Source organism: Paenibacillus sp. fava2 (assembly GCF_058313675.1).
Genome location: NZ_CM177755.1, coordinates 6,417,136 through 6,474,806, shown reverse-complemented (window position 1 = coordinate 6,474,806; position 57,671 = coordinate 6,417,136). Strand labels below are relative to the sequence as shown.

50 protein-coding genes (2 of these 50 only partly in view) are annotated in these 57,671 nt (G+C 53.3%); 39 read left to right on the top strand and 11 right to left on the bottom strand.

The features are described from left to right. Together AC4G46_RS28515 and AC4G46_RS28510 are read right to left on the bottom strand one after the other, a co-directional pair. A protein-coding gene (locus AC4G46_RS28515) for a carbohydrate ABC transporter permease (RefSeq protein ID WP_491125644.1) crosses the window boundary here: on the bottom strand, positions 1–48 show its 5' portion. The gene continues 789 nt to the left of window position 1, outside the view; only the first 48 of its 837 coding nucleotides appear in the window; the start codon lies at positions 46–48; its stop codon lies beyond the left edge, outside the window. Next, positions 48–938 carry a carbohydrate ABC transporter permease gene (locus tag AC4G46_RS28510; RefSeq protein ID WP_491125643.1) on the bottom strand — a complete coding sequence of 297 codons (891 nt, stop codon included), beginning with the start codon at positions 936–938 and terminating at the stop codon, positions 48–50. Before AC4G46_RS28510 ends, AC4G46_RS28515 begins: the two co-directional genes overlap by 1 nt. 355 nt (positions 939–1,293) lie before the next feature. On the opposite strand from AC4G46_RS28510, the gene AC4G46_RS28505 reads away from it, so the two are divergent. Both AC4G46_RS28505 and AC4G46_RS28500 read left to right on the top strand, forming a co-directional pair. Next, positions 1,294–3,102, top strand: a complete 1,809-nt coding sequence (locus tag AC4G46_RS28505) for a sensor histidine kinase (protein ID WP_491125642.1) — start codon at positions 1,294–1,296, stop codon at positions 3,100–3,102. A gap of 3 nt (positions 3,103–3,105) precedes the next feature. Then, positions 3,106–4,701 (top strand): response regulator, encoded by a 1,596-nt coding sequence (locus AC4G46_RS28500; RefSeq protein WP_491125641.1) that lies wholly within the window; start codon positions 3,106–3,108, stop codon positions 4,699–4,701. A gap of 98 nt (positions 4,702–4,799) precedes the next feature. Here the strand turns inward: AC4G46_RS28500 and AC4G46_RS28495 are convergent. Then, positions 4,800–6,160, bottom strand: a protein-coding gene (locus AC4G46_RS28495; protein WP_491125640.1) for an IS1182 family transposase whose coding sequence is annotated in 2 segments (ribosomal slippage) — positions 4,800–5,590 and positions 5,590–6,160 — 1,362 coding nt in all. Because the reading frame shifts where the segments join, the coding sequence is not laid out codon by codon here. Between the two features lie 155 nt (positions 6,161–6,315). After that, positions 6,316–7,443, bottom strand: coding sequence for an N-acetylmuramoyl-L-alanine amidase family protein (locus AC4G46_RS28490; RefSeq protein WP_491125639.1), 1,128 nt, complete (start codon positions 7,441–7,443; stop codon positions 6,316–6,318). A gap of 160 nt (positions 7,444–7,603) precedes the next feature. Between AC4G46_RS28490 and AC4G46_RS28485 the strand changes: the two genes are divergently transcribed. The 3 genes from AC4G46_RS28485 to AC4G46_RS28475 all read left to right on the top strand — a co-directional run bounded on the left by AC4G46_RS28485 (position 7,604) and on the right by AC4G46_RS28475 (position 9,266). Then, positions 7,604–8,608, top strand: a complete 1,005-nt coding sequence (locus AC4G46_RS28485) for a TIR domain-containing protein (protein WP_491125638.1) — start codon at positions 7,604–7,606, stop codon at positions 8,606–8,608. Between the two features lie 3 nt (positions 8,609–8,611). Beyond that, on the top strand, positions 8,612–8,839 hold the full coding sequence (locus tag AC4G46_RS28480; RefSeq protein WP_068727951.1) for a hypothetical protein: 228 nt from the start codon (positions 8,612–8,614) through the stop codon (positions 8,837–8,839). Between the two features lie 64 nt (positions 8,840–8,903). Next, entirely contained in the window at positions 8,904–9,266 is a 363-nt protein-coding gene (locus AC4G46_RS28475) for a hypothetical protein (protein ID WP_491125637.1), read from the top strand. On the opposite strand, the gene AC4G46_RS28470 is transcribed toward AC4G46_RS28475, so the two are convergent. Continuing rightward, complete coding sequence (locus AC4G46_RS28470) at positions 9,259–10,536, bottom strand: MFS transporter (protein WP_491125636.1); 1,278 nt, start codon at positions 10,534–10,536, stop codon at positions 9,259–9,261. The genes AC4G46_RS28475 and AC4G46_RS28470 overlap by 8 nt on opposite strands. Before the next feature lie 111 nt (positions 10,537–10,647). On the opposite strand from AC4G46_RS28470, the gene AC4G46_RS28465 reads away from it, so the two are divergent. Further along, positions 10,648–11,514: a helix-turn-helix domain-containing protein gene (locus AC4G46_RS28465; RefSeq protein ID WP_491125635.1), complete on the top strand. Its 867-nt coding sequence runs from the start codon at positions 10,648–10,650 to the stop codon at positions 11,512–11,514. Between the two features lie 108 nt (positions 11,515–11,622). Here the strand turns inward: AC4G46_RS28465 and AC4G46_RS28460 are convergent, their stop codons facing one another. Beyond that, complete coding sequence (locus AC4G46_RS28460) at positions 11,623–12,735, bottom strand: LLM class flavin-dependent oxidoreductase (RefSeq protein WP_491125634.1); 1,113 nt, start codon at positions 12,733–12,735, stop codon at positions 11,623–11,625. A 269-nt stretch (positions 12,736–13,004) separates the two neighbouring features. On the opposite strand from AC4G46_RS28460, the gene AC4G46_RS28455 reads away from it, so the two are divergent. The 10 genes from AC4G46_RS28455 to AC4G46_RS28410 all read left to right on the top strand — a co-directional run bounded on the left by AC4G46_RS28455 (position 13,005) and on the right by AC4G46_RS28410 (position 23,620). Next, the gene (locus AC4G46_RS28455) at positions 13,005–14,324 is read left to right on the top strand and encodes a PQQ-binding-like beta-propeller repeat protein (protein WP_491125633.1); all 1,320 of its coding nucleotides are present in this window, start codon (positions 13,005–13,007) and stop codon (positions 14,322–14,324) included. A 205-nt stretch (positions 14,325–14,529) separates the two neighbouring features. Continuing rightward, the gene (locus AC4G46_RS28450) at positions 14,530–15,306 is read left to right on the top strand and encodes an ABC transporter ATP-binding protein (protein ID WP_491125632.1); all 777 of its coding nucleotides are present in this window, start codon (positions 14,530–14,532) and stop codon (positions 15,304–15,306) included. A 92-nt stretch (positions 15,307–15,398) separates the two neighbouring features. Then, entirely contained in the window at positions 15,399–16,202 is an 804-nt protein-coding gene (locus tag AC4G46_RS28445) for an ABC transporter permease (protein WP_491125631.1), read from the top strand. 14 nt (positions 16,203–16,216) lie between these two features. Beyond that, complete coding sequence (locus AC4G46_RS28440) at positions 16,217–17,104, top strand: ABC transporter permease (protein WP_491125630.1); 888 nt, start codon at positions 16,217–16,219, stop codon at positions 17,102–17,104. A 24-nt stretch (positions 17,105–17,128) separates the two neighbouring features. Next, a complete protein-coding gene (locus tag AC4G46_RS28435) occupies positions 17,129–18,739 on the top strand; it encodes an FAD-dependent oxidoreductase (RefSeq protein WP_491125629.1) in 1,611 nt (536 codons plus the stop codon). Next, on the top strand, positions 18,736–19,068 hold the full coding sequence (locus tag AC4G46_RS28430; RefSeq protein WP_491125628.1) for a 4Fe-4S binding protein: 333 nt from the start codon (positions 18,736–18,738) through the stop codon (positions 19,066–19,068). Before AC4G46_RS28435 ends, AC4G46_RS28430 begins: the two co-directional genes overlap by 4 nt. Before the next feature lie 44 nt (positions 19,069–19,112). Further along, positions 19,113–20,180, top strand: coding sequence for an ABC transporter substrate-binding protein (locus AC4G46_RS28425; protein ID WP_491125627.1), 1,068 nt, complete (start codon positions 19,113–19,115; stop codon positions 20,178–20,180). 24 nt (positions 20,181–20,204) lie between these two features. Next, the gene (locus AC4G46_RS28420) at positions 20,205–21,305 is read left to right on the top strand and encodes an alpha/beta fold hydrolase (protein ID WP_491125626.1); all 1,101 of its coding nucleotides are present in this window, start codon (positions 20,205–20,207) and stop codon (positions 21,303–21,305) included. A 369-nt stretch (positions 21,306–21,674) separates the two neighbouring features. After that, entirely contained in the window at positions 21,675–23,279 is a 1,605-nt protein-coding gene (locus AC4G46_RS28415) for an FAD-binding protein (RefSeq protein WP_491125625.1), read from the top strand. After that, positions 23,276–23,620, top strand: a complete 345-nt coding sequence (locus AC4G46_RS28410) for a 4Fe-4S binding protein (RefSeq protein WP_491125624.1) — start codon at positions 23,276–23,278, stop codon at positions 23,618–23,620. Before AC4G46_RS28415 ends, AC4G46_RS28410 begins: the two co-directional genes overlap by 4 nt. Before the next feature lie 146 nt (positions 23,621–23,766). Here AC4G46_RS28410 and AC4G46_RS28405 read toward each other — a convergent pair whose 3' ends face one another. Beyond that, positions 23,767–24,309, bottom strand: a complete 543-nt coding sequence (locus AC4G46_RS28405; protein ID WP_491125623.1) for a glutathione peroxidase — start codon at positions 24,307–24,309, stop codon at positions 23,767–23,769. A gap of 206 nt (positions 24,310–24,515) precedes the next feature. Here AC4G46_RS28405 and AC4G46_RS28400 point away from each other — a divergent pair, with 206 nt between their 5' ends. The 7 genes from AC4G46_RS28400 to AC4G46_RS28370 all read left to right on the top strand — a co-directional run bounded on the left by AC4G46_RS28400 (position 24,516) and on the right by AC4G46_RS28370 (position 33,131). Next, a complete protein-coding gene (locus AC4G46_RS28400) occupies positions 24,516–25,190 on the top strand; it encodes a Na-translocating system protein MpsC family protein (RefSeq protein ID WP_090714556.1) in 675 nt (224 codons plus the stop codon). 134 nt (positions 25,191–25,324) lie between these two features. Next, positions 25,325–25,723, top strand: coding sequence for a response regulator (locus AC4G46_RS28395; protein WP_491125622.1), 399 nt, complete (start codon positions 25,325–25,327; stop codon positions 25,721–25,723). A 233-nt stretch (positions 25,724–25,956) separates the two neighbouring features. Continuing rightward, on the top strand, positions 25,957–28,248 hold the full coding sequence (locus tag AC4G46_RS28390; RefSeq protein WP_491125621.1) for a PAS domain S-box protein: 2,292 nt from the start codon (positions 25,957–25,959) through the stop codon (positions 28,246–28,248). Between the two features lie 497 nt (positions 28,249–28,745). Continuing rightward, entirely contained in the window at positions 28,746–29,828 is a 1,083-nt protein-coding gene (locus AC4G46_RS28385; protein WP_068729691.1) for a bifunctional 3-deoxy-7-phosphoheptulonate synthase/chorismate mutase, read from the top strand. 191 nt (positions 29,829–30,019) lie between these two features. Then, on the top strand, positions 30,020–31,474 hold the full coding sequence (locus AC4G46_RS28380; protein WP_491125620.1) for a SulP family inorganic anion transporter: 1,455 nt from the start codon (positions 30,020–30,022) through the stop codon (positions 31,472–31,474). Positions 31,475–31,590: 116 nt separating this feature from the next. Next, positions 31,591–32,208 carry a hypothetical protein gene (locus tag AC4G46_RS28375; RefSeq protein WP_491125619.1) on the top strand — a complete coding sequence of 206 codons (618 nt, stop codon included), beginning with the start codon at positions 31,591–31,593 and terminating at the stop codon, positions 32,206–32,208. Positions 32,209–32,237: 29 nt separating this feature from the next. After that, positions 32,238–33,131: a hypothetical protein gene (locus AC4G46_RS28370; RefSeq protein WP_491125618.1), complete on the top strand. Its 894-nt coding sequence runs from the start codon at positions 32,238–32,240 to the stop codon at positions 33,129–33,131. 187 nt (positions 33,132–33,318) lie between these two features. On the opposite strand, the gene AC4G46_RS28365 is transcribed toward AC4G46_RS28370, so the two are convergent. After that, on the bottom strand, positions 33,319–34,329 hold the full coding sequence (locus tag AC4G46_RS28365; protein WP_491125617.1) for a ketoacyl-ACP synthase III: 1,011 nt from the start codon (positions 34,327–34,329) through the stop codon (positions 33,319–33,321). 9 nt (positions 34,330–34,338) lie between these two features. After that, positions 34,339–34,680 (bottom strand): hypothetical protein, encoded by a 342-nt coding sequence (locus AC4G46_RS28360; RefSeq protein ID WP_491125616.1) that lies wholly within the window; start codon positions 34,678–34,680, stop codon positions 34,339–34,341. 265 nt (positions 34,681–34,945) lie between these two features. Between AC4G46_RS28360 and deoC the strand changes: the two genes are divergently transcribed. The 8 genes from deoC (at position 34,946) to AC4G46_RS28320 (ending at position 44,699) form a co-directional block, all read left to right on the top strand. Then, entirely contained in the window at positions 34,946–35,623 is a 678-nt protein-coding gene (gene deoC, locus AC4G46_RS28355) for a deoxyribose-phosphate aldolase (protein ID WP_277470978.1), read from the top strand. Between the two features lie 109 nt (positions 35,624–35,732). Next, complete coding sequence (locus tag AC4G46_RS28350) at positions 35,733–36,251, top strand: GNAT family N-acetyltransferase (RefSeq protein WP_491125615.1); 519 nt, start codon at positions 35,733–35,735, stop codon at positions 36,249–36,251. A 600-nt stretch (positions 36,252–36,851) separates the two neighbouring features. Beyond that, the gene (locus tag AC4G46_RS28345; RefSeq protein WP_491125614.1) at positions 36,852–38,144 is read left to right on the top strand and encodes a homocysteine synthase; all 1,293 of its coding nucleotides are present in this window, start codon (positions 36,852–36,854) and stop codon (positions 38,142–38,144) included. 338 nt (positions 38,145–38,482) lie between these two features. Further along, positions 38,483–39,541, top strand: coding sequence for a hypothetical protein (locus tag AC4G46_RS28340; RefSeq protein WP_491125613.1), 1,059 nt, complete (start codon positions 38,483–38,485; stop codon positions 39,539–39,541). A gap of 1,186 nt (positions 39,542–40,727) precedes the next feature. Further along, positions 40,728–42,692, top strand: a complete 1,965-nt coding sequence (locus tag AC4G46_RS28335; protein ID WP_491125612.1) for a heavy metal translocating P-type ATPase — start codon at positions 40,728–40,730, stop codon at positions 42,690–42,692. A gap of 270 nt (positions 42,693–42,962) precedes the next feature. Continuing rightward, a complete protein-coding gene (gene trxB / locus AC4G46_RS28330; protein WP_491125611.1) occupies positions 42,963–43,904 on the top strand; it encodes a thioredoxin-disulfide reductase in 942 nt (313 codons plus the stop codon). 26 nt (positions 43,905–43,930) lie between these two features. Further along, positions 43,931–44,164: a glutaredoxin family protein gene (locus tag AC4G46_RS28325; protein ID WP_491125610.1), complete on the top strand. Its 234-nt coding sequence runs from the start codon at positions 43,931–43,933 to the stop codon at positions 44,162–44,164. Between the two features lie 94 nt (positions 44,165–44,258). Next, positions 44,259–44,699: a GNAT family N-acetyltransferase gene (locus tag AC4G46_RS28320; protein WP_491125609.1), complete on the top strand. Its 441-nt coding sequence runs from the start codon at positions 44,259–44,261 to the stop codon at positions 44,697–44,699. Positions 44,700–44,811: 112 nt separating this feature from the next. Here AC4G46_RS28320 and AC4G46_RS28315 read toward each other — a convergent pair whose 3' ends face one another. Both AC4G46_RS28315 and AC4G46_RS28310 read right to left on the bottom strand, forming a co-directional pair. Then, positions 44,812–45,018 (bottom strand): hypothetical protein, encoded by a 207-nt coding sequence (locus AC4G46_RS28315; RefSeq protein ID WP_042180881.1) that lies wholly within the window; start codon positions 45,016–45,018, stop codon positions 44,812–44,814. Positions 45,019–45,148: 130 nt separating this feature from the next. Then, entirely contained in the window at positions 45,149–46,306 is a 1,158-nt protein-coding gene (locus AC4G46_RS28310) for an ROK family protein (RefSeq protein WP_491125608.1), read from the bottom strand. A 291-nt stretch (positions 46,307–46,597) separates the two neighbouring features. On the opposite strand from AC4G46_RS28310, the gene xylA reads away from it, so the two are divergent. The 8 genes from xylA to AC4G46_RS28270 all read left to right on the top strand — a co-directional run. After that, positions 46,598–47,917, top strand: coding sequence for a xylose isomerase (gene xylA / locus AC4G46_RS28305; RefSeq protein WP_068729723.1), 1,320 nt, complete (start codon positions 46,598–46,600; stop codon positions 47,915–47,917). 410 nt (positions 47,918–48,327) lie between these two features. Beyond that, a complete protein-coding gene (xylB, locus tag AC4G46_RS28300; RefSeq protein ID WP_491125607.1) occupies positions 48,328–49,824 on the top strand; it encodes a xylulokinase in 1,497 nt (498 codons plus the stop codon). A 210-nt stretch (positions 49,825–50,034) separates the two neighbouring features. After that, positions 50,035–51,585 carry a response regulator transcription factor gene (locus AC4G46_RS28295; protein WP_491125606.1) on the top strand — a complete coding sequence of 517 codons (1,551 nt, stop codon included), beginning with the start codon at positions 50,035–50,037 and terminating at the stop codon, positions 51,583–51,585. A 114-nt stretch (positions 51,586–51,699) separates the two neighbouring features. Next, complete coding sequence (locus AC4G46_RS28290) at positions 51,700–53,505, top strand: sensor histidine kinase (RefSeq protein ID WP_491125605.1); 1,806 nt, start codon at positions 51,700–51,702, stop codon at positions 53,503–53,505. A gap of 113 nt (positions 53,506–53,618) precedes the next feature. Then, entirely contained in the window at positions 53,619–54,608 is a 990-nt protein-coding gene (locus tag AC4G46_RS28285; protein ID WP_491125604.1) for an ABC transporter permease, read from the top strand. A gap of 14 nt (positions 54,609–54,622) precedes the next feature. Next, positions 54,623–55,522: a carbohydrate ABC transporter permease gene (locus AC4G46_RS28280; protein WP_491125603.1), complete on the top strand. Its 900-nt coding sequence runs from the start codon at positions 54,623–54,625 to the stop codon at positions 55,520–55,522. A 184-nt stretch (positions 55,523–55,706) separates the two neighbouring features. Next, a complete protein-coding gene (locus AC4G46_RS28275) occupies positions 55,707–57,449 on the top strand; it encodes an ABC transporter substrate-binding protein (protein ID WP_491125602.1) in 1,743 nt (580 codons plus the stop codon). 104 nt (positions 57,450–57,553) lie between these two features. Beyond that, a protein-coding gene (locus AC4G46_RS28270; RefSeq protein WP_491125601.1) for a glycoside hydrolase family 95 protein crosses the window boundary here: on the top strand, positions 57,554–57,671 show its 5' portion. The gene runs 2,345 nt beyond the window's last position; 118 of the gene's 2,463 nt are visible here — the first part of the coding sequence; it begins with the start codon at positions 57,554–57,556; the stop codon falls past the right edge of the window.

Here is a 57,671-nt window from a genome sequence, read left to right as displayed (position 1 = left end):
CGCGATCTCCAGAATAAAATTTTTTGGGCGGTATCTGCTGGTATCCATTAAGCCGACACCTCTTTCCGTTTGGTCACCCATACCTGGGTAACGGTAATCAGCGACACAGCTACGAAGAACAGCAATGCCTTGGCAGTGCCGAGCCCGTAACGGTTGTTAATCAGCGCTTCCGCATAAATGTTATAGGCCAGCGACTGCGTAGAGGTTCCCGGTCCGCCTTTGGTCAGCGAGAGATTGAGGTCGAACATTTTAAAGGCATTGGAGGTGGTCAGGAACAGGCAGATAGTAATGGCCGGCATGATCAAAGGAACATAGACGCTTCTGAACAGCTGCGGGGCGCGGGCGCCGTCAATCCGGGCTGCTTCAATCAGGTCCTTCGGAATCCCGGCAAGTGCAGCGATATAAATGACCATCATATAGCCGGCGGTCTGCCAGACAAATACGATGACGAGTCCCCAGAAGCCGGTGCCCGGTGTGCCCAGCCAAGGGAGCTGAAAGAACGAAATGCCGGTGATCTCCCCGATCGTGGCGAAGCCTTTGGTGAAAATAAACTGCCAGATGTAGCCCAGCAGAATACCGCCGATCACGTTTGGCATGAAAAAGATCGTCCGCAGCATCTTCTTGGTCTTCAGCGTGGTCATCAGCAGAAAAGCCAGCAGCAGCGCCAGCGCATTGGCTGCCACTACGGATACAACCGTGAAGCGCAGGGTGAAGAGCAGGGATTCCCAGAACTTGTCGTCATTCAAAAAAATCCGTTTCCAGTTGGCCGCGCCGGTCCAGACCGCTTTGTCCAGATCGAGCCCGTTCCAGTCCGTGGAAGAGTAGTAAAAGCCGAGGAAGAAGGGGGTGACCACAATGGTCAGGAAGAAGAGCAGGCACGGTCCAAGGAACACGATTTGCTGGCCCCAGCCTCTTTGAAGCCGCAGAGCTTTTCTCATATGGAATCTCCTTTGTGTAGTTTTTCTAACGGTTCACGACTCCATTATAGAAAGCCTCCGCCGGCTTCAACACTCAATTTGATGCTTAGAAAAGTGGATTATATTGCAGCACGCCCCTTTAGGGCCGGAAAAAATTCATAGTAGCGCTGCGCACGAAACTCGGTGTATGCTGTCGTTGCGAAGATTGAATACACTCAAATGATAGCGTTCACAAAAGAAAACGGATGTCCGAACACTTATCGGGAGGCCCTTCATGTTCAAAGATAAGAAAGTATATATTTCACGCAATCCTTTATTCTTATCTTTCTCGCAGAAACGGATACCGTCCTGTTTAGGACGGCGTAGCCGTTTCTACTTGAAAAACAGTATCCGCACCCGGCTGATGGCGCTTGTGCTGCTGGCCTCCGTGATTCCGTCGGGAATCTCGGTTACGTTCTCCTATCTCTATACCAAGCAGTCGGTGACGGAGCAGTCCGTAAAACAGAATACAAAGCTGCTGACCCTCGGAGAGGGCAATCTCAGCAGCTATTTCAGCGGGATGAACCAGCGGGCGATGTCGCTGTACAGCGGAATCAATGTGCCGAGCTCCTTTTATACTACGCTGCTTACGGCCAAAGCTCCGGAGGATCTGCCGGAAGGTACGGCTGCGCCGGATACGCGGGCGGTTATATCAACCCAGCTGTACAATCTGTTCCTCTCCGATCAGAATACATTCCAGATTCACCTGTATGTCCGGGCATCCCGGCAGTCCAATCTGCTCCTTGGCGGGCTGTTCCGCCGTGAGTCCGGCAGGTATGTGCCTTCGGCTGTTCCGGGCGGAACCTACCGGCCGTTTCTGGAGGTAACCCATATGGATCACCAGTACGGGATGAAATCCGGCTTTCCGAATTTAAAATCAGGGACGGTGCCGGTTTTTACGGCTCATTTTCCGCTATACCGTGCGCCCAGCGCCGATGTGCTGGCTGACCTGTCGGTCGACTTCCGGCTGGACGAATTGGAGGGGATCGCGAGGTCCATGTATAATTCCGGTACGGAACGCCTTTATGTGCTGAATGAGCAGGGGCAGGCACTGTATTCATCTGATCCGGAATGGATCGGGGAGCGGGTGACCGCGGGCTGGAGCCGGCTTCCGCAGGACAGTGAAAGCGGCCATTTCAGCTGGAAAAAGGACGGGTTTGCAGGGATTGTAATGTACCGGCATATCGATGCCCCCTTGTTCAAGGGGAGCATTATCAAGCTGGTGCCATACGGGGACTTGTACGCCGATGCAAGGGTCATTACCAGATTCACTACCGGAATAGGCGTATTGTTTCTGATTCTGGGAGGTATCGTTGCAGTTGTGATTTCCATCGGCTTCACAAGACCGATCAAGAAGCTGATTGCCTTCACCCAGAAGGTGCAGATCGGCCAGCTGGATGCGCATGTGGAAGCCGAGAGCGAGGATGAATTTGGTCTGTTGACCCGCAAAATTACCGGCATGACCCGCACCATCAATGATCTGATCGTCAAGGAATATAAGCTGGAGCTGGCCAACAAAACCAATCAGCTGAAGGCGCTGCAAGCCCAGGTCAACCCCCACTTCCTGTACAATGCCCTGCAGTCGATAGCCAGCCTGTCCCTGCGCTACAATGCGCCGAAGGTGTATGATCTTATCTACTCGCTCGGCAGCATGATGCGGTATTCGATGAACACGGAGCGGACGCAGGTGCCGCTGCGCGACGAGCTGGAGCATGTGCAGAACTATGTCATTCTGCAGACTGAACGCTTTGGCGAAGAGAATCTGCGGCTGGATATCGATACCGATGAAGCTGTTTTAGAGGTTATCGTGCCGAAGATGATCCTGCAGCCGATCGTCGAAAATATTTTCAAGCACGGCTTCGCGGATGGAATCCGCGAAGCGGTGATTACCATTTCCTGCACGCTTGATAACCAGGGCAGGCTGATGCTTGCCGTTAAGGATAACGGCAAGGGGATTGCGGAGGCGAGGCTGGAGGAAATCGCCGCAGGGCTGGCGCACAGCGGCGGTATTGAGCATGAGACGATCGGCCTGTCCAACGTGCTGGCCCGGCTGCGGCTGCAGATGAGCGGCGGGGCTGAGCTGCAGTTGCACAGCGAAGAGGGCCAGGGGGTGACGGTTACCCTGCTGATTCCCCTGGAGAGCTGAACCATGACATACACAAAGGAGCGGGAGACGATGAAGGTACTTATCGTAGATGATGAGAAGCATGTGCGGGAGGCGATCCGCTATTTTGTGCCTTGGGAGAAGCATCAGATTGACGGCATCTTTGAGGCAACGAACGGGCAGGAAGCGATGCAGATTATGCAGGAGCAGCAGCCGGCAGTTGTGTTCACCGATATGCGGATGCCGCTGATGGATGGTGCAGAGCTGCTGGAATGGCTGCACGGGCATTATCCGGAGACCAAGACGATTGTGATCAGCGGCTATCAGGATTTCAACTATGTGAAGCCGGCAATTGTCTACGGCGGGACGGATTACCTGCTTAAGCCCCTTAACAGCAGGCAGCTGATCGACGCGGCAGAGCATGCCTTCAAGCTGTGGCGGGAGGAGGAGGCAGAGCGGCAGCAGACCCGCAGCCGGAATATACAGCTGAATGTGCTTCGGCCGCTCTACTGGGACAAAATGCTCTCGGACCTGGTGGCCGGCCACGCATCCTTTAAGGAACTGAAGCCAGCGCTGCACGAAGAGCTGGGTATGCCGGAGCATGCGGCGGGCTGCCGGGCTGCCGTTATCTCGCTGCAGCACAGTGACTGCCGGCTGCTTCAGCGGTTCCACGGCGATGTCGGGCTGACCTCCTTCGTGCTGGCCAATGTCTGTAACGAGGTTATCACTGCCGAGCGGTGCGGGTTCGCTTTCCGCAGCTGGCAGGCGGGTGCAGATATTGTGATGCTGTTCTGGGCCGGCGTGGCGGAAGCAGAAGCGGGGCTGCAGCGCATCAATGCGTCGGTCAGACAAGCTTACGGCGTACAAATCGATATCGGGCTTAGCCGGGTTTGCGCTTTTCCGGAAGGCCTGCAGTCTGCTTTCCGCCAGGCGCGGGAAGGGCTGAATGAACGCAATCTGCTGCAGCGCGAAGGACGGATTCACCTGTACAGGGAACAGCAGGGGGATAGTGGATCTGAAAAAGACTACGTCCTGGATACCTTGTCCGATAAGCTCGGAATAGCTGTATTATCCGGTGATATGGAGCGGATGGAGCGGGTTATTGCCGAGTGGGGAGACCGGCTGGGCGGGCTGCCTGTGCTGACAGAGAGCAGCCTCATGCGCCATCAGGAAGCGCTGTGTGCTGTCCTGCAGCGCTGGCGGCCGGAAGCGGAAATCCGCTTTGAATCCTGCTATGACGAAGAAGGACTCTTCTCGGTCCGGAATTGGCAGAATCAGTTTAAGGCCGTGCTGCAGCGGCTGTCCCAGGGAAGCAGCCAGGCCCCGGACAGCCGGCTTGTGCAGGATATCAGGGATTATCTGGAGCAGAACTATGCCCGTGATATGACGCTGCAGCATATTGCCGAGCGCTTCTTCATCAGCCGTGAGAATGTATCGCGCAAGTTCAAGCAGATCAGCGGCGAGAACCTGTCGGATTATTTAACGAATCTGAGAATCAGTAAGGCCAAGACGCTGCTGCATAATACGGGCCTGCGGCTGTCGCAGATCTCCGAGCTGGTCGGCTATGAGGATGAGAAGTATTTCAGCCGTGTTTTCAAAAAAGCCACCGGCCTGACGCCGCGCGAATACCGCAAGCAGTAAGCTGCTTGCGGTCAGATTGTCGAGAAACCCAGGTCTTTTAAAGATCCTGGGTTTCTTTTGTATTTCAATAACGACCTGCGAATGGGAGGACTAGGGGGTTAACCCCGTTTTTCCCGGCGATCCAGGTGGATCGCTATCTTCTTCATGTTCTGCACAGCTGCCGTCATCAACGCTTGTTCTCTGACATTCGGGAGTCCGCGCAACCGGCAATAGCGAAACCCGTGGAGCTCTTTAGCATCCGCGAAGCTTCGCTCAATGGTTTCTTTTCGTTTGCGGTACAACTGCTTGCCTGACTTGCTGAGCCGGTTGTTCCGGACCCAATCCTTGCTGTCCTCCCAGACATGTCGGGTTACCACTTTTCGGTGGTTTTTGGACTGCGTACACTGGTTTAAAAATGGACACCTTTTACATTGCTCCGGATCTGACGCATACTGCTGGTAGCCTTTGCGGTCCGTTGTGCGGTATTTCAGTTCTTGTCCGGCCGGACAGACGTACATTTCTTGTTCAGCGTTAAACGAAAATTTCCATTTTGGAAACAGTCCTTGCTTGGAATGAAACCTCCGGTGAGCAATAACGGCAAAGATCTTTCGGCTTTGTAACCCGCGGCAAATTGGCGTTGTTAAATACCCTGAATCTAGCGCAATAGCTTCCACTTCAAAACCAAAACGTTTCTGCTGGCGGTCCAAACGTGACAAATACGGCACGGAATCATGGACATTTCCGGGCGTGACATGGACATCCGTAATGAGATTGTATTTCATATCTACCGTCCGGTCGTCCAGATAAAAAAATCCTTCCGGTTTTCCGTCACGGATCATGTATCCACTATCGGGGTCGGTCTTGCTCACTTTAATTTCTTTTTCTTCGTTCACTTCCTCTCTAGGTTTCAGGGCTTTTTTCCATGGCTCTTCCGGTCTGCCTCTACGGCAGCGTTGAGCTCGTCCACATAATCCTTGGCGTTTTGCAGTACCTGTTGTTTAGTGTATTGGTGTTTATTGGCATTCGCCTTAACGTGAGTAGAGTCCGAGACAAGGACACGGCCGCCCACCATCCGATGCGAAATCGCCTGTAGAACAATCTCATCGAAGATATCCTGAAAAATGTTCGTATCTTTAAAGCGGGTTCGCCGATTCCAGCTTATGGTGGAGTGGTCTGGAACCTTGTCGGTTAGCCCGAGCCCAAGAAACCAGCGGTAAGCTAAATTGGTTTGGACCTCTCGTTCTAACTGGCGTTCGGAACGAATGCCGTAGAAGTACCCCAGGAAAATCATCTTAAATAGCACGACTGGATCAATCGCAGGGCGTCCGTTATCCGAGCAGTACAGGGGTCTAACTTTCTCATCGATAAACGAAAAATCAATATATTTATCTACCTTGCGAAGCAAGTGGTCTTGAGGGACTAAATCTTCGATGGAAACAAATTCGTAAGCTTGTTGCTTTTCTCGATTGGAACGCAGCATGCTGACACACCATCCGTTCTATAAATAGTTACCTATATTATACAACATTAACGCGGTGTCGTATGAAATCAAAATCACATGAAGAAGGCTGTCAAGACTTTCTCGACAGCCTGACCGCAAGCAGTAAGCTGCTTGCGGTATTGTTTTGCTATGGATTATCTGAAATAATCGGCCAGCCCTTCGGCAATGGCCTTGGCGGCCTTTTTCTGATAGCTGGAGGTGCGGACAATCGCTTCGTCGTAAGGATTGCTGAGGAATCCCAGCTCCACGAGAGCTGCCGGGATCGTGTTCTCCCGCAGAATATGATAATTGCCATAGGACAATCCGTTGCTCTTGAGCCCGATTCCCTGCCCCAGCCGGTTCTCGATCGCCCGGGCCAGCCGCAGGTCATCCGATTCCGAATAGAAGAAGGTCAGCGTTCCCGATACATTCTTCGGCGAAGAATTGTAATGAATGCTGACAAAAGCATCTGCACCCGCCGAATGACCGATCTGCACCCTCCGGGCTAGTGTAGGCTTCTGGCTTGCTGTTGTCCGTGTCATTCGGACCTCTGCGCCCTTGGCTGTGAGGTAATCCCGCACGTAAAAGGCTGTCTGCAGCGTCAAATCCTTCTCCATTGTGTTATAAGTAGTACCCAGCATGCCAGGATCGCTGCCGCCGTGTCCGGCATCAATAACGATCAGCTTGCCGCCGATCCTGCTTGCTCCCTTGGAGCTTGCGCTTGTGGCCGATGCCGTGGTCACTCCGCTTGAGGAGCCCCCGGCGGAAAGGTACTGGTCCGATACCCAGCCGACTTCACCTGCGGATGTGCGGATGCGTGCCCAGCCGTCCTGGCGGGCCAATAGGGTGACCTTATCTTTGGCCTTCAGCGAGCCTACTACGGCGTAGCCGGTCCCCGGGCCTCCCCTGATCCGCAGGGAATCAGCGGTCACTGTTGCCGTACCGCTGCCGGAGGAGGATTTGGCCTGTGAGACGGAGGAAGAGGCTGCTGGTGAAGCTGAACTGCCCTCCGTCTTCTTGAGATAGTACCCGGCTACCCAGCCGGTGAGCGAACCGGAGCGCACCTTCATCCAGCCGTGCTGCTCATCGGTTACCGTAACGGTTGCACCGTTTTTCAAAGAACCGACAGCAGAAGCCCCTGCGGCCGGCTCGCTCCGCACAGTAAGGGAACTGGCGTATACCTTGGCAGTATAAGACGCCAGAGCGTCCGCCTGGCTGCCTGTAAGCAGGGCACCGGTTACGATGCCGGCCAGCAGTATTGCTTTATGTATGCTTTTGATCATATGAAGCCTCGTTTCCCCGGGTAATTAAAAACCTATTACCCGTTTCATCGGCAGAGGAACAGAATTTGCTTAAAAACTTAAGAAAATGAGGCTCTGTTCCTAGATGGAAAGCGGATGTATAATTATTACAGATCGGGGAAAATAACAAAGGAGCGCATCCGTGACCAGACCAAAACTATTCATTGGATCATCGAGAGAATCCATCCGTTATGCAAGGGCGATACATGAGCAGCTGAAGCGTGAGGCCCAGGTTACCCCCTGGTATGCCAATGCCTTCCGAGCGAACGAATATACGATGGAATCGCTGGAGCGGCATCTGGACGAAAGTGATTTTGCCGTATTTGTCTTCTCGCCGGATGATGTGGCCCTGATCCGCGGTAAATATTATTATGTGACCCGGGATAATACACAGTTTGAAATGGGGCTGTTCTGGGCCCGGCTGCGCCGCAGCCGTGTATTCTGTCTGCTGCCGGACCGGATCCAGCCGCGCAGTGATCTGATTCCCGGCACTAATGTGGAGGAATATCATCTGCTGTCGGATCTGGCGGGACTTACGCCGCTGGAATATGAATGGCAGCATGACAATCCGGTAGCGGCAGTCGATGTCAGCTGCGGGAAGATCATCGACTTGATTCAAGAACAGGGAAGCTACCGTGATCCGCAGAAGGAACTTGCGCAGCTGACGCTTGAACTCAGGCGGAAAGAAAGTATCCTTCATTTCTTTTGGCAATATAATAGTAATGTGGCCGGACCTGAGGCAGCTGAGAAATATCAGGCGCTCAGCGAGGCTGTCCGCAACTCCTTCGTGCCGCCGGAGCAGTGCCGGGTGATTGGCGCCGCCTTGTGGCGGGCCAGCGGGGAGGAAGGGCTGAAGCAGGTCGGCGGCAATGTAGGCCGCGGGCATGTCTATCCGTTTGCGCCGGATGAAGAGAATCAGGATAAACGGCCCGGAGTGATGGATGCCTTTTTGCGCCGGGAATGGACCTTTTTTCAGCGGACGGAAGTTGCAGAGGTCTATATCCTATGCTATCCTTTAGGTGAAAAGCATGTCCTTTCTGTCCATTTTTCGGGCAACGACGGGCTGTCGGCCGAGGATTTGAAGGCAGCCGTCAGGTATAACCGCGATTTGTTCCGTACCGTCAATCATTTAGTGGGAGGGGACTAGAGCATGAAGAACATGAAGGGTGTAGTCAGTCTTTCTGGCGCTGTCCGCCGGTCCGCAGGCGGGAGCTCAGGCACAAGCCGCAGCAGAGGCAGGAAGAACGGCGGCCGTACCGCCAGACCGTCTGCAGCGTCCGATCACGTGTACCTCGCACCGTCCGTAAACGGCGGGGATGAGGAGTACAAGAAGCTGGTCAGCGGCAAGGTCGATAACAAGAAGCCATCATTCGCTTAAATTCAGTCAGTTAAACCCCAGTTGGCCAGTTCAGGCTCCCGGTGATCCGGGGCCTTTTTTTGATTTGTGGAGGACCAGCCAGTCCCGCCTGGCCCGGCAGGCCGAAAAAGCCAAAATCAAAGGCATTTATGCCTTTGAATCGGCTCAGCCAGCCGAAAAAGCCAAAATCAAAGGCATTTATGCCTTTGAATCGGCCCGTCAGGCCGGAAAAGCCAAAATCAAAGGCACTTTTGCCTTTGAATCGGCCCGGCAGGCCGAAAAAGCCAAAATCAAAGGCATTTATGCCTTTGAATCGGCCCGGCAGGCCGAAAAAGCCAAAATCAAAGGCATTTATGCCTTTGAATCGGCCCGGCAGGCCGAAAAAGCCAAAATCAAAGGCATTTATGCCTTTGAATCGGCCCGGCACGCCTTTGATCGGCCTAACTAAGCCGCCGCATTGCTTCATCGGCGGCAAGATCCGGTGTTCCACCGGAGCTCTCCTTATTCCGCGTGCCTGAGTGCTTCCGCCGCGCCGCCCGGATCAGTCCCGAGCCGGTCAGTGTAATGACCGCCAGCAGCCCGAACACAGGCCAGGCCGCCTGGAAACCGAACAGCCCCAGCAGACCTCCCCCGACAAGCGGGCCGCTGATTGTCCCCAGCTTCACAATCTCCGTACAGCCGAAGTACAGGCCTTTATTTTCCGCAGAGGACAGCTCATCCACCAGGGCATCAAACCGTGCGCCGATCAGCAGCTCACCCAGACTGAATACGACAATGAATAAGAGCAGCGGAAGGTAAGCAGCAGGAAAAAGAAAGAACAGAAAGCTGAGTCCGATCAGCAGATTGCTGAGCAGCACCACGTTGAACGGATTCCAGCCGGATATCAGGCGCAGCACAGCAAACTGGGCAGCGAGGATCACAATAGCGTTCGCCGACAGCAGGATGGAGTATAAGCGGGTACCGTCCGCAAGCATAGCGGTGTTCGACAGAAACTGGGAGACCGTTCCGTTCAGCTGCGAATAGCCGAAGTAGGAAAAGCTCATGCCTGCGACCAGCAGCAGGTATACATAATCTTTGCGGATCACGGAGAGGGCCTGCAGGCTGCGGACGCTTTTGACCGGAACGTAAACAGGGGAATTAGCGGCAGAAGAAGCATTGCGGAAAAATAATTTGGTGGAAGCCCCATACAGAATATACATGCTGCCGAGGATAACGTAGGGGAACAGGGTCATTTTCATATTGAACAGCAGGCTGAGCAGAGGTCCGGCAAAACAGCCCGCGTTAATCGCCGTGTACCGCAGATTGAATACAAGCAGACGGTGCTCCGGGAGGGATTCAGAGGACAGCATCTTTTTGCTGGCTGGTTCAAAGAGCGAGTAACACAGGCCGTTCAGGGCGTTCAGCACCAGGAAGCTCCAGAAGCCGCCGGCAAAATAAAAAAGAATAAACACTGTTCCCCAGACGAGGGGCGTGTACAGGAGGATTTTGTGGAGCGGAAGTTTATCGGCGAGCGCCCCGCCCAGCCAGCTGAAGGCTACACCCGCCAGCGGATTAACCGCGAGGATCAGGCTGGTGAGCAGGAGCGGAATGTGCTTTTGACTCATCAGAAAAATCGACAGATAAGGGACGCTCATGAACAGGGCTGTTCTCGTAAAAAGAGTCCCCGCCAGTATGTTCCACACCCTGCTGTTCAGCTGCCGTGCTGCACGTAAATTCATCGTTACTTTCCCCCTGGAATGTGTATTTTCTTTGCGCCGAGTGTAGCATATAATGGAAAATATTCTTGGAAAATGTGCCGGATACTCACACAGAGGTGGAGGGGATTAACGATGCTTCTCGGTAAAACGATCGCGCAGATCCGCAGGTCAAAAGGAATTAACCAGGCCGTACTGGCCGGCGGCATCATGAGCCGCTCCAACCTTTCCCGCTTTGAAGGGGGACGTTATTACCCTGGATACGATAAGCTGATTCTGCTGCTGGACAAGCTGGAGATGTCGCTGGAGGAGCTGCTGTTTCTGCATCAGGACAATGCTCCGCAGGTGAAGCGGACGCTGCATCTGAGCCTGACCGAGGCAGGCAACCGCTACGATTTTGACCGGCTTAGGGCAGTCAGCCGGGAGTGCCGGTTCATGTACGAATCAACACAGACGGAGGCCTATTACCACCTGTATCTGCTCGGACAAGGTGTGCTGATCCAGCATCAGCAGGCGGACGAAATCAGGACACTGCCTGAAATTGCAGCTTACATCAAACCGTATCTGCTTGGTGTGGACAGATGGTACCTGTACGAGTTCAAGCTGCTGAACAATTTTCTGTTCACGCTCAGCAGCGGAGATGCGGTTTTTTTCGGCCTCAGGGGAGCGAAGGAGTTTGAACGATATCAGTCTTTTCCTGAGAGCAGGACAGTCCAGCAGCATTTGCTGCAGAATCTCTCCATTCTGTGCCTGAAGGAGCGCAATTATGAGCAGAGCCTGCTGTTTCTTGAGCAAGCACTGCCGTTGGCCGACAAAACCCATCTGCTGTACGATAAAATCATTACTTTGATCTATTACGAGCTTGCCTTGCTATGCCTGAAGCGGAAGGACAGCAAAGCTCAAATGAAATTCTATCTGAATATCCTCAGAGAGCTTGAATTCGAAGACAGTTACGAGGCTATGCTCAAGGTGTGCCGTGGACATCTGGGGAAGGGCTGGTAGTGACCGGTGAGCAGTAATGTGCTATTACGCAAAAAGAAAAGCTGCACCGTCCACATGGAGTGGACAGTGCAGCTTTTTGGTCTGTTATTGCGGGGGCCGGAGCGGGAATCAATGCTCGGAAGGCGATGCTGCTGCGCTGCTTTTTTTGGCGATTTCCCGGCGCACAACCGGAGCAACCTCAGTAGCAAGCAATTCTATGGCTGTAGCCACCTTGCTGTATGGAAGTCCGCCGATGTCGAGCTGGGTCATAAAACGGTTATGGCCGAACAGCTCATGCTGGTAGAGAATCTTCTCGATAATCTGCTGCGGGCTGCCGACAGCCAGTGTATTGACCGGGGAGACGAAGCGCCCGAAATCGCTGCGCGTCACCCGGTATTCCTGGCCCGGCTGCGGGCTGATGGCGTTGCGGTAGCTGTAATAGTAAGGGTAGTATTCATCGACCGCCTGCTGTGAGGTCTTGGCAATGTAGCCGTGGCTGGTGATGGCGATCTTCAGGTCTTCGGCAGCATGTCCGGCTTCGGCCCCGCTGCGGCGGTAGGTCGCGGCAAGGTTCTGGAACGGCTCCGGGCTGCCGCTGAGAATGGCAATGGCCATGCCAATGCCCAGCCGTCCGGCTTGCTCGGCGCTTTCGGGAGAGCCGCCGATGCCGACCCAGAGCGGAAGCTTCGGCTGCAGGGGACGCGGGGCAATCTCCGCATTCTTCAGCGGTGAGCGGAAGGAGCCGTTCCAGCTCACGATCTCATGCTTGTTCAGCTCCAGCAGCAGCTCCAGATTTTCGGCGAACAGCTTCTTGTAGTCCTCCAGATCATATCCGAACAGCGGGAAGGACTCGAGAAAAGCCCCGCGTCCGTTAATAATTTCCGCCCGTCCGCCGGACAGCAGATCCAGTGTCGCGAAGTCCTCGAAGATCCGCACCGGGTCAGCGGTGCTGAGCACAGTGGTCGCACTGGTCAGCTTGATCCGTTTGGTCACCTGGGCAATCGCAGCAAGCACAACCGGCATAGAAGAGATGACAAAGTCCAGCCGGTGATGCTCCCCGACACCAAAGACGTCGAGGCCGGCTTCATCCGCAAGCTTGGCTGCCTCAATGACCTCCTGCAGCCGCTGCTGCGGGCTGATCCGCTGCCCGGTATGGCAGTCTGTCACCAGGTCGCCCAGTGTATAGATGCCGAACTCAAATGCCGGAGCAGTTTCCGGCTTCACATGATTAATAGTAGTCATAAATAGAGACTCCTTATCCCTCGAAATAGTTAGCGTGCTTGTCCGTTGTACATAGGATAGGAATTATTATAGCACAACAACTTACAAAATGTAAGTTTATGAGTAAATGTTTCTTTGTGTAAGCGTATTAGCGGCAGCATCCTGCCGGGAACAGTCCTATTAGCGTTAGATATAGTGTGTTGATTTTTACAATATTCATACAGAAAAGAGGGTGTATATGGAATATAATAGAAATGATTTGTATTCTTTTTACAGGAGGCATTTATAGTATGGGGAAAAAAAAGTTCAAAACCGGGATGCTCGCCGCTCTGATTGGAATCAGTCTGCTGGCTGCCGGAGATATGGCTGAGCCTGCAGCAGCTGACCAGCAGCATTCCTATATCTACAATAATTTCACAGGGAGTCTGGCTGAGCCGCCTGCTGCAGTAACGGTCTGGTCCAGCGCAATGGATGTGCAGGCTGATGACACGGCCGCCGGCCGCGGATCTGCGGTGACCGGAGAAGGCAAGGTTTATTTCATCCAGCAGGGCCAGCTGCTTGCACTAAATGTGCAGACCGGCAAAAGGAGCTGGAAATACGGTGCGAAGCTCAGTGCCCCGCTGCTGTATGCGGACGGAGTCATCTATGCAAGCTCACAGACCGGCACAATCCATGCGGTCACTGCGTCCACAGGCAAGAGCCGCTGGAGTTCCTCTGTACCGAGTAAAAACCCGCAGCAGCTGCTGATTGACCAGGGTCAGCTTTTTGCTGTGAATAATGATATTCAGGCCTATGATCTGCAAACCGGCAAGCTGCAGTGGAAGGATAATTACAGTGAGCCGCTGTGGCAGCCTGTTCAGGTGCGGGAGGGCCTTGTGCTCGCTGTGGACACGGTATCCGGCGCCTATTCGTATGACTTGCTGCATGCCTTTGACCGGAAGACCGGCAAGCAGCTGTGGGAGGCGGGGAATTATGCCATGCCTGTGGCCGCCGGAAACGGAACACTGGTTGCACAGCGGACATCCAATCTGCTGCAAATGGTCGCGCTGCCTACGTTAGATACGTTGGATGCAAAGACCGGGAAGGTGCTGGGCACAGCTGAGTATAACCCTCAAAATATCAGTCCGGATGAAGCGCTCAACAGCAGCGGGCAAGCCTGGATCAGCGGTAACCAGCTGTATATTAGTCAAGGCAATGCCGTGTACTCTTATCCGGCAGCTGCAGATCAGGCCAAGGCAGTTAAAACTACCTATTCAGCTGCGGGCGGCGGAAAAGACCTGAGGTATGCTGCAGGCCCTTATGACGGAAGAATACTTTTCAGCGATGGGGAGACGGTGTACGGGGTTAAAACAGCCAACCGTCAAGGCGTCTCTTATTACGGCGGCGCATCGATTGCCCGCTTCGATCTGCTTGGTCACGGCATGTACATTGCCAAGGCAGACGGCCAGCTGGTAGCAGTCAATCTGATTACTGGAACCCAGGTGCTGCAGCTTAAAACCTCAGGCAGAGCCTTTGGCCCTACCTTGCTGGAAAACGGGATGATCCTTGTCCAGAGCAAGGGAAAGATCACGGCGTTTAAAGAGCCGGCAGTACTCAAGATGAATAAATAGGCTTTCCCTGTTACCAAAATATTGTGTCTTTTTGTTGACAGACCTGCAGATAGGTGATATTTTAAATGCACAAATTCAAATTGTTTTACTGTGAATTACATCGGCCGACTGTACAGACAGAGGTGCCCGTGCTATCCAGCGCGAGGTCCCTCTGTTTTTTTGTATATCAGTTTGTATACCAGCAGAACCAGAAGGAGGAGCAGAGATGGGAGAGGTAATGCTGTCCATCGCGCAGCTGAACAAAAGCTTTGATACCGCCGGAGGCCAGGTTAAGGCGCTGCATGAGGTAAATCTCGACGTGCAGCAAGGGGAGTTCATCACCGTGATCGGCCCGAGCGGCTGCGGCAAAAGCACACTGCTGCGCATTGTCGCCGGACTGGACACCGGCTATACCGGCAGTGTAACGCTGGAAGGGAAGGCAATCGGCGGTCCGGGAATCGACAAAGGGTTTATTTTTCAGGAGCACCGGCTGTTCCCGTGGCTTACCGTTGAGAAGAACATCGCTTCGGATCTGCCGCTCAGCCGCCCGGATGTCCGGCAGAAGGTGGATGAGCTGATTGAGCTGGTGAAGCTGACCGGCTTTGAAAAAGCGTACCCCCGTGAGCTGTCGGGAGGAATGGCCCAGCGGGTGGCAATTGCCCGGGCACTGCTGCGCAACCCGAAGATTCTGCTGCTCGATGAACCGTTTGGTGCGCTGGATGCTTTTACCCGGGCCCATATGCAGACGGTGCTGCTGGATATCTGGAGGAAGAACAGGACAACGATGATTTTTGTAACGCATGATATTGATGAAGCGGTGTATTTGGGAGGCAGAGTAGTGATTCTGGAGCCGCGGCCGGGCAAAATCCGCAAAATTGTGCCGGTTGATCTGCCATATCCGCGCAAAAAGACAACTACGTCCTTTCAGGAGCTGCGCCTCAGGGTGCTGAATTATTTTGAGAAGGTGGATGAGCTGGAATTGACGGACGGGGCAGGGATCTAGACCCAGGTTTAAAATAAGAATATAAGGCAGTATTGCCGTCTTATATCCGACTTAAACAATGCGAATTATATATAATCTGAGGAGGCGTTTATATGAGTAACCAGGCTGTGGCCGCAGGCTCAGCCGGTAAACCCGGAAAAGCGGTTATTGCCGGACTCGGCCTGCTGCTGCCGGGAAGCCTGCTGATTGTGTGGCAGCTGCTGGGCGATTACGGGATTTTGTCAGAAATGCTGTTTCCGACACCTTATACCATCGCCCAGTCGTTCCTTTCACTGGCCGTAAGCGGCGATCTGTGGAGCCATTTCCGGGTCAGCGCAGTAAGGGCCTTCTCCGGATTTCTGCTCGGCGGGGGGCTGGGGCTGCTGCTGGGCATTCTGGTCGGACTGTTCCGCAGATCGGAGCGGCTGCTGGACCCGTCGCTGCAGATGATCCGGATGATTCCGAGCCTGGCAGTGGTACCGCTGTTTATCCTCTGGTTCGGAATCGGCGAGGAATCGAAAGTGCTGCTGATCGCGAAAGGCGCGTTCTTCCCGGTGTATATTAATACCTTTATGGGCATCCGCGGCACAGACAACAAGCTGTTCGAAGTATCCAGGGTACTCGGCTTCAGCCGGGTGCAGCAGGTTCTCCGGCTGGTGCTGCCGGCGGCGGTACCGAACATTATGCTCGGTGTACGCCTGTCGCTGGGATTGTCCTGGCTTGGACTGGTCGTAGCCGAGCTGATCGCCTCCACCTCGGGCATCGGCTACATGATGTCGGACGCCCGCCAGTTTGCCGATACGCCGGTTGTATTTGTCGGAATTATTGTGTTTGCCGCTGCAGGGCTGCTTAGCGATACAGCTGTCCGTCTGATTGAACGGCGGCTGCTGAGATGGAAGGACAGCTATCAAGGATAGGAGGAAGGTACAGCATGAGCAACGGGGTAGAAATGGTTGTAAAGTCAGCAAAAACGGTAAGGGAGGCGCATGATTACACAGGAACCGCACCTGTTTCTGCTTCTAACAAGCAGAAAAGGTCATATTCTGTTCGGACTAAGACGCTTTTGTCCGACTGGGCAGCCGGGGCTGCCATACCGGCGGCGGTCATTGTGCTATGGCAGCTCGGCGGGAGTGCGGGCTGGATCTCGCCGGAGTTTTTGCCGACACCCTGGTCGATTCTGTCGGCTTTTGCCGGACTTGCGGCCAGCGGCGAGCTGCTTCATCACCTCGGGGTGAGCATCGGCAGGGCCGGGCTCGGCTATGTGATCGGCGGAGTCCTTGGCCTGCTGCTTGGTGTATTGACCGGCTTGTTCCGCAAAGCGGAGTATCTGCTTGACCCTAGTGTTCAGGTGCTGCGGCTGGTTCCGCATCTGGCGATTGCCCCGCTGATTATTCTCTGGTTCGGCTTCGGCGAGGTATCGAAGGTAGCCATTATTCTGAGCGGGGCCTTTTTCCCGCTGTACATCAATACCTTTATGGGGATTCGGAGTGTGGACAACAAGCTGTTTGAGGTAGCCAGGGTGCTTGGATTCGGTCCGCTGCAGAAGCTGCACCGGCTGATTCTGCCGGCTGCGCTGCCCGGCATTCTGCTGGGCCTGCGGCTCTCAATGGCGGTAGCGTGGATCGGCCTGGTTGTTGCCGAACTGATCGGCTCTTCCTCCGGGGTAGGGTTCCTGATTAATGAGGCAAAGCAGAACTCCAATACTGAGGTCATTTTTGTGGGCATCATTATTTTCGCCATTGTCGGCAAGCTGATTGATTCCTTATTCCGCGTCATCGAACGCAAGCTCCTGCACTGGCGGGACAGCTATCAGGGCTAAATTAACCAAGGGGGCTGAAGGTAAATGAATCTTTCGATAGGACATACAGGAACTCTGAATTTGCAGGCGGATGTACTGGTAATCGGCGGTGGTCCGGCAGGTACATGGGCTGCACTTACGGCAGCAGCGAAAGGGGCCAAGGTTATTCTGGCCGATAAGGGCTACTGCGGCTCCAGCGGAGCTACTGCTCCGTCAGGCACCGGAGTATGGTATGTGATGCCGGATGACAAGCTGCGCGAGGAAGCCAAGGCCAGCCGTTACTCGATGGGCGGCAAGCTGGCCGAGCACCGCTGGATGGACCGGGTGCTGGACCGCACCTATGAGAATATGAACCGGCTGGGCGTTTCCGGCTACCCGTTCCCGCTGGATGAGCACGGCAACCAGTATCGCAGGAGCCTGCAGGGGCCGGAGTATATGCGGCTGATGCGCAAGCTGGTCAAGAAAGCGGGAGTGAGGATCCTGGATCACAGTCCGGCGCTTGAGCTGCTGGCCGATGAGCATGGCGTTGCCGGGGCAACCGGTGTGCAGACCCAGAGCGGAGAGGGCTGGAGCGTACAGGCGGGCGCCGTGGTTATCGCGACCGGCGGCTGCGCCTTCCTGAGCAAGGCGCTGGGCTGCAACGTGCTGACGGGTGACGGCTATCTGTTCGCCGCCGAGGCCGGGGCCAGCCTGTCAGGCATGGAATTCTCCAATGCCTATGCGATCTGCCCGACCTTTTCCTCCGTCACCAAAACAGCCTATTACAGCTATGCAAGCTTCTATTATGAAGACGGCAGTGTGGTAGAGGGGGCAGGCTCCAAGAAAGGGCGTTCGGTCATTGCCCGTAATCTGCTGGCCGGCCGCCAGGTGTATGCGAAGCTGGACGGTGCTTCAGAGGATCTGCAGCCGCTGCTGCGGGTTGCCCAGACGAACTTTTTCCTGCCGTTTGACCGCCGGGGCATTAATCCGTTCAAGGATGCTTTCCCGGTTACACTGCGGCTGGAAGGTACGGTGCGCGGAACCGGCGGCATCCGCATAACGGATGAAGACTGCAGCACCGGCGTTCCGGGACTGTATGCTGCAGGCGATGCGGCAACCCGCGAGCTGATCTGCGGCGGCTTCACCGGCGGCGGCAGCCACAATGCCGCCTGGGCCATGTCCTCCGGCTCCTTTGCCGGAGAAGGCGCAGCCGCTTATGCCGCCGGACTTGGGCAGCATGCGGCTGACCGCAGGCCGCGCGGGCTGTCCTCCTCACCGCTGGTTGACCAGCAGGTGAAGCCGGGAACGGCGGCGCGCGCAGCGGAGTTTGTCTCGGCTGTGCAGGACGAAGTCAAGCCGTACGACATCAACCTGTTCCGTACGGAGCAGGGGCTGACCTCCTCGCTTGGCCGCCTGGACGGACTGTGGAAGGAGCAGCGCAGCCGGGAAATCCAGCGCACGCCGGAAGGTGTAAAGGCCCGCGAAGCGGAAGCCATGACGGCGACTGCCCGCTGGATGTACAGCTCGGCACTGGCCCGTACGGAAACGAGAGGCATGCATAAGCGCGAGGATTACAAGGAAACAGACAACAGCCAGCATCACCGGCTGATCAGCGGCGGACTGGATCAGGTATGGGTTAAGACAGAAGAAGTTGCGAAGGAGAGTGTCCTACTGTGATTGAAGTCATCAGCGCTGCCAGGTGTGTAGAGTGCAACCAGTGTGTATCCGTCTGCCCGACGAATGTGTTCGACCGGGCACCTGACGGAATTCCCGTCATCGCCCGGCAGAGCGATTGCCAGACCTGCTTCATGTGCGAGCTGTATTGCCCTGTCGATGCCCTGTACGTTGCTCCGGATTCCGAAGCTGTAACCGGTGTGACCGAGGCGGAGCTTGAAGAGCAGGGGCTGCTCGGCGGGTACAGGGAGAAGGTAGGCTGGGGCAGAGGCAGACAGCCGGTGGCAAGCCACGATTTTATGTATAAATTAGCGGCCAGAGCCGGGTTCTAGTAATAGCAATCATTTGATATCAGACCGAGGGGAGAACAACATTAATGAAATCGTACAGAGAGATTCAAAGCGGACGGAAAAAGGGTGCCCGTGGGCTGCTGCTTGCAAGCCTGGTCATGATCATGCTGGTGCTGCAGGCGTGCGGCAATAATGCCGGCTCCGGCGACAGCGCATCTTCAGCAGCAGGCGGCGATAATACTGCGGAGGCGGCAGGCAGCGAAACAACAACGGCTACTGCACCGGCTGTGCTGAATTTCGGCTATATCGGCTCCAACAAGCTGAACGTGCCGGGCGGCGCGGAGGGCTGGGGCTTTTACAAAGGGATCATTCAGGAAGAATTGAAAAAATACGGCATCACTGAAGTGAAGCTGACCGGCTTCCCGAACGGACCGGACCAGACGGAGTCGCTGATCAGCGGCCGGCTTGATTTCGGCAGCCTCGGGGATACACCGGCGATTATCGCCTATGCTTCCGGAGCTAAAACCCGGCTCATCTCGCAATCCTCGGCCCACACCGTAGGTTATCTGATTGGTAAAAAGGACGGCCCGAAGACCGTTAAGGATCTTCAGGGCAAGACCATTGCCATCCAGAAAGGCTCATTTATGCACCGTTACGTGGTAGGGCTCCTGCAGCAGGAAGGGGTAACCGACTATAAGCTGGTACACATGCTGATTCCGGATGCTACCGCTGCGCTTGCCAGAGGGGATGTGGATGCGACCACTAACCTTGGGGTTCCGGCATTGAAGCTGATTGACGAAGGCTATACCCATCTGGATGATGCCTCGAAGCATCCCGACCTGCTGGGCTCCAGCGCAACTGTAGTATCTGAGGAATACCTGGAGAAATTCCCGGATTTCCCTAAGGTATGGAACGAGGCGCGTGAAAAAGCGCTGGCTGATCTCAAGCAGCATGAAGACGAATACTACCAGTTCCTGGCCGAAATCGGCGATACCACGCCGGAGCTGGCCAAACAGGTGAATCCGATCAGCGATATCAAGGATACAGCCTTCACGGAAGAAGGCACCAAGCTGCTGGAGGGCACGAAAAACTTCCTGGTCGAAGAAAAGCTGGCCAAAAAGGATTTCAACATCAGCGACTGGCAGCTGCAATAACGTCTAAGCCGGAGGGATGAGCTTATGGGAAACGGGACTGTAGCGGTGGAGAGCTTCAGATTGCCGCTGGAGAACAGATTGTATCTGGAGGGGGAGGTAAGGGTTCCTTCGGATGTCGTCCGGGACGGGGATGATCTTAGCGGCGAAAGTGAAGGCAAGGCTGAGGGTAATGGCTTAGGCGAGAGTTACAGCAGGGATAGAAATGAAGGTAATGTTGTGGGGAAAAGCAAGGTCAAATTGCCGGTGGTCATCCTCAGCCACGGCTTCAGGGGGCATAAGGACTGGGCCTTCTGGCCGGATGTGGCCACAAGGCTGGCCGAAAGCGGATTTTACACGGTCAGCTTTAACTTCTCGCGGATCGCTGCTCGCCGGTTGGCGGGGGCAGGGGCGGCTGGGATCGCTGAAGCAGCAGGGAGTGCTGAGGCTTCAGCAACGGTTAGGACTGGCGGGGTTGCAGGGACTGCTGGAAGCGGCGGAACTACCGGAACTACCGGAATTGCAAGTACTGGCCGGCCTGCTGAAGTTTCCTGGAGTGCTGAGAGTGCCGGGCCTGCTATCATTGCAGATACTGCTGAGCGGCTGGCGGCAGAGTCTGCTACACTGACCCGCGAACTGCAGGATCTGGAGCTGGTGCTGAGCGTTCTGCAGAGCGGAGGACTGCCTCTGGCAGAGCTGGCGGATGCAGGCCGGATCGGCATTCTCGGCCACAGCCGTGCAGGCGGCGGCAATATTATTTTCGCCGCCGAGCATCCAGAGGTGGCCACCCTGGTTGTCTGGAACGGCGGCTCGCCGCCGGCCCGGATACCTCAGGACGGCGCCCCGGAGCTGACGCTGCAGGAGCAGATTCTGGAGCGGGATCAGGAGCTGAACCGTGAACGGTTCAATATTGAGCAGGCGCTGGGACGGGTAACCGCCTCAGCTCTGGTCGTCCAGGGCGATCAGGACCGGGCTTCCCTGCTGAAGCAGAATGCCCTTTTCCGGGAGCAGGCGCCGCAGCACCATTATGCTGTTGTGAGAGGTGCTGACCATACCTTTAACACGACCGACCCGTATGAGGGACCTACCCCGGAACTAAATGAAGCGTTGGCTTTGACGCTGGAGTTTCTGCATGGAAAGCTCGGCTAAGGCAGAGCCGGTGTGAACTTAGTTGGATTTTCGCCGCTTAATTCTGCTGTTATCCGGAAATGTGGATCATTAGGTAGAAAAAAGGCATCTAAATCGGGCCGAATGGACCTTTTGAAGCACATTTTGCAAAATGAAGCGGCGTTTTTCCATCTAAGCTGCCCCACCGGGCTACCTGGGAGAATTAGTTGGCGAAAATCCACTAAGCCGGATGAGCGAACGTTAAAGTTCTTAGAGCAAGCTAATCAGCGAACTACCGAGCATCAAGCCATCAAGGGGATCTATTGAGTCTATTTTTGGGGATGAAATTACTTAGTAAGGCTGCGAATGCCACACACAGCGGGAGCTATCACGTATTTAAGGAGGAAGACTATGCCGCAGCAGCAGACAACAACAGATGTGCTTGTGCTGGGCGGAGGCCCGGCCGGGGCATGGGCAGCATGGCATGCGGCTTCGCAAGGCGCACAGGTCATTCTTGCCGACAAAGGCTACCTTGGAACAAGCGGCGCGACAGCACCGGGCGGGACTACCCTGCTGGTGATTCCGCCGGTGGCTGAGCTGCGGGATGCAGCGGTTCAGGCCAGGCTGCGGGCAGGCGGCTACCTGTCAGAGAACAGCTGGATACACCGGGTGCTGGATCAGGTGGAGCAGAATTTGCGGCAGATTGAGGAGTGGGGTTACCCTTTTCCGAAGGATCAGAACGGTAATCCGCTCCGGACCCATCTGCATGGCCCGGAGTACATGAAGATTATGCGCCGGGTTGTGCGAAGGGCGGGTGTAAGCATTCTGGATCAGTCTCCTGCGCTGGAGCTGCTGCATGACAAGCATGGCGTCGGCGGAGCCCGCGGCATTAACCGCCTGACTGGGGAGACCTGGGAGGTGCGGGCCAATGCGGTGGTTGTGGCTACAGGCGGCTGCGCTTTTCTGAGCAAGGGCCTGGGCTGCAACGTGCTTACCGGCGAAGGCCTGCTGATGTCGGCCGAGACAGGGGCTGAACTATCGGGTATGGAATTCACCAGGCAGTATGCCCCGAGCTTTGCGGACGGCACGGTGACGCGCGGGCGGATGCTGGCCTGGGCAACGCTGTATGATGCGGCGGGTAATCCGCTGCACCGCGGGGACCGCACCTTCGGCAGCATTCCGGAGCTGATGCTGAAAGGGCCGGTCTATGCTTCACTGGACCTGGCCGACACGGAGGCGAAGCAGCAGTTTCTGCGGAACGCCCATCCGATCTTTTTCATGCCGCTGGAGCGGGCGGGCATTAATCCGTTTAAGGATAAATTCCCGCTCACGCTCCGCTATGAAGGCACGATGCGCGGCACGGGCGGCCTGCGCCTGACCGGCGCCGACTGCAGCACCACGGTGCCGGGCCTGTATGCCGCGGGAGATGCCGCCTCCCGCGAGAAGGTCACCGGCGCCATCTCCGGCGGCGGCGCCTACAACGCTTCCTGGGCCATCTGCAGCGGCAGCTGGGCTGGCCAGGGAGCCGCCCGGCACGCGCTGTCGCAGACGCGCCGGGCGGACAGCCGGCAGCTGCGCGCCGCCGGCCGTATGGGGCTTGCCGGCGGAGCCGAGGCAAGCGGGACGCTGGACCCGAAGCCGCTGATCGCGGCGGTCCAGCAGGAGATCCTGCCGCTGCGGATCAATTACTTCCGCAGCGAGCCTGGGGTAGCCGCCGCGCTGCAGCGGCTGGATAGCCTGATGCCCTATATCACCGGCCGCCCGCCGGCCACGGTACAGGGCATCGTGCAGTCCCGCGAAGCGGCGGCCATGCTGCAGGCCGGCCGCTGGATCTATACCGCTGCACTGGCCCGGAAAGAGACCCGGGGGCTGCAGCGGCTGGAAGAATATCCGGCGCTGGACCCGCGCCAGACCCACCGGCTGATCCTCTCGGGCATCGCTCAGATCAGAACAAGTACAGAGCAGGTACCGCATGCCCGTGAGCTGCAGGCACCGAGAGAGGAGCGGGCGATATGATTGAACTGGTCAGCAAGGACCGCTGCATCGGCTGCAAGCTGTGTGTAAAGGTTTGCCCGACGAATGTTTTTGACATGCAGGGCAAGCTTGCTGTCATCGCCCGCCAGGAGGACTGTCAGACCTGCTTCATGTGTGAAGCCTATTGTCCTGTGGACGCGCTTTACGTAGCGCCCCAAGGCGAGGTGTCCGTTCAGGTTGACGAACAGGAGCTGATTGCCTCCGGGCTGCTCGGCAGCTGGCGGGCGGAGATCGGCTGGAATCCGGGGTCAGAGGATACGATGGCAGAGCGGGATACGACGCCTTTCTTTGAGGTGTTCACTGAGGCTTACAGGGGCCAATAAGGGACTGGAGGAGATGCTTTTTCCGTATTGTCATTGGTTGTAGTACCGCGTAGCCGTTCACTACAAATAGGGTGTTCCGTAAGCCAGTTCCTTCTGCGGCTTGGGAACACCCTATTCATGTCGTCTCAATAGTCTACAATTAAACCCTACAGCAATTCCTCTACAGCCGGCTCGATATCCAGCGGATCAACCGGAGACTCAAACCGCTTTACTACATTGCCTTCGCGGTCAATCAGGAATTTGGTGAAGTTCCACTTTATTTCATCATCCGTAAGGGAAGAAGGGTCCCGTTCCTCCAGCATTTTCTGCAGCAGCCTGCTGCCGGAGTGATCCGGATCGAAGCCGTCAAAGCCTGCCTCAGTGGTCAGATAGCTGAATAACGGATGCTTGTCTAGTCCTTTGACATCAATTTTTTCAAAGAGGGGAAAGCTAACCCCGTAGTTAATCTGGCAGAAGACATCCACCTCTTCATTGGAGCCGGGCTCTTCACCGAACTGGTTGCTTGGAAACCCGAGAATCTGGAAGCCGCGGTCCTGGAACTTCTCATAGAGCTTCTGCAGGTCAGAGTATTGCGGGGTGAACCCGCATTTGCTGGCGGTATTGACAATCAGCAGGACTTTTCCCTTGTATTGCTCAAGGCTAATTTCTTTCCCGCGGATGTTGCGGGCAGTGTATGTATAAATACTCATTGGCAGCTTCAGCCTCCCGGAATTGCATATTAATGATTTTTATAAATTTAATTGTATACAATTAAATCAAGTGTGTCAAACCGTTTGTTGAATTTTTTATGTACGAAGCAGGCTGTTAAGCTTATACTAAGGTGAACGGACCGTTTCTTCAGCAGGCGGAGCGTCTCCCCGGTTATTTAAAAGAATATATTGCTGGAGGAAATTTGATGAGCACTACAGAACTTACTAGCCAACTTTCCAGTTTTACAGGAAGATTACTCAGAGAACGTTTCGGAAAAGGCCCCGAATCAATACATGCTTCCATCGGGCCGCAGTGCATCGCGCTGCATATCCGGAATTTTATCGGGCCTGTAGAGCGGTTTCTGCTGAACAAAGAAGAAGAGCAGGCTTTCCGTTACACACGGGAGCTTTTAATGAAATCCCTGCTTCCCGAGCTCTCGGCTTACCTGAAGGAAACGATGGCTATTGAGGTCAGTGAGATTTTTTATGATTGGGGTATACATAACGCTTCCGGGATGATTGTTGCGCTCCTCAAAAACGACGGAGTGGCCTGTGATCATTATGCCGGACGTGAAGAGGTACATGCCCAGATTAATGAAGTAAGCCGAAAGGTGCAGAAGGAACCCGAGTTTACCGATTCCTGGTGGCTGGGAACCCGTATTCTGATCATCAAGCGCGAGGGCATTCTGATTCCTCTGGAGAAGGAACTGATTGGCCTTGGCTATGAGAATACACTCAAAACGACCAAGCGAAAGATGGAAAAACGCTATCTGGAAGACACCACCACGATTGCGCCTATGCTGGGCAAGGAGCTGTCCGATATTTATGTGGATTGGGATTTTGATAAAGACACAAGTGTGATCGCATATACGTTTCACTAAACAATATATGGGCGGAAATGAGTCGGACATGAGAATGAGCCGAACATGAGCCGAAGAAGGGGGATAGGTCCCTTTCTTCGGCTTTTTCTCTTTTTATGAATGGTGGACAGTAATTTTTTGGGGGGATTCAGCAAATGGAGGAGTATCAGCAGAGCGTGCTGTACGTGGAAGATAATGAGCTGAATATGGCGTTAATGCATCATATCTTCAAAAAACATCTGCCCTCCGTATTGCTGCTGAAAGCCGAAACGGCCGAGCATGGACTGGAAATTGCAGCCCGTCAGCTGCCGGATCTGATTATTATGGATATCGGCTTACCCGGTATGAACGGCTATGAGGCCATGGAAAGGTTAAGGTCTAATGAACGTACAGGCCGGATACCCGTTATGGCCATCAGTGCTTTTGCGCTGCATTCGGATATTGAGCAGGCCAGATCGCTTGGCTTTGCTGCTTATCTTACAAAACCGTTCCAGGTTAAAGTCTTTACGCGTACCGTAAAAGAGCTGTTAACCGGAGGCCCCTATACTCCATAGGGCAGAAATTGATAGGTAATATCCATGGTAGAGAGCTGGGGAGAGCTCCGTCTGATGGTCGGTTTGTCAGCAAAAAGAAGTGAAGTGCTGTGCAGTCCCTTTTTTGCGGGAAAATCTGGTGTTTTTTTCCTGATAACAGCATTTGACTTTCGCCCGTAGATGCAAGATATTAATATTACAGATTTTAATAACTCGAATTGTTTTTATTACTCCACAAACGGGCGGTGGATCAGATGGTCAGACATCATCCAGAAGCGTTTTCCCACTTGGGGCAGGCGTATCAGGAGGGTACTGTCGGGGCAGCCTTTCTTTCTGTTGAGCAAAAATGGACAAGCATCAGTCCGGAAGTAACCTCACTGTTGGGGTACACAGAAAAACAGCTGCTGGGGCATGATATCAGGGAGTGTTTATTCAAGGATTCTGTGGAGATATATAGCGGGAAAATGAGGGCTCTCCAGTCAAGCGGGGTTCCCTTTTTTGAAAGTGGAGTCGAGATGATCGACGCGCATGGACGGGTAATCCCGCTGCTTCTGCATATTATGCTCATCAGCGATCCGTCCAGCGGTGCTGCGCTATATTATATTGTTCATCTGACAGAGCGAAAAGAGGATACAACTGTACCGGGCGGCTATGCTTCCGGGGATGAGCTGTACCGGCTGGTTGCAGTTAATATGAGGGACATCGTCTACTACGCCACACCGGATCAGATCTGCCGGTATTGCTCGCCGTCGGTCCGTGAGGTGCTTGGTTATGAGCCTGAACAGTTGACCGGCCGCGATATAAGCAGTCTCATTCACCCGGATGATCTTGCCCCGCTCAGCAGCCTTGGAGGTCTGCAATCGGAGGAGATAGAGAGGATACAGCTGCGTATTCTTCATGGTGAAGGGCGCTACGTATGGATGGAATTTACGCTGCGCGCCCTGAAGGATCAGAACCGCCCGGGCTTGCTCGCCGTAGGCCGGGACATTACAGAGCGTAAAAACGTAGAACAGAAGCTTCAGGAATCGATCGAGCGCTATACCTCACTCAAAAAATATAATCATGATGCAATCATTTCACTGGATCTTTGCGGTAACATCATCAACGGCAACGAGCAGGCCTGCCAGCTGACAGGCTACTCCATCCCTGAGCTGGCCGGAATGAGCGCAGCCAGAATTATAGGGGAGCAGCAGCTTGATGAAGTACTCAACTACAGCGGAGTCAGTAGCAGCAGGGAGCAGGATATCGAGGTTGTCTGGCACAAGGACGGCCACTGCGTCGAAGTACTGACTTCCATTGCCCCCATTATTATCAATAAGGCCAAGGTAGGATTCTATATTATTGTTAAGGATATTACCGAACAGAAGAAGCTGCTGATTGCCAAGGAGACGGCGGAGAGCACGAACCGGGCCAAGAGTGAATTCCTGGCGATGATGAGCCATGAAATCCGTACGCCGATGAACGGTGTGATCGGGATGACAGATCTGCTGCTTGATATCAGTGAGCAGGGCTCTGTACAGCGGGAATATCTGGAGATCATCCGGCAGAGCGGCGACACTCTTCTGAGTATCATTAACGATATTCTGGATTTCTCCAAGAATGAGGCAGGCAAAACAGAGCTGCATGAGCAGCCCTTTGTGCTCAAAGACTGCATAGATTCTGTGTTTGAGCTGTTGCACCGCAAAGCAGAGGTCAAAGGGCTGGCCATGACGGTCCACATTGATCCTGATGTACCCGGAACCGCCATCGGGGATAGTGACCGGCTCAAGCAGGTGCTGCTTAATCTGGTCGGCAATGCGGTGAAGTTTACTTACACCGGAGGTGTCACGGTTAAAGTCTCCCTGCTTGATCAGCAGGCAGGTCAGACCAGGCTGCATTTCAGCGTAGCCGATACCGGGATAGGGATTCCCGAGGATTTCCGGGACCGGCTGTTTGAGCCGTTTGTCCAGCTGGATCACTTTATGGGCCGGCGGCATGAAGGTACAGGTCTGGGGCTGGCGATTGCTAAGCAGCTGGTCGAACTGATGGGCGGGTCCATCCGCTTGAATACCAGCGTGCGGCAGGGGGCAGAATTCGAGTTTACGGTCAGGCTTCGTCTGCAAAACGCCCTGTCTGAAGAACAGGAGGGTGCATCGCTTGCTGCCTCTGGTCAGGTCAGCCGGGTTCTGCGGATACTGGTCGCTGAGGATAATGAGATTAATCAGATTGTGCTTCGCAAAATTCTGGAGAAACGCGGCTATGCTGTAGATGTTGTGACTGATGGTCTGGGGGTTGTACAGCTGGCAGGAACCACAGACTACGACCTGATCTTTATGGATGTGCAGATGCCGGGAATGAACGGGCTGGAAGCCACCCGGGTCATCAGGCAGTCACTCTCTCCGGAGCGACAGCCCGTAATCATTGCAGTTACGGCCAATGCGCTTAAAGGTGACCGCGAGCTCTGTCTGGAGGCTGGGATGGACGAATATATCAGCAAACCGCTGCGCAGTGAAGCCGTTACTAACCTGGTCAGCAAATTTTTCAGTGATTCAGGCGGTCTAGTTTAGACACTTTTACGGGGCTTACAGCTCTGAAAGGCTTCTGTCCATTAGATGATGTTAATTTATTGCACTAAAGCTGCAAAACGGTGCAATAAACCATTGCATCCTGTACACATTTTGATTAAGATAGCAGAAACCGGCGCGGTATGCGCTGGATATGAAGCTAAAGACTATGACGAAGAGAGTAAGTGTTATATACGGATCTTAACAGGGAAGGTGTGCCGGAGACTGAGAGCACCCTCAGGAGACGTTCAATACTGAAGTTCACTTCCGAGTCGGCCCCTGAAGTATCTGCTGCAGCATTTATGCGTAGGTGGGTCCGTGCCCCGCGTTAACGGGTGTAAGACAGAGTTGGTCCAGGTCTGAAGAATGGCAATGCCGTTTCTTCCGCCATACATTGGACCTGTCTCTAAATAAGGGTGGTACCACGGCTCCTCGTCCCTTGCGGCGGGGGGCCTTTTTGCGTTCATAAATTCAAATATTCAAGAGGGAGTGGAAGGTAAATGACTAACGTGGAACTGGATGAATTGAGAGCGCGCCTGGACGAGATTAACGGACAGCTGCTGGAGCTGATCTCGGAGCGTGCGCAGGTAGTACAGGAAATTGGCGTTGTAAAAGAAAAGCAGGGTGTGCCGAAATTCGATCCGGAACGTGAAAAAGCGATGCTGGAGAAGCTTGTAGCGAGCAATAAAGGACCTTTCACCGCGGGAACGATCCGCAGCCTCTTCAAACAGATTTTCGCTGCTTCTCTGGATCTGCAGTCTGCTGAGCACAAGAAGAGCCTGCTGGTCAGCCGGAAAAGTCATAAGGAAGACACGGTTATTGTCCTTCCGGGGGATATTGCCATCGGCGGCCTGTCCTCGGTTATGGTTGCCGGGCCTTGCTCGGTAGAGAGTGAACAGCAGACCCGCACCGTTGCTGCGGCACTGCAAAAGGCCGGAATCAAGGTAATGCGCGGCGGCGCCTTCAAGCCCCGGACTTCACCTTATGATTTCCAGGGGCTTGGCATGGACGGACTGCGTATCCTCCGCGAAGCAGCCGATGAATACGGCCTGCTGACGATCAGTGAAATCGTTGATCCGGCGCATCTGGAGCCTGCGCTGGACTATGTGGATATTATCCAGATCGGTGCACGCAATATGCAGAACTTCGAGCTGCTGAAGGCGGCCGGGGAGCTGAACAAGCCGGTCCTGCTGAAACGGGGGCTTGCGGCGACCATGGAAGAATTCCTGCATGCAGCTGAATATATTATGTCACGCGGTAATACGCAGGTTATGCTGATTGAACGCGGAATCCGCACCTATGAGAAATGGACGCGCAATACACTCGATATATCGGCAGTACCGATTCTCAAGCAGGAGAGCCATTTGCCGGTTCTGGTCGATGTTACTCACTCCACAGGACGCAAGGATATCCTTATTCCTTGTGCCAAGGCTGCGCTTGCCGCCGGTGCCGACGGTATTATGGTAGAGGTTCATCCTGATCCGGCCACAGCGCTCTCCGATGCGGCGCAGCAGCTGAACATCGAGGAATTCAACACCTTCTTCAGCGAGGTTAAGGCTTCCGGGCTGTTTCGCCAAAATTAAAAATGAGCGGATTTGCGAGGAAATAGCAGGAATTGTGAGAATTTGACGAAAACAACCGCTTACAGGTGCATATGTAACTTTTGTGAGGATTAAGGGATATCAGGTACAATGGGGAACATTGGCGTTGCACCGGACCGGGACATCTGAGGGATGTGCCCATAACCTTATCAGACACAGGAGGAAACAGCATTTTGAAGCAAAATCAATTGAATAACGGCTGGTTATCCAACACCAGAAGTGATGTATTGTCCGGCATGACCGTGGCCATAGCGCTGATTCCGGAAGCAATCGCGTTCTCGATCCTGGCCGGAGTCAGCCCGATGGTCGGTTTGTACGCCTCCTTCTGCATTGCGGTAATCACTGCACTCGCCGGCGGCCGGCCCGGCATGATATCGGCAGCGACCGGAGCTATGGCTCTGCTCGTCGGCAGCCTTGTGCTGAATCACGGCATCGAGTACCTGTTCGCGGCGACGATTCTCTGCGGAATCTTTCAGGTTCTGATGGGCATGCTGAAGCTGGGCAGGTTCATTACCTTCCTGCCGCAGCCGGTCATGACCGGCTTTGTCAACGCGCTGGCGATCCTGATCTTTATGGCCCAGCTTGTACATTTTGAGGGGCAGGGCTGGGTGATGTATGCTCTGGTAGCACTGACACTGGTTATTATCTACACGGTGCCGCGTTTCACGAAGGCGGTGCCTTCAGCGCTTGTGGCTATCATTATTGTATCGGTGCTCAGTATTGTGCTTGACCTTGATGTGAAACGGGTAGGGGATATGGGGGAGATCACCTCGGCCCTTCCGCTTTTCCATCTCCCGCAGCTGCCGCTTACGCTGGACATGCTGCTGACGATCCTGCCGTATTCCTTGTCGCTCGCCGTAGTCGGGCTGCTTGAATCGCTGATGACGGCAACGCTGATCGATGATATTACCGGCACTCCAAGCGATAAGAACCGCGAGGCCAAAGGCCAGGGGCTGGCGAATATCGTCACCGGCTTCTTCGGCGGTATGGCAGGCTGTGCAATGATCGGCCAGTCTATGGTCAATATGAAATCGGGCGGACGGACCCGCCTGTCCACCTTTGTATCCGGGGTTTTCCTGCTGATTCTGATTCTTGTGCTCGGGGATGTGGTCAAGCAGATTCCGATGGGTGCACTGGTAGGAGTCATGATTATGGTGTGCGTCAGCACCTTTGAATGGAGCTCTTTAACCTCGCTGGCCCGCGTTCCGCGTGCGGACGCCCTGGTGATGATCGTTACGGTAGTGACAGTAGTGGCTACAGATAATTTGTCGATCGGCGTACTGTTCGGTGTTCTGCTAAGCGCACTTTCCTTTGCCTGGAAAATGGCTTCAATCAGCCTGAACGCCCATACGGCCGGATATACCGTTACTTATACAGTCACGGGACAGCTGTTCTTTGGAACGACCAGTCATTTTGTTCAAGAGTTCAATTATGAGGCCGATCCGGAGCAGATTGTCATCGACTTTAGCCACTCCCATGTATGGGATCAGTCAGCCGCCGGAGCGATTGCCAAAACCATCAGCAGATATGAGGCTTTGGGCAAAAAAGTAACCATTACCGGCTTAAACGAACAAAGCACACAGCTCATTGACCGCATCGGGCTTGGCTTGTCCGGAGGACATGCTTAACCGGGGGAAATAATATCAGGACAGACAGCTTTCTCTGCGGAGAGAGCTGTTTTTTTGTTTATGCCAGCTTGGGATTCAGGTTCCGTTGCTCCCCGCGCCAGCGTGGGTGGAGCCGAATGGAACAAATGAAGGGCAAAAATGCCCCTGATTTCGGCCTGCGGAGCCAAATGGGCCAAATGAAGGACAAAAATGCCTCTGATTTCGCCTCACGGAGCCGAATGGGCCAAATGAAGGGCAAAAATGCCTTTGAAATCGGCCTGCGGAGCCGAATGGGCGAAATGAAGGGCAAAAATGCCTTTGATTTTGGCCTGCGGAGCCGAATGGGCCAAATGAAGGGCAAAAATGCCTCTGATTTCGCCTCATGGAGCCGAATGGAACAAATGAAGGGCAAAAATGCCTTTGATTTCGCCTCACGGAGCCGAATGGGCGAAATGAAGGGCAAAAATGCCTTTGAAATCGGCCTGCGGAGCCGAATGGGCCAAATGAAGAGCAAAAATGCCCCTGATTTCGGCCTGCGGAGCCAAATGGGCCAAATGAAGGGCAAAAATGCCTCTGATTTCGCCTCATGGAGCCGAATGGGCGAAATGTGTGAAATGAACAGGTGTTTAAAAGTATTTCTTGGTGTTAGATATGTTTGTATTAATGGCTGCAGCCGGAAATGCAACAACATTGTAGTCGCAAGGCATCTATATCGTTACCTTTGCCGGCGGTGGGATACTTATACTTTTAAGTAATAATTCTACTAAGCCAGAGGTGTCAACCGATGAACATCATTCCAAAAGCGGCAGCGCTGCTGGCCGCACTGTCCCTTCTCACCACAGGATGCGGATTTTCCGGCAGTAATGATAGAGAACAGTCTCCTGTTAAAGGGCCTGTTAACACGGCCTCGTTACCCGCCACTGATCCCCCGGCGTCCATTCCCAGTGGGCTATCATCCACTCCCGCTGCTGAGCCATCCATACCTGCAGCTGCGGAGCAGGCAACAGTAACCACGCCCGCTCTGTCCACGGACCATACGCAGCTGAAAGCTATCATCACCCTGGACTGGCAGGAGGCAAAGCTGCCGCCGCAGGCCGAAGCCTCGACAGGCATGCCTGCAGACGCGCAGAGGGTGTCAGTGCAGCGGATGAGTGATTTTGGCGGAACCGAAATCATTTTTTATACCCTTCCGGGAGATGAGGACTATGTGTATGCTGACCTCAGGACATCTGCAGCCCATTACAGCCTCGGTCCGGCCGGTACCTATAATTACCGTAAAGCGGAGGATCTGAATGCAGCAGCGGTTAGTGCCTTTATCGGTATAGCTATAAAAATCACCGGAGGGCTGGGTGCCAACTCAACGCTCAGCAGTTACTACACGATAGATAAAGCCGGAATACCGGCGGGAATCCTGCAGGTGGACACCGGGCATACCCGAGAAGCTGATGTTGACCGGGATGGAAGTATTGAAGTGGTGTCTGCTCACGGTACGCCCATGGCTGCATATGTGTACCGCTGGCATGACGGACATGCCGAGGAGGCTTATCTAAATGATGCCCTGCAGGCGGATTCCGTGGTGCTGAGGGACGATCTGATCTATGAAGCCGCTGATTTGGGTGAATCCGCAGCAGAGGAATACCGGCTTACTTCCGAAGGCCTGATCCTGCAGACTCCATAGGCAGCAGGTGGTATGCTGCCAGAGGTCTTATTTTTCTGGGCGGATCGGGGCTGAAGCGCCGCATATCGTGGGCCAGGAGAAGGCACCGGGCATCTATATCTATAGAAAAGAGAGCCCTGCCCGCAAGTTGATCTCCGGGCAAGGCTCTATAAACAGCTGCATCGGCAGGCTTGTCCGATTTGCTGAATCAGTATTGATATAACATTGTAGGAATCTGCCAGCCGGCCCCTACAGACCAGAAGATAATGTGATCCCCGCGCTGAATCCGTCCTTCCTCCACCCCGCGCTGAAATGCGATGAACGGGCTGCTGGTAGCTGTATAACCGAACTCGCCGCCAATATAGATAAACCTTTCAGTCTCAGCTTCCAGGCCGAGGCCTTTTTGGATCAGCTCGATATTCTTCAGCGAAAACTGCGAAAGGCAAAACGCGGAAATATCTCCGGCGGCAAGACCGTTCCTGTCGAGCAGTTCCTTAATGTCATTAACCGCTGCTTCAACACATACGGAACCGTCAAAAGGATTCCAGCGGAGCTTGATATCATCCTGCGTTATGCCCTCCCGGTAAATGCCGGACAGTCCGCAGGCCGGAAAGGTAATGCTCTCCCAGATTGCAGAATCGGTATAATATATTGAGTCCTTGAAGCCCGAAGCTTCCGGGGTCCGCTCCAGAATGATAGCCGCGGCGGCATCCCCGAAATTGGGATATGTAATCTCATCGTCTGTCCTGCAGTTAATGGAGCTGTAGTCGCTGCCGACAATCAGCGCGTAGCGGATGCTGCGGTTAGCCTGCATATAGCGGCTGGCCTGCTCGACAGCGGTTACCATCCCTGCACAGTTGGCATTGGAATCGAATGTAATAGCGCGGTGCTTACCGCCGAGCCGGTGATGCAGCAGCAAGGCATTGGTCGGGTAAGTGTATTCCGGTGTCTGTGAGGCGAATACGATCATATCGAGATCCTCACCCTGCAGCCCGGCATCAGCCAGTGCCTTTTGTGCTGCTTCATAGCCCATCGTTAAAGCATTCTCATGTTCGTCCTTAATAATATACCTGTGCTCACGGCCCATCATTTCCAGAAACCTCTTGATATCCTTGCCTAGAGCGGCGAAGTGCTCCAAGTAATAATCATTGTCTACCACATGCTGCGGATGATAATAAGCGGCATTGCAAATTCTGATATTGTCTCCGGTATGATCCATGAGCTTCACCTACACTTCGATAATTTCGTAATTTTCAAGTTTGGTGCTGCGGGCGACCCGGCTGAGCTGCATTTTGAGGATCGGGCTCTTGGTGATGGTAAAGATCACCTTTTTGAAGCCGGACTGCTGATACAAAAGATAGCACTGCTCCAGCATAGGCAGCACATCAGCAGTGGAGACATTCAGCTTGGTGCAATCCAGCATAATGTCGTACCGGGAAGGATCGAACTGGCTCACAATCTGATTGTATTCCTGGATAAAACGTCCGGCATCCTCCTCCGACATTGTTCCTTCCACTTGTACATTTAGAATAGCTTCTGCGGAATTTGTTGCAAAATTAAAGCTTCCCATCTGTCCAAACATCTCCTTATCACTAGATAAATGTTAAAAAAAGGTATTCATAATTACTCATTTATTATAACGATTGCAACTGTTTTGATAAGGGATATTTTTCATATTTAACCTTTTTATTTTTTTAATATTAATAAATAGGATGTAAATTTTATGCCGTTAAGCTGCCGGGAAGGCTGCCGGTTGCCCTTTTGCTTTCCAAAGCAGGCCACTATTGGTATGATTACAAGGTGTGAGAACATCTACAACCATGGAGGAATTAACAATGAGTGAGAACACAATATCCCGGATCATAGATCATACGCTGCTCAAAGCGGATGCCCGCAAAGAAGATATCATCAAGCTGGCGGAAGAAGCCAAAACCTACAAATTTGCGTCCGTCTGCGTCAACCCGGCGTGGGTGGCGGTAGCCCATGAAGTGCTGAAGGATACTCCTGAAGTAAAAGTATGCACCGTAATCGGCTTCCCGCTGGGAGCTTCAACTCCGGAGACCAAAGCTTTTGAAACAACCAATGCCATTGCAAACGGTGCTGGCGAAGTAGATATGGTCATCAACATCGGTGCTTTGAAGGACGGGGACGACGAGCTGGTGCAGCGTGATATCGCAGCTGTTGTTGAGGCGGCACGCGGCAAAGCGCTGACCAAAGTCATTATCGAGACTTGCCTCCTGAGCGAAGAAGAAAAGGTTCGCGCCTGCAAGCTTGCTGTAGAAGCAGGTGCAGATTTCGTGAAAACTTCGACAGGCTTCTCAACAGGCGGAGCAACGAAGGAAGACATCGCTCTCATGCGTGCAACGGTAGGTCCTGACATCGGCGTAAAAGCTTCCGGCGGCGTACGCAGCAGCGAAGACGCGCTGATCATGATCGGAGCTGGCGCAACCCGGATCGGAACAAGCGGCGGGGTAGCCATTGCCAAGGGTGAACAGAGCCAGAGCAGCTACTAACAGGCTGGTTTATAGCAGCAGGACAAGCAGGGGAACATCAAGAATTGCTGTTCCTCTGCTTTTTTGCATATATGGGATTGTAAAAGATGGAGTGACAGGAGGAAGGCTGGTGGAGGGGAAATTTGCTTTTCCTGAGCTGGAGACGGAGCGGTTATACATAAGGGTGTTAAAAGAAAGCGACAGTGCGGCGGTGTTCCGGCATTTTGCGGATGAAGAGGTTACGCGGTACATGGACATTCCCCCATGCAAGGATATGGCGGAGGCATCAGAGATTATCCGGTTTCACACCGAGGATTCCGGCTGCCGCTGGGGACTCTTTGATAAGGCAAGCGGGCAGCTGGCAGGAACCTGCGGTTTTCACTGCTGGGTAACCGGCATGCAGGCCAGGGCAGAAATCGGCTACGATCTGTCTGCAGCCTGGTGGGGCCGGGGGCTGATGACAGAAGCTATAACACAGGTGCTCCGGGTGGGCTTTGAACAAATGGAGCTGGAGCTGATTGAGGCAACTGCCGATCCGGCAAATGAGCGCTCTGCCCGGCTGCTGGAGCGGCTGGGGTTTCAGCGCAAGGAGGAGCTTGTGGACGGCCTGGTGTATTATTTTTTGCCGAAGCCTAAGGTAAGAAAATAATCAGGGGATCCGCAGGTGGAGTGCCTGGGGGAAATAGGGCAGAATGGCGTGAGTGAGCTGTGGACAGGCGGCTGATGAGCTGCAGGTTACGGAAGTTAGATCGGAGGCGGCCGGTGAACTGACAGCAGCAGGGAGCTAAGCCGGGAGGTACAGCCATACGTTTATGTTTACTACACACATAGTTGTATGTTGTACACTTAATACGGTTAATTTCTAACGATTGTTAGCTATAACTGCAGTTTATGCAGCTAATTGAGCCCGGTTGGGTTGATGTGGGGTTGTTAAGGCTGATTTAGTTGTATCAAATACAGTAAGGCGTGAGTATGAAGAAACATAGCATAATTAGTGGTACGAACTGCAGTTATGGTGATTGTCAGTAGATGGAATGATCCAACAACAAAATGTAAGCGTGTACTTTCGTGCTGATTTAAGCTAATCTGGAGGGAAGAGTACGGTTAGAACGGATGTTTTTATAAATATAATAAAACATACCGGATTAATGAGAATTTTTACTTCCCAAATAACATCATTTGTGAGAGAATAGTTACAATTCTTAATTGTTAATGTTTGCCACCAATGATAACAGGGGAGGAAATACCAATGTCAGAAGACCGCAAGCTGTCGTTCGAAACTTTGGCTGTTCATGCCGGCCAGGAGATTGATCCCACTACACTATCGCGTGCAGTACCGCTTTATCAGACCACTTCCTATGGTTTCCGGGATGCCGAGCATGCTGCCAACCTGTTTGCACTGAAGGAGTTCGGCAATATTTATACGCGTCTGATGAATCCGACTACTGATGTGTTCGAGCAGCGGATTGCAGCACTTGAAGGCGGCGCAGGCGCGCTCGCGACGGCTTCCGGACAGGCGGCTATTTCCTTCTCGATTTTGAATATTGCCGGTGCGGGCGATGAGATTGTATCCTCAGCGAGCCTGTATGGCGGAACGTATAATCTGTTCTCAACCACTCTGCCTAAGCTTGGAATTAAGGTCAAGTTCGTGGACTCCGATAACCCGGAAAATTTCCGCGCTGCCATTACGGATAAGACTAAGGCACTTTATGCCGAGACAATCGGTAATCCGCAGGGGAATGTGCTGGACATTGAAGCTGTTGCAGCAATTGCCCATGAGCATGGCATTCCGCTGATTGTTGACAATACATTCCCAAGCCCGTACCTGCTGCGTCCGATTGAGCACGGGGCAGATATCGTAGTCCATTCGGCCACCAAATTTATCGGCGGACACGGCACTTCAATCGGCGGCATTATCGTTGACGGCGGTAAATTTGACTGGAAGGCAAGCGGCAAATTCCCGGGCCTGACCGAACCGGACCCAAGCTATCACGGGGTCGTGTACACGGAAGCGGTAGGACCGATTGCTTATATCATCAAAGCGCGCGTCCAGCTGCTGCGTGATCTGGGAGCGGCGATTTCACCGTTTAACTCATGGCTGCTTCTGCAGGGGCTTGAAACGCTGCATCTGAGACTGGAACGCCACAGCCAGAATGCACTCCAAGTGGCGCAGTTCCTGGAAAACCATAAAGATGTAGAGTGGGTCAGCTATGCCGGTCTTCCGAGCCATCCTTCCTACGCGCTTGCGCAGAAATATTTGCCTAAGGGCCAGGGGGCCATCCTCACCTTTGGTATTAAAGGCGGCACTGCCGCTGGCGTGAAGCTGATTGAGAATGTGAAGCTGTTCTCCCACCTGGCTAATGTCGGCGATTCCAAATCGCTGATCATTCATCCTGCAAGCACTACCCACCAGCAGTTGTCCGCTGAAGAACAGACAGCCGCAGGCGTTAAACCGGAGCTTCTGCGCCTGTCGATCGGTACGGAAGCAATCGATGACATCCTGCATGATCTGGAGCAGGCTATCGCTGCAAGCCAGCAGTAAGACAAAATCAATTTGCGCTATTAGGCAGGGTCTCTACCGTACTCGCCTTTGTTCAGCCTAGATTAAGGCTGAATGAGGGAAGGCGGCAGAGACCTTTTTTGTTGTCTACGGCTGTACAAAGCTTGGTGTTGCCAGAAAACTCAGATCACTCTAATGCCCGCTGATTATCTTTATTGCACCGGGAACCTGTTGCGGTATGCCTGTAAGTTGAGACCGCTTGCATATTTCCGGTGCTGCTCCAGTATTTATAAGATGTAGAAATGTTAAATGCCGGAAACAGCACGGATCTGCAGGACACATCCGGCAGCAATCCAAAGCCAAAAAAGGTGGGTGCGGTGATGAAGGGTGAACGACAGCAGGATCACAATCGCGATAATGGGGAGCGCCCGTTCAAGTATAGTGCTGCTGACCGGGCGCTAGGAGTGGAGATGAGCCAGGCTGCATCTGTAGCTTCCGCGGCCGCGGAGTTTATCACCGCAGAACAGGAGGGCAGGGGGGCGGAACCGTCCGGCCGTGCCTATCTGAGGCGGACCGGAGAGCGCCCTGCCTTCCTGGTATTGCGTGAGGGGCAGGGAGAGCGGCCTCTGCTGCGGGATGAATCCGGTGCCTTCCCGGCTGGCCCATGCCTGATCCGGAGTGAGGAATGGCTTCAAACGCCGGAGCTGGCCGGATTATATGAATGCTGGCTGTATAGCGAGGATGCGCTGCAGGCCGAGCGTACCCTGCAGCGCATTTATTACCGGCTGCGGGCTGCGTCCGCTGCCCTGCTGGAATCGGCGGACAGCATCTGGGCCGCCGTTACATTACTGCACACGCTGGAGCTGGCAGTCCGGCCCGGCAAGCTGAAGGAGCTGCAGGACGTGCAGCTCGAAGCCCTTTTCGCCGCCGTGGCGGCGAACCAGCGGCTGGGCAGCGACAGCCGCATCGATCTGCTGGCGCCGTACCCCACCAGCAGTGCCGAATTCGCGGTGCAGCGCGAATTCATCGAGGACGTGGCCGAGCAGACCCTCGGCCACGCTTACGCGGCGGCGTGCAGCATCGGGGCGCGTATCGCCCCCGGTATGCCGCCCGCCGCCGCGGGGGAAATCGCGCGCATCGCCGATTTCCTGGTGCTGGACGGCGCGGCGGAGCCTGCCGCGCCGGAGGAGCCCGCCGCCGCGGACTTCGTCCTGGCGGCGGAAGCCGCGCTTGCCGCCGTGCGTCGCGTGAAGCCGGCGGCTGTGGTGCTCGCCGCCGGGGCGCCGGCGGCGGGTGCGCTTGCCGATCTGTACCGGATCGGCATGAGCGGGATCTTCTGCAGCGCCGGCCAGCGGACGGAGGCGCTGCTGCGGGCGGCCTGCCTGACCTGGATGGCCCGGCAGGACAACACTGACACAGCCGCCGAAGGATGGCTGTAGGCTCGCATATCTGAGTTTGCCTGCCCCGTCTGCATACAGCCAGCGGGGCTCCTGAACTCAGCCAGTACAGCGCCCGTATACAGCTAACACAGCTCTCGAAATCTGCCAGTATCACGCCGTTATGGCAGCTCAAAAGTTTCGCTGTGTTTTACCCTGCGCATTATATTAAATACAGGCACAACATAAGAATCGTCTGCATTTATTCAACAAGCGCATCCAATAAATTAGCCGGCTTCCAGTTCCGGAAGGGAAGGGGCTTCATCTTTTCCTGCAGGACTGCACTGTACAGCTGTTCATCTCATCCGGTTTAGTCCCGGCAACGGGGAATAAGTGCACTTCAACAATTCAAACACTTATCTTGGCGGTATCCTGCTAAATAGCGGGATGCCGCCTTTTTTAATTGCGAAGAATACAATAAATGAGCCGAAACCGCCGGGAAGCCGGAACAGGAGTGGAAGGAATGTGGCTAGTGTATTTACTACTCGGCAACCAATCTACAGGGGCTCGCTAATCTAACTAAATGGAAAAACACCATCTATTTCCGGACTATATATGAAAAAGATGCGATTAGGTGGAAAAACGCCGCTTAATTCTACGGTTTTTACTCCAAATGGAGCTTACGGTCAAAAATAAGTGTTGTTTTTCCACCTAATGATCTGAAATGCCAAGAAACAATAGAATTAGTTGGCGAAAATCCACTTAAATGCAGGGGGAGACCTTAGCCGCTTAATTCTCAATAAAAAGTGCAATTAATCCCCTCTATAAGTTCCGCTACGTTCTCTGCTCTTTACTTACCTCCAGCTAATCACCAACCAGCCGGGAAATATCCGGTTATGAGAGAGCTTATATAAGGTTACATAGAGCCCTTGGTTATTAAAATCCGTAAATCTGACACATTCATTCAGGCGTTCAGGCCAATCGCAGGGTTTACTTCCGCGCATAAAGTGGTATAGTATAGGTATAAGTTGCACTGAGGAAATATATTTGCAGTAGTACAAAAATGATTATCATTCTCATTTACCATGCTGTCCCGGCTGAGCCGGGGCAGCATGTGTCATTTTAGGGGCTGTAATAATGGCTCTCATTCTCAGTAAGGCTGAACAGGCACTTAACCAGTTAGCAGCCGGCCACCTGCCGGCCACACCCCGGGGTTCATCCCCAAATACATTCAGGAAGGTGATTAACTATGCAAGCAACATCCAAACAACTCCCTAAATCGACAGCCCGTCAGGGCACCGGGCAGCAGCCCCGGGCGCCTAAGCCGCGGCGGTTTGATCCGGTGGCTATGCTCAGTAATCCGGAAATGCAGGCTGCGCTAGGCAGCGGCCTGCTGATGCTTATAGCCTGGGCAGCCAGCGGCTGGTCAGAAGTATTATCCGTAATACTCTATGTAATTTCATATACAGTAGGCGGCTGGATCAAAGCCAAGGAAGGTGTAGAGACGCTCGTCAAAGAGCGTGACCTCGACGTCAATCTGCTGATGATTGCCGCTGCGCTGGGGGCGGCAGCGATTGGCTACTGGAATGAAGGCGCGATGCTGATCTTTATTTTTGCCATGAGCGGAGCACTGGAGAGCTATACAATGGAACGCAGCAAAAAGGATATTTCCGCGCTGATGGAGCTTAAGCCGGCAACGGCGATCCGTATTGAGCAGGGAGCAATGAATGAGGTGCCGATTGACCAGCTGGCGGTAGGCGATCTGCTGCTGGTCCGTCCGGGTGAGCTGATTCCGGCGGACGGCAAGGTGTGCCGGGGGGAGTCGTCCGTTAATCAGGCCTCCATCACCGGTGAATCACTGCCGGTCGAGAAGGCTGCAGGCAGCGATGTATTTGCGGGAACAGTCAACGGGGAAGGCCCGCTGTATATCGAGGTTACGACTGCTGCCGAGGATACGCTTTTTGCCAAGATCATCCGGATGGTCGAGGAAGCAGAGACGGAAGTGCCGGATTCGCAGCGCTTCATTAAACGCCTGGAGTCTGTTTATGCCCGGGTTATTGTTATCGCTACTGCCGCGCTGATTATCCTGCCGCCGTTTGTGCTGGACTGGAGCTGGAGCAACACCTTCTATAAAGCTATGGTGTTCCTGGTGGTCGCCTCTCCATGCGCCCTCGTTTCATCGATCATGCCTGCCATGCTGTCGGCCATCTCCAAAAGCGCACGCAAAGGCATTTTGTTCAAAGGCGGCGTCCATCTGGAGAATATGGCAAAGGTGAAGGTGGTCGCTTTTGACAAGACGGGGACGCTGACTGAAGGGGTGCCGCAGGTCACCGATCTGATTGCCGGAGAAGGCTACAGCCGTGAAGAGCTGCTGGCCGTCAGTGCTTCCATTGAAAAGCTGTCCAGTCATCCGCTCGCAGAAGCCGTTGTGCGGCTGGCCGAGGAGGAGCAGGTGGAGCTGTACAGCACAGAAGAGAACAAATCCGTAACGGGCTGGGGAATTGAAGGGCGCATTGACGGCAGGCTGTGGAGAATCGGCAGATCGGATATTCTCGATGAGCAGGCACCAGCGGAGGCTGCCGGTCATGCACAGTGGACAGCGGTCCGGGAGCAGCTGGAGAGTGAAGGCAAAACCGTTTCGCTGATCCTGGAGGAGGAGCGGATCGCCGGGATGATTGCTCTGCAGGATACGGTGCGTCCGCAGGCGGCAGCCGCTGTGCAGAAATTGCAGAGGCTGGGAGTCAAAGTGGCGATGCTTACAGGAGACCGGAAGGCCGCGGCAGGTGTGATGGCCGGTAAGACGGGAGTGGATCTGGTATTTGCCGATCTTTTGCCGGAGGATAAGGTTACCCGGATCAAGGAGCTGCGCGGGCAATACGGGCAGGTCGTGATGGTCGGCGACGGCGTTAATGATGCTCCTGCACTCGCAACGGCTACAGTAGGCATCGGGATGGGAATGAAAGGCAGCGGCGCTGCACTGGAAATTGCCGATGTTGTATTGATGAATGACAATATCGAAGAGATTGCTTCGACCATTGAGCTGGCCCGACGGACACAGCGGATTGTGAAGCAGAATATGATTTTTGCGGTGACAGTGATTGCTACGCTGATGCTGAGTAACTTTTTGCAGGGGATTGCCCTTCCGTTCGGCGTAGTCGGCCATGAAGGCAGTACCATCCTGGTCATACTGAACGGGCTGAGGCTGTTAAGATAATAAGGCTGCAAACAGTGGATATACTCCGGAGGATGGGCCAAATCCGAACATAATAATCATTAGTTCAATCTATATAATCAGGGTAACAATCCTGCTTCCGAAAAATTAATTGTTTAAAATTGAATTGTTCACAAAAAAGGTTCATTCGCACGAGTCTGGCATATTGACATATTCCCTTGAGATGATCATAATAAATACTACATTATAATTATTTTAATTAAGCAATTGCAGATCCGGCGCTCAGCCGTCCATCTCAAGGAGGATATCATTATGTACAAATCCATTATTGTTGGTACCGGACCGGCCGGACTGACTGCTGCTATTTATCTGGCCCGTGCCAACCTGAACCCGCTGGTTATTGAAGGCCCGCAGCCGGGTGGACAGCTTACCACTACAACTGAAATTGAGAATTTTCCGGGATTCCCTGAAGGGATTATGGGACCGGAACTTATGGATAATATGCGTCAGCAGGCTGAGCGCTTCGGTGCGAAGTTTATTACCGGCTGGGTGAACAGCGTGGAGCTGGGTGACCGCCCGTTTAAGCTGCATGTGGAAGGTATGGGTGAGCTGGTAACAGATACCCTGATCATCTCCACCGGTGCAACAGCCAAGTACCTTGGCATTCCGGGTGAGCAGGACAATATCGGCCGTGGCGTCAGCACATGCGCTACCTGTGACGGGTTCTTTTTCCGCGGTAAAGAGATTGTCGTTGTCGGCGGCGGAGATTCCGCACTTGAGGAAGCGGGCTTCCTGACCCGTTTTGCATCCAAGGTTACCCTGGTGCACCGCCGTGAAGAGCTGCGCGGCTCCAAGATCATGCAGGAACGTGTACGCGATAATTCCAAAGTAACCTGGGGCCTCAACCGCACTCCGCTGGAGGTAGTAGCCGGCGATAAAGGCGTAACCGGACTTAAGGTGCTGAACAATATAACCGGTCAAGAGGAACTGATTGAAGCAAGCGGCGTATTCGTAGCCATCGGGCATCATCCGAACACTGCTTTCCTGGGCGGACAGATCACAACCGATGCTAACGGCTATATCGTAACTAATCCGGGTACTTCCGAGACGAACATTCCAGGCGTCTTTGCTTGCGGCGACGTGCAGGATACCCGATACAGACAGGCGATTACTGCAGCAGGCAGCGGATGTATGGCAGCAATGGATGCCGAGAAATATATCGAAAGCCTGGAGCACAGCGCTGTTATTCTGTAATACCAAACTTTTAGGAGGAACATCCGATGGAAAATGTAATTGTGTACACATCCACCAATTGCCCGCACTGCCGTCAGGTCAAAAGCTTCCTGAGTGAAAAAGGCGTACCTTACGAGGAGCGCAACATCGAGCAGAACGATGATTTTGCCCAGCAGGTATGGGATATGGGAATGAGAGCAGTGCCTGTAACGGTTATCGGCGATTTCAAAATCGTAGGCATGAACAAAACCCAATTCGCAAAAGCTCTTGCAGCTATTTAAGTACCCGTTGTCCATATAGAATATTGATCGGCCGCTTCCTTACCGGGGGGCGGTCTTTGCTTTCGTATTTTAACTGCAGAAGGGGCTGTGCGTCTTGTTGATATGCTTAAGGGATTACTGGAATCAGGATGCAGTGAAGGAGCTGCTTGCCTTGTGTATGGCTGATGGAGTAGGGGCTGCGGAACAGGAGATGAACCGGTATTTTACCGTTGATTCCAGGGAGCTGTTCGGCTGTTTTATAAATGGTGAGCTGAGCGGAATCACAGGGCTGCAGCGGCATAGTGAGCATACGGTAGAAATCAGGCATATTGCCGTGAAGCCGGAGTGGCAGGGCAAAGGAGTCGGGCGCGGGATGATTGCCGAGGTCAGCCGGACGGCCGGAATCGGGACGATTACGGCGGAGACGGATCATGAGGCTGCCGGATTCTACAGAAGCGCGGGCTTTGCCGTTACCAGCCTGGGTGAAAAATACCCCGGAGTCGAACGCTTTGCCTGCGTATTGTCCGTAAATGCGCTGGCGCAGAGCAGAATGTGATCCCTTATATTTTGTCAAAAGAAAAAAGAAAAGAAACGGCCATGCCGTCCCTTCCGGGGCAGTATGGCCGTTTCTTTTTGGACCCGCATGAAGATTCATCCGGCAATATACGTTAAGTAAACATGTGGGTGATAGACATGACAACCTGAAAGACGCCGTAGACAGCGGCACCGCTGATAATCAGCATGATGCCTGATTTCTTCTTCGATTGAAACAGGCGCAGTACACCGAGGCTGACCAAAGGAGCGATAATGAGTAAAAGCAGCAGCACAGTGATGAACATCTGCGCCGAAATGTCAGATGTATCAACATACGTCATAAACTCACTCTCCGTTCAGGGGAAACCAGTGTGACATATATCACACTTATATGAGTTTAATTATAAAACATTCCTGCTGTTTTTGCTGCACCTAAGCTGCCCTAATTGCGGCAATTTTACGTCAATTTATTTATAGGGTTACCCGGATATTGCCGAGAAAATGCATGACGGCCGAGAATCCGGCACCGATTACGGTTCCGCGGCTTCCCAGGCGGGAGAAGGTAATCTCCAGCTGCTGCTTGTGGTAGGGGAGCGTGCGCTCGGCTACCACCCGGCGCAGCGGCCCGCCCAGCCAGGGCTCAGCCTCCGATAACGCTCCGCCAATAACAATCAGCTCCGGATTGAAGCTGTTGATCAGATTGGTTACGCCGATCCCCAGATATTCCCCGATCGAGGCGAAGTGCTGCAGAACATCCGGCTGCCCGGATATGGCGTGACGGACAAGCTCGCCCGTTGTGCGTGCAGGCAGGGAGAGGTCCGGATTGTCATACGTTTTCTCCGAGGCATACAGCTCCCAGCATCCGCGGCTGCCGCAGCTGCAGGGCTTGCCCTGTGCTTCAATCGTCATGTGGCCGGTCTCTCCGGCATAGCCGCGCGCGCCCTTGTACAGCTCTCCGCCGATAATAATCCCCGAGCCGATCCCTGATCCGGCACTGATGTACAGCAGATGCCGCACATCGCGTGCCGCACCGAAATTCAGCTCGCCCTGAGCACCGGCATTCGCTTCATTGTCGATCGTAACAGGCACCCCGAAGCTGCTCTCCAGTATGCCCCGCAGATCGATCATCTCCCAGCCGAGGTTGGGTGCGAACAGCACAATGCCGTCATCCACCATGCCCGGAACACCTACGCCGATCCCTACAATGCCATAGGGGGAAGGTGGAGCCTGGGCGATTAGTGCGCTGATAATGCTCTTCATCTGCTCCAGCACATAAGGGAAATCATGTGCAGCCAGGGGGTGGTCCACTTCCTGCAGAACGCCTCCATCCAGATCGCACAGCACGGCGGTCAGCTGCTTGACCCGCAGCTCAATGCCGATGACGCTGCCTGCCGTGGCATTAAAATGCAGGATCAGCGGCTTGCGTCCGCCGCTGGACTCCCCGGGCCCGGCCTCGGTAACCAGCTCCTGGGTACACAGCTCGGCAACCAGATTGGAGACGGTGGCTTTGTTGAGGCCGGTCATCTCGGACACCCGGGCCCGCGAGACGGGGGCGTGCATGCGGATTGTATGTAGAATAAGCGATTTATTGATCTTTTTGACCAGTGCCTGGTCGGCAGTAACCTTCACGCAGTACACTTCCTTTTTTGACAACGTTCTCATTAACATATGACCTTTAGTCTAGTGCGATGTCTGTTAAAAAGCAACAGGCTTTGCAGCGGCAGCGCTGAAAAAAAGCTGCAGACAAGTACAGCAGGCTTACGCATACGTGCAGCCCCAGGCGGGTACTTTATGGTCAGGCTCCGCAGTGAAAAAAAAGTTTTCAAAACTTTGTTTAACCAATATACAAAGTCGGAGAGATGTGTTAAGATGATGCTGTAAACGCTTGCGGGCGAAGCATAATAGAGGAGGATTTTACTAATGGCTTATTTCGAAACAGTGGGCAAGATCTCTTATGAGGGCAGCCGTTCCACTAACCCTTACGCATTCAAATTCTACAATCCGAAAGAAATCGTAGCCGGCAAAACGATGGAAGAGCACCTGAAATTTGCAATGGCATACTGGCATACATTAACAGCAGGCGGTTCCGATCCGTTCGGCGCTGAAACTGCAGTCCGTTCCTGGGATAAGCTGAGCACACTGGACAAGGCTAAGGCACGTGCAGAGGCCGCTTTTGAATTCATGGAAAAGATGGACCTGCAATACTACTGCTTCCACGATGTAGACATCGCTCCGGAAGGCGCATCCCTGCGTGAGTTCTACAGCAACATCGACACCATCGTGGACATCCTTGAACAGGGCATGAAGGCTTCCGGCAAAAAACTGCTGTGGAACACAGCCAACATGTTCACCAACCCGCGCTTTATGCACGGTGCAGGCTCCACCTGCAATGCTGATGTGTTCGCACACGCAGCTGCACAAGTGAAGAAAGGTCTGGAAGTTGGTAAACGTCTGGGCGCTGACAACTATGTATTCTGGGGCGGCCGTGAAGGCTACGAAACCCTGCTGAACACAGATATGTCTCTTGAGCAGGACAACATTGCCCGCCTGTTCAGCATGGCAGTAGACTACGCGAAGGAAATCGGCTTCGACGGCCAGTTCCTGATCGAGCCTAAACCGAAAGAGCCTACCAAGCACCAATATGATTTTGACGCGGCAACCTGCATTGCATTCCTGCAGAAATACAATCTTGAAAAACACTTCAAGCTGAACCTTGAAGCCAACCATGCCACACTGGCAGGACACACCTTCGAGCACGAACTGCGTGTAGCACGCATCAACGGCATGCTGGGATCGCTGGATGCGAACCAGGGCGATCCGTTGCTGGGCTGGGATACAGATGAATTCCCTGCAAGCATCTATGACGCTACCCTGACTCTTTATGAAGTACTGAAGAACGACGGACTCGGCAAAGGCGGTATCAACTTCGACTCCAAGGTACGCCGTCCTTCCTTCGAGCCTGAGGATCTGTTCCTGGCGCACATCTCCGGTATGGACGTTTATGCCAAAGGTCTGAAAGTGGCTGCCAAGCTGATCGAAGACCGCGTATTCGATGACTTCATCGCTAAACGCTACAGCAGCTTCACTGAAGGCGTAGGCGCTGACATCGTATCCGGCAAAGCTACTCTGGCTTCCCTTGCCGATTATGCGCTGAACAACGAAAATCCGCGTCCGAACCAGTCCGGACGTCAAGAGCTGCTCAGAGCAACTCTGAACCAGTACATTCTTACTGTAGAGTAACCAGAATTGCCGGGAACCAGCGGCTCTGCCGCCGGTTCCTCTATAACTTACGCAACGGGGGTTGCTGAAGAAAGCATTCTTCGGCAGCCCCTTTTCTTGTTCAAATGAATTAGATATGCTATTTATATCCAAAGAGAATGCTTACGAAGCCAGTTATATTGCGAAGATTAAACAGTGAAGATTATGCTACATATAACTAAGAAGATGCTTACGAAGCCAGTTTTGCCAGGAGTAATTACTAAGAAGCATAGACAAGCAAAACCAGGCTTATGCTTACGAAGTCAGTTATATTGCGAAGATTAAACAGAGAAGATTATGCTTCATATAACTAAGAAGATGCTTACGAAGCCAGTTTTGCCAGGAGTAATTACTAAGAAGCATAGACAAGCAAAACTTTTAGGAGGCCAACTATGAAATATGTAATCGGTGTCGATCTGGGAACGAGCGCGGTTAAGACGGTACTCGTTGATCCGCAGGGAAAGGTAGCCTTTGAGCATTCGGAAGCTTATCCGCTTAGCAGACCGCAGCCGAACTGGAGCGAGCAGAATCCGGAGGACTGGGTGCAGGGAACGCTGGTCAGCCTGCGCAGGCTGATCGAAACGTCGGGTGTTGATCCGTCACAGGTAGACGGGCTCAGCTTCTCCGGCCAGATGCACGGGCTGGTGCTGGTGGACAGCGAGGGCAAGGTGCTGCGTCCGGCTATTCTCTGGAATGATACGCGGACTACGGCTCAGTGCCGCAAGATCGAGAAGACGCTCGGAACGAAGCTGATCGACATCGCCAGAAACAAGGCGCTGGAAGGCTTCACGCTGCCGAAGATTCTCTGGGTTCAGGAGAACGAGCCTGAGGTGCTGGAGCAGGCTCATCAGTTCCTGCTGCCTAAGGATTATGTGCGCTTCCGGCTGACTGGCGATTATGCGATGGACTACTCCGATGCAGCCGGAACCCTGCTGCTGGACGTGGGTGCGAAGCAGTGGAGCCCGGAGATTGCCGAAGCCTTCTCCCTGCCGGTGTCCCTGTGCCCGAGACTGGTGGAATCGTTCGAGCAGACCGGCACGCTGCTGCCTGAGATTGCCGGGGCTTCCGGACTGCTGACATCGACGAAGGTATTCGCCGGCGGTGCCGACAATGCCTGCGGCGCGCTGGGTGCGGGAATCCTCGGCGAAGGCCGGACCATGTGCAGTATCGGCACCTCCGGTGTTGTGCTGTCCTATGAAACAAACAAGGATCTTAACCTCGAAGGCAAGGTTCATTTCTTCAACCACAGTGAGAAGGATGCCTTCTATATCATGGGCGTAACGCTGGCGGCAGGTCACAGTCTTACCTGGTTCAAAGAAACCTTTGCTGCGGAGAAGAGCTTTGATGAACTCTTGTCCGGCGTTCCTTCCGTTCCTGCAGGAAGCGGCGGTCTGCTGTTTACCCCGTACATTAGCGGTGAACGTACGCCGCATCCGGATGCCAACATCCGCGGCAGCTTCATCGGCATGGATTCCGGCCATACACTGGCTCACTTTACTCGTTCCGTGCTGGAAGGCATCACGTTCTCGCTGCGCGAGTCGATTGAGATCGTGCGTGAATCGGGTAAAGAGATTACAGAAATCATCGCCATCGGCGGCGGTGCCAAGAATGAAGCGTGGCTGCAGATGCAGGCCGATATTTTCAATGCTTCCATCATCAAGCTGGAAAGCGAGCAGGGTCCAGCGATGGGCGCAGCTATGCTGGCAGCGTACGGCAGCGGCTGGTTCGCATCGCTGGGTGAATGCGCCGAAGCGTTCATCCGGCCGGCAGAAGTATTCAAACCGAATGTGAAAGAGGTAGCAGTCTATGACGGACTGTTTGCTCTTTACCGGGAAGTATACGGACAGACCCGCAGTCTTAACGACAAGCTGGCGGCATACCGCCAATAACAGCTGAAGCTTAGCTTCGTTAAGCGGACGGACAGCTGATAATCACTTGAGGTTTCCGGAGAGGACAATTTGTCCAAATAGAAGAGTTTATATATTCTACGCTATCAATAATCCTTGTATTTCTCGCAGAAACGGTTACCGCCTTCTCTGAAGGACGGCATAGCCGTTTCTCTTGTTTCCGGATTTGTGTTATAGGGGGGCTGAGAGCTGATGATAAAAGTGCTGATTGTGGATGATGAGCCGAAGCTGAGGGAAGGACTGCGCAGCCTGATTCCATGGGAGGATGAGGGCTATACCGTTGTAGCAACGGCGGCGAACGGATTCGAAGCGCTTGAGAAGTATAATACTTTTGCACCCAAGCTGGTTGTAGCCGATATCCGGATGCCTGGAATGGACGGCCTGGAGCTGATTACAGAGCTGCGCAGGCAGAATGCGAAATGCCATGTGCTGATTCTCAGCGGCTATGCCGACTTTGAGTATGCCAAGCGGGCGATCTCCAACCGCATTGACGGGTACCTCCTGAAGCCGGTCGATGAAGACGAGCTGATCTCCTATCTGCGGGAGATGCGTGTGACAATAGGCCAGGAGGAGATGCTGAGCGTCCTGCAGAATGTGGTGGAGGAGAACAGTCATGAGGTCTGGCTGCGCGGGCTGCTCCAGCCCGGACCCGGGGACATCAGTCCTCTGGAAGCAGCCGCCAAGCTTAAGCTGCAGGGCAGCAGTGAGGTTGTACTGCTCAAGCTGCTGAAGCCTGCCAAGGGAGAAGACGGCAAAGAGGAACGGGTCCGCAGTGAATTGGAGCGGCATTGGCAGCCGGAGGAGGCCGAGTTCTTCAGCCTGCCTCCCTATGTCGGCCTGCTGCTGAAGGCGCCGCTGAAGGATACAGCTGCCCGAACAGCGCTGTGGCAGGAATTAAACCGGGTTATCTCCAGGGAAGGGCTGGACTTCTATGCCGCATCCGGAGGCGCTGCTGCAGACCCGGAGGGGATTGCGGCTTCGTTCACAGCAGCCAAAAGACTGCTGGAGCAGGCTTTTTTCGGGCGCAGAGAGCTTCTGTCCGGCGGATTCATGGAGCAGTGGGCGGAAGCTGCACAGGAGCCTGCCGAAGAGCAGGGAGAGCCCGGGGATTCCGAGCGTGATGAAGAGATGGAGCTGCTGCTGGCGGTCGAAACAGGAAGCACGGAAATCCTGTCGCCGCTGGTGAAGCAGATTATCAGCAAGCTGGTTGAGGCCCGGCATGACGAAGCTTACATCAAAGACAATCTGATCCGGATGATCAGCAGCACCATCGCCAGGCTGGAGGCGGCTAACCCCGAGGTGCGCACTCTGATCAGCGGGAATGTCTCGCCGGCGAGCGAGGTGTACAACAGCTTTTATCTGATTGATATTCACCAGATGGTTGCAGATTATCTGAAACACCTGGCGGGGCAGCTGAACAGCGGCGGGCGGGGCGATGAAATCAAGCGGATTACGGATCTGATCCAGCGCCGCTATAACGAGAACCTAAAGCTTGGGATGCTGGCGCAGATTTTTAATTATAACAGCGCGTATCTGGGCAAAATGTTCAAGAATCAGATCGGTGAGCATTTCAATACGTATCTCGACAAGGTGAGAATTGAGAAGGCGAAGCAGTTCCTTGCCCAGGGCATGAAGGTGTATGAAGTGGCTGAGCGGGTCGGTTATATGAATGCTGATTATTTTAACGCGAAATTCCGCAAATATGTCGGTGTTTCACCAAGCGCCTTCCGCAAAGAGCAGTAAGCTGCGCCTACGGGCTTGCCGAACGTGAAGCACAGGTTTATGATAGACGGGCTGTTCCCCATCCGCAGCGGATGAGCGGGGCAGCCTGTTTGACATATCCGGGGGAGGATGAAGATGAAACAGCTTGTGAGCCTGATTAATAATATGAAGCTAAAGTATAAGCTGATGATGTTTTACGTGGTTGTGGTTATGATTCCGGTGCTGATTATCGGGATTATCCTGATCAGCTATTTCCGCAACGCGGCGCTTGAGAGAGCCATTGACCAGGCAAGCAATAACGTGGAGAAAATCAAAAGCCAGATGTCCAGCAAGCTCCGCGTGCCCACGGATATCTCCAATCTGCTGTTTTTTGATGATACGCTTGAAGTGCTGGTAAATACGAAGTACCCGAATATTCTGGAGCTGACCAAAGCCTACATGGACTATACCGATTTTCAGGAATATATGCTGCAGTACCGGGAGATCGCCAATATCCGCTTTTTCATCGATAATCCGACGCTTGTGAACAACCTCGCGATTACTCCGCTGACCTCCGAGACGGAAGAAAGACCCTGGTTCAAAAAGGTGATGGAGACCAAGGGGATTTACTGGCTCTATATTGATGATAAAGAGGAATTTCTCAGCATGACCAAGGGGAGCATTAACAAGCTGAGCCTGATCCGGCAGGTGTCTTACCCTGAATACAACAGCACCGGTGTCATCATGGTTCAGGTTAATCAGAATGAGCTGAATAACATGCTGTCCCAGGAGCCGTTCGAGACGATCATTACAGACGAGCAGGGATATATTGTAGCGGCCAAAAACCCTCAGCTGGTCGGCACGACGCTTGCCTCTTTTGATATCGGCGTCAATCTGGAGAGCCAGACGGACAAGGTTATCCAGACTCAGGTCAAAGGCGAAGACTCCTATGTGATCCTGGATGAGATGAGTCCCGAGCTCAGCATCAGCAAGCTGAAAATCATATCCGTCTTTGAAACCCAGAGCATTCTCAGCGGTGCGAATAAGGTCAGTGTGCTCGGTCTGCTGATTATCAGCGGGGTTCTGCTCGTTGCTCTTGTGATGGTGTATATTATCTCCCTGCTTACGACGAACCGCCTGCTGCGGCTCAGCCGTCAATTGAACCAGGTGGCCCTTGGTAATCTGAACATTGTATCTCATATCGACGGTACGGATGAAATCGGCCAGCTCTCGCGCCAGTTCAATTACATGGTATCCAGCATCAACCAGCTGATCAGCCAGGTGATTGAATCCAACGAGAAGAACAGCAGGCTGGAGATTGCCCAGCGCGAGATCAAGCTGAAGATGATGGCCAGCCAGATCCATCCGCATTTTCTGTTTAATGCCCTGGAGTCGATCCGCATGAACGCCCATCTCAAGGGTGAGAAGGAAATTGCCAACATAGTCAGGCTGCTCGGCAAGCTGATGCGCAAAAATCTGGAGGTCGGACGGGAACGGGCTCCGCTCAAGGAAGAAATTGAGATGATCCGCTCTTACCTGGAGATCCAGAAATTCCGTTATGAAGACCGGCTGATGTATGAGATTAACTTTGACGCCAAGGCCGCAGAGGTGCTGATTCCGCCGCTGATTATCCAGCCGCTGGTCGAGAATTCCGTCGTTCACGGGCTGGAGAATAAAGAGGGGACTGTGCATGTGTATATCAGTGTGACGATGCAGGAGAATGAAATTCATGTCAATGTCAGCGATGACGGGGTCGGGATGTCCAGCCAGCGCCTGGCTGAAATTCTGGAAGTGATTACTAAGCCGGAGGAAGAGCAGCGGAGCCGGATCGGCATGCGCAATGTGCATCAGAGACTGGTGCTGTATTTCGGGGAGCAGCATGGGCTTATGATTGCCAGCGAAGAAGGACGGGGGACAGAAATATCTTTTTCCATCCCCAATGACAGCGATTACAAACAGTAGTTCCCCGGCTGCTGTTCAATGTCTAATTTGTATATGATTTTAGATAAAATATGTCGGGTATTCGCTTACATTTTGGTACGGTATGATATGAATATAAAAACGAAGGGGGAATAATGATCGTGAAAGCGCTCACTGAAAACGGTGTTACAGCAAATGAAAGCGTAACCCCCCACCCACCTGCGAAGCGGAAAAATAGTGGATTTTGGAGTAGTGTACTGCAGCAAAAGTACTTGTATCTAATGTCTATTCCATTCGTAATCTGGGTTTTTATTTTCAGCTACCTGCCCTTATGGGGATGGATAATGGCATTTCAGAATTATAAGCCTGCCAAATCCTTTGGCGAACAGAAGTGGGTCGGACTGGATAACTTTAAAGAGCTGTTCCAGGATGAACGCTTCTACCTCGTATTAAGAAATACACTGGCAATGAGTATTCTCGGTTTGATCGTTGGCTTCGTAGTTCCCATCCTGTTTGCCGTCCTGCTCAATGAGCTGCGGGGAAGCATCTTCAAGAGAACGGTGCAGACGGTATCCTACCTGCCTCACTTTGTATCCTGGGTCGTTGTCGGCGGGATTGTCTACAAGACACTCTCCATCGATGGAGGGATCGTGAACGATCTGCTGATGTGGCTGAATGTCATCGATGAGCCGATTCAGTTCATGGCTAAAGGGCACTATTTCTGGGGCGTTGTAACGGGAGCCGACATCTGGAAAGAAACCGGCTGGAATGCGATCATCTATCTGGCTGCGATTACAGGTATTGATAAAGAGCTGTATGAAGCGGCAAAAGTGGATGGCGCCGGAAGAGTCAAGCAAATGTTCAATATTACGTTACCGGGTATCCGCTCAACCGTTATGGTGCTGCTCATTATGAACATCGGCCATCTGGTCGGTATCGGCTTTGAGAAACAGTTCCAGCTGGGGAACAACCTGGTTACCGATTATTCGGAAGTGCTGGATTTGTATGCGCTTAAATACGGTATTCAAATTATGCGGTTCTCCTATGGTACTGCGATAAGCATGTTCACCTCCGTAGTCAGTGTAATCCTGCTGTTTACAGCTAACGGTCTTATGAAGAAATTCACTAAAGAAAGCATTATGTAAGGAGGGGTTCATAAATGGCTAGCAAGGCTTTTCAAATGACAAAGTCTGAACGTGCATTCGATATATTCCTGTATGTTTTTCTTACCCTTGTAATGATCGTAACGTTATATCCCTTCCTCAACGTGCTGGCGATTTCTTTCAATGAATCTACAGATACCGTCCGCGGCGGCATTTACATCTGGCCGAGAGCCTTCACGCTTGAAAACTATGAACGGATCTTCAGCTATACCGGCCTGATTCAAGGCTTCAAGATTTCGCTTTTGCGTACCCTTTCAGGTACATTGCTCGGTTTGATCAGTGCTTCCATGCTGGCCTTTACGCTCAGCCGTCCGGAATTCAGAGCCAGAAAATTTATCTCTACATTCCTGGCCCTGACGATGTATTTCTCCGGCGGTATGGTGCCGATGTATATTCTGATGAAGGACTTGAACCTGATCGGAACGTTCTGGATTTATATCCTGCCTGGTGCGGTTTCCGCATTTAACGTGTTCATCATCCGTTCCTTTATGGACGGGCTGCCGTTTGCCCTGCAGGAATCTGCGAAGCTGGACGGCGCGAATGACTTCAAAATTTTTTACAAGATCATCCTGCCGCTCTGTAAACCGGTGCTGGCTACCATCGCGCTGTTCCTGGCGGTGGGACAATGGAATGAATGGTTCACAACGTATCTGTACAACGGCAACAAGCCTGAGCTGACAACACTTCAGTATGAGCTGATGAAGGTACTCGCAACCACTAACCAGGGCAGCGGCATGGTAAATGCCAATGATATGGCCCGGCAGATGGCGCAAATCTCACCTGAGTCGATCAAGATGGCAATCACAATTGTCGTAACTGTACCGATCCTCGTTGTTTATCCGTTCCTGCAAAAGTATTTTGTCGGCGGTATGACACTTGGCGCTGTTAAAGCCTAAATTCCGGTTATGATAGCCGGGGAGTGTGAATGCTGAGCGGATACATCTGCCGGATTACACTCCCCAAGCTTTACCGCTTGCAGGATTTATTATTATATTGATTTTGCAAGCGCTAACAACGGTATACTCAGGTTAAGCCTGATATGCATACAGGAACATACAAAATATTTGAGGGGGATATTAAATGAAAAGCAAAGGCATTAAAACTGCTTTTACACTCATGCTTATGAGCTCTATGCTGATCGCAGGCTGTGGCGGCAACAACGCTGCCAACAATACTGCAAACAATACGCCAGAGAATACCGGTAACAACACAGCAACGAACCAGCCGGCAGACGATGCAATGGATACTAGCCCTTTTAAAATTTCATTCTTCGGCGGGGATGCAAGTCCGAACTGGAACAATATGCAGGATGATGTAGGTAAAGTCATTACTGAAAAGACCGGTGTAACTATTGATGCTGAATTTGATGTCGGCAGCGGCGGCGGTGACCAGAAGATTCCTATGATGGCTGCCAGCGGCGAGGTACCCGATCTGATCTTTGCAAAAGGTAACCTGAGCCTCCTGGTGGATGCCGGGCTGGTTATTGATCTGACCGACCTGATTGATAAATATGCTCCTAACCTCAAAAAAGTATACGGCGAGAACATGAACCGTCTGAAATACAGCCTGGATGACCAGAGCATCTATCAGATCCCTACCAATATGGGTGTCGGCCAGTCCGCCTTTGACGCGACCGGCGGCTTTGAAATCCAGCACCGCGTACTTAAAGAGCTGGGCTATCCTGAAGTGAAAACACTGGCGGATTATGAGAAAGTATTGAAGGATTACGTCGCGCTGCATCCGGAAACTGACGGTCAGCCTACCATTCCGCTCACACTGAATGCGGATGACTGGAAGATCATGATCACTGTAACGAACCCTGCCTTTATTACTACAGGCGCACCGGATGACGGGGAGTACTATGTTGATCCAGAAACTTACGAAGCACAGCTTCACTACAAACGCCCTGTTGAAAAAGAATATTTCCGCTGGCTGAATGGCATGTACAACCAGGGCCTGCTGGATAAAGATACTTTCGTCCAGAAAGATGACCAGTATAAAGCTAAAGTGGCAAGCGGCCGTGTACTCGGTCTGATCTCCCAGGAATGGGAATATTCTGACGGCGAAAACGCTCTGAAGGCAGCCGGTAAGGATGAGTACACCTATGCTCACTTCCCTGTAACCCTGAGCGAAGAGTATAAGGATCACTCCTTCATGCAGACAGGTATTGACGGCTATGGTCTGGCAATTACAACTGCAGCTAAAGACCCTGTACGCATCATCAAATGGCTCGACTGGATGTCCTCCGACGAAGGACAGATCCTGAGAAGCTGGGGTGTTGAAGGCAAGCATTACACTGTAAATGCAGATGGCAAACGTGAGGTTCCGGCTGAAATTCAGGACAGAAAAGCCAATGATGCTGCTAACTTTGCAAAAGAAACAGGTGTTGGCCAGTATCTGATCTTCGGCGCACGTTATGGTGACGGCGTGAAAGATTCCACTGACAACTACTACACTACAAGCTTCCCTGAAGAAATTGTCGCTTCTTACTCCGCTGCCGAGAAGGAATCACTCGCAGGCTATGGCGCTACAACCTGGAAGGATCTGTTCCCTAAGGCAGAGGAATTCCCTGTAAAAGAAACCGGAGCCCTGTACAACCTGCCTGTTCCAACTGACGGCCAGTATCAGGTAATCTACAAGAAAACTCAAGATATTGTCCGCAAGCGCATTCCGGAAGCGATCCTGTCCAAGCCGGGTGATTTCGACAAGGTATACGATGCATTCCTTGCTGAGCTGGACAAAGCAGGCGCTCAGGATATGGAAAAAGAATTCACTGAACTCGTGAAAAAGAGAGTATCCCTGTGGACTGGTAAAGAATTTTAATCCAGAATATTCTTTCTGAATTACAAACTTAATGCAACAGCAAGGACCCGGTGTTTGTCCGGGTCTTTTGCTGTATACTGCCCCTATACGGAAAGAGGGAGAGGATGAGGGACGTGAACCAGGGACAAGCGTGGAAGTTGAGATACAAGCAGCCGGCAGCCATCTGGGAAGAGGCATTGCCGCTTGGGAACGGTCATATGGGTGCGATGGTCTTCGGCGGTA

Coding starts and splice junctions, on each gene's coding strand:
- AC4G46_RS28390 (WP_491125621.1), top strand. CDS start 25,957: ATGGTCAGACATCATCCAGAAGCGTTTTCCCACTTGGGGCAGGCGTAT.
- xylA (WP_068729723.1), top strand. CDS start 46,598: ATGGCTTATTTCGAAACAGTGGGCAAGATCTCTTATGAGGGCAGCCGT.
- AC4G46_RS28435 (WP_491125629.1), top strand. CDS start 17,129: ATGAATCTTTCGATAGGACATACAGGAACTCTGAATTTGCAGGCGGAT.
- AC4G46_RS28280 (WP_491125603.1), top strand. CDS start 54,623: ATGGCTAGCAAGGCTTTTCAAATGACAAAGTCTGAACGTGCATTCGAT.
- deoC (WP_277470978.1), top strand. CDS start 34,946: ATGAGTGAGAACACAATATCCCGGATCATAGATCATACGCTGCTCAAA.
- AC4G46_RS28450 (WP_491125632.1), top strand. CDS start 14,530: ATGGGAGAGGTAATGCTGTCCATCGCGCAGCTGAACAAAAGCTTTGAT.
- AC4G46_RS28445 (WP_491125631.1), top strand. CDS start 15,399: ATGAGTAACCAGGCTGTGGCCGCAGGCTCAGCCGGTAAACCCGGAAAA.
- AC4G46_RS28400 (WP_090714556.1), top strand. CDS start 24,516: ATGAGCACTACAGAACTTACTAGCCAACTTTCCAGTTTTACAGGAAGA.
- AC4G46_RS28425 (WP_491125627.1), top strand. CDS start 19,113: ATGAAATCGTACAGAGAGATTCAAAGCGGACGGAAAAAGGGTGCCCGT.
- AC4G46_RS28500 (WP_491125641.1), top strand. CDS start 3,106: ATGACATACACAAAGGAGCGGGAGACGATGAAGGTACTTATCGTAGAT.
- AC4G46_RS28365 (WP_491125617.1), bottom strand. CDS start 34,329: ATGGATCATACCGGAGACAATATCAGAATTTGCAATGCCGCTTATTAT.
- AC4G46_RS28340 (WP_491125613.1), top strand. CDS start 38,483: ATGAAGGGTGAACGACAGCAGGATCACAATCGCGATAATGGGGAGCGC.
- xylB (WP_491125607.1), top strand. CDS start 48,328: ATGAAATATGTAATCGGTGTCGATCTGGGAACGAGCGCGGTTAAGACG.
- AC4G46_RS28420 (WP_491125626.1), top strand. CDS start 20,205: ATGGGAAACGGGACTGTAGCGGTGGAGAGCTTCAGATTGCCGCTGGAG.
- AC4G46_RS28335 (WP_491125612.1), top strand. CDS start 40,728: ATGCAAGCAACATCCAAACAACTCCCTAAATCGACAGCCCGTCAGGGC.
- AC4G46_RS28285 (WP_491125604.1), top strand. CDS start 53,619: ATGATCGTGAAAGCGCTCACTGAAAACGGTGTTACAGCAAATGAAAGC.
- AC4G46_RS28415 (WP_491125625.1), top strand. CDS start 21,675: ATGCCGCAGCAGCAGACAACAACAGATGTGCTTGTGCTGGGCGGAGGC.
- trxB (WP_491125611.1), top strand. CDS start 42,963: ATGTACAAATCCATTATTGTTGGTACCGGACCGGCCGGACTGACTGCT.
- AC4G46_RS28275 (WP_491125602.1), top strand. CDS start 55,707: ATGAAAAGCAAAGGCATTAAAACTGCTTTTACACTCATGCTTATGAGC.
- AC4G46_RS28490 (WP_491125639.1), bottom strand. CDS start 7,443: ATGATCAAAAGCATACATAAAGCAATACTGCTGGCCGGCATCGTAACC.
- AC4G46_RS28440 (WP_491125630.1), top strand. CDS start 16,217: ATGAGCAACGGGGTAGAAATGGTTGTAAAGTCAGCAAAAACGGTAAGG.
- AC4G46_RS28290 (WP_491125605.1), top strand. CDS start 51,700: ATGAAACAGCTTGTGAGCCTGATTAATAATATGAAGCTAAAGTATAAG.
- AC4G46_RS28470 (WP_491125636.1), bottom strand. CDS start 10,536: ATGAATTTACGTGCAGCACGGCAGCTGAACAGCAGGGTGTGGAACATA.
- AC4G46_RS28370 (WP_491125618.1), top strand. CDS start 32,238: ATGAACATCATTCCAAAAGCGGCAGCGCTGCTGGCCGCACTGTCCCTT.
- AC4G46_RS28360 (WP_491125616.1), bottom strand. CDS start 34,680: ATGGGAAGCTTTAATTTTGCAACAAATTCCGCAGAAGCTATTCTAAAT.
- AC4G46_RS28510 (WP_491125643.1), bottom strand. CDS start 938: ATGAGAAAAGCTCTGCGGCTTCAAAGAGGCTGGGGCCAGCAAATCGTG.
- AC4G46_RS28295 (WP_491125606.1), top strand. CDS start 50,035: ATGATAAAAGTGCTGATTGTGGATGATGAGCCGAAGCTGAGGGAAGGA.
- AC4G46_RS28385 (WP_068729691.1), top strand. CDS start 28,746: ATGACTAACGTGGAACTGGATGAATTGAGAGCGCGCCTGGACGAGATT.
- AC4G46_RS28460 (WP_491125634.1), bottom strand. CDS start 12,735: ATGACTACTATTAATCATGTGAAGCCGGAAACTGCTCCGGCATTTGAG.
- AC4G46_RS28465 (WP_491125635.1), top strand. CDS start 10,648: ATGCTTCTCGGTAAAACGATCGCGCAGATCCGCAGGTCAAAAGGAATT.
- AC4G46_RS28405 (WP_491125623.1), bottom strand. CDS start 24,309: ATGAGTATTTATACATACACTGCCCGCAACATCCGCGGGAAAGAAATT.
- AC4G46_RS28315 (WP_042180881.1), bottom strand. CDS start 45,018: ATGACGTATGTTGATACATCTGACATTTCGGCGCAGATGTTCATCACT.
- AC4G46_RS28345 (WP_491125614.1), top strand. CDS start 36,852: ATGTCAGAAGACCGCAAGCTGTCGTTCGAAACTTTGGCTGTTCATGCC.
- AC4G46_RS28325 (WP_491125610.1), top strand. CDS start 43,931: ATGGAAAATGTAATTGTGTACACATCCACCAATTGCCCGCACTGCCGT.
- AC4G46_RS28455 (WP_491125633.1), top strand. CDS start 13,005: ATGGGGAAAAAAAAGTTCAAAACCGGGATGCTCGCCGCTCTGATTGGA.
- AC4G46_RS28375 (WP_491125619.1), top strand. CDS start 31,591: ATGGAACAAATGAAGGGCAAAAATGCCCCTGATTTCGGCCTGCGGAGC.
- AC4G46_RS28410 (WP_491125624.1), top strand. CDS start 23,276: ATGATTGAACTGGTCAGCAAGGACCGCTGCATCGGCTGCAAGCTGTGT.
- AC4G46_RS28480 (WP_068727951.1), top strand. CDS start 8,612: ATGAAGAACATGAAGGGTGTAGTCAGTCTTTCTGGCGCTGTCCGCCGG.
- AC4G46_RS28395 (WP_491125622.1), top strand. CDS start 25,325: ATGGAGGAGTATCAGCAGAGCGTGCTGTACGTGGAAGATAATGAGCTG.